This is a genomic window from Mesorhizobium atlanticum (genome assembly GCF_003289965.1).
Lineage (GTDB): Bacteria > Pseudomonadota > Alphaproteobacteria > Rhizobiales > Rhizobiaceae > Mesorhizobium > Mesorhizobium atlanticum.
Genome location: NZ_QMBQ01000004.1, coordinates 614,821 through 671,439, shown reverse-complemented (window position 1 = coordinate 671,439; position 56,619 = coordinate 614,821). Strand labels below are relative to the sequence as shown.

Here is a 56,619-nt window from a genome sequence, read left to right as displayed (position 1 = left end):
GCCGCGCGCGCAGGCATCCATGCCGCCGATATGGCCGATCAGGAGGTCGTCCGGGTCGAGCGACTGGCGCCGGAGCTTGGCGTCGAAATTGGTGCCGCCCGTCTTGAAGCCGCCGCCCTGCAGCACCTGGTAGTAGGCCAGCGCCATTTCCGGCACATTATTGGGGAACTGGTCGGTGTCCCAGCCGGACTGGTAGTCGTTGCGGTTCATGTCGATCGAACCGAAGACGCCCAGCGCATTGGCCAGCGCCAGCTCGTGCTCGAACGAATGGCCGGCAAGGATCGCGTGGCCCTGCTCGATGTTGAGCTTGACCTCCTTCTCCAGCCCGAAGCGCTTGAGGAAGCCGTACACCGTGGCGACATCGTAGTCGTACTGATGCTTGGTCGGCTCCTGCGGCTTCGGCTCGATCAGGATTGTGCCCTTGAAGCCTATTTTGTGCTTGTAGTCGACAACGAGGTTGAGGAAGCGGCCGGCCTGCTCCTGCTCGCGGGCGAGGTCGGTGTTGAGCAAGGTCTCATAGCCCTCGCGCCCGCCCCACAGCACATAGTTCTCGCCCTTCAGCTTCTTGGTGACGTCGATGCATTTCTTCACCGTCGCCGCCGCATAGGCAAACACATCCGGGTCGGGGTTGGTGGCCGCGCCCGACATGAAGCGGCGATGCGAGAACAGGTTCGCCGTGCCCCAGAGCAGCTTGACGCCCGTTTGCTTCATCTTGCCGGCGAAATAATCGGTGATCTCGTCGAGGCGCGCCGCGCTTTCGGAGAAATCCTTGCCTTCCGGGCGCACATCGGCGTCGTGGAAGCAGAAATAGGGCGTGCCGAGCAGCGAGAACATCTCGAAGGCCACGTCGGCCTTGAGCTTGGCCAGCTCCATCGTGTCGACGCCGCCCGGCTTGGCGAACCAGGGGCGATCGAAGGTCTGGCCGCCGAACGGGTCGCCGCCCGGCCAGGCGAAGGAATGCCAATAGGCGACGGCGAAGCGCAGATGGTCTTCCAGCCGCTTGCCGGCCACCACCTCGTCCGGGTTGTAGAAGCGATAGGCCAGCGGATTGGTCGAATCCGGCCCCTCATATTTGATCTTCTTGATGTCGCCGAAAAATCCGCTGCTCATGGTTTCCTTCCTCTCCGGGTGCTTTTGCCCGATTACCTCAGGCGTAATTGGTTTCGCTTCTGTGGGGCGTCAAAAAGGTCACGTCGAAACGATCCAACGAAGGAGAATGACCATGACCGACCTCAACACGATCGCCCGCAACTACATCACCGCCTGGAACGAGAGCGATGCGACCCGCCGCAAGGCGCTGCTCGAAGCGGCCTTCACCCAGGACGTCAGCTATCGCGACCCGGTCATGCAGGGTGACGGCCATGACGGCATCGCCGCATTGATCGACGGCGTGCAGCAGCGCTTCGCCGGCTTCCGTTTCTCGCTGAAGGGTGAGCCCGACGGTTTCGCTGACAAGATCCGCTTCTCGTGGAACCTTGGACCCGAAGGCACGGAGTCCGTTATCGAGGGCACCGACATCGGCGTCATCGAGAACGGCCGCCTGAAGAGCGTCACCGGGTTTCTGGACAAGGTGCCGGCACAATAGAGCTAGCTGGGGAGGTGGGGTGCGAGGCCCCCCTCTCTGGCCTGCCGGCCATCTCCCCCGCAAGGGGGGAGATTGGCTGTCACGCGGACCTTCGCCAATCGCCAGCGTTGAAAATAATGCGGCAGCGCCGGAGCTGCTAATCTCCCCCCTTGCGGGGGAGATGCCCGGCAGGGCAGAGGGGGGTGCCTCGCGCCCGCTTACGCGACTACGAGGTGCCTCGCGCCCACTCACGCGGTTACAGCCCGGATCGCCGGATAAAGCGCCCTATAGCGCTGATAGGCATCAGCATAAGCCCCGCCAAGCCCTGCATCCGGCTCGATCGTCGCATCGGTCGCCGGCGCCGTGCACACCGCCAGCGGATCGGCCCCGGTGGCGGCAATCAACCCCAGCCGAGCCGCACCGAACGCCGCGCCGAAATCGCCGTCGGCGGGAATGTCGACCGGCACTTGCAGCGCGGTGGCGATCGCCTTTAGCCAGTAGCGCGAGCGCGAGCCGCCGCCGATCGCGGTCACCCGGCTCAGCGTCGTGCCGGCTGTCTTCAGCGCTTCCAGGCTGTCTCGGAACGCAAAGGCAACGCCTTCCAGCACAGCCTGCGTCAGTACGGCCCGGCTCGATTGGTGCGCGAGTCCGGTGAAGGAGCCGCGAATGGCGGAATCATTGTGCGGCGTCCGCTCTCCCGACAGATAGGGCAGGAAGGTGACGCCCGTCGGCGCCTTCAGCTTGTCGCCGAGCTCGCCGGTCAAGTCGCCGGCGCTCTTTCCGGTGATCTCCGACAGCCAGTTGAGCGAATCGGTGGCCGACAGGATGACGCCCATCTGGTGCCAGGTGTTGGGCAGCGCGTGGCAGAAGGTGTGCACCGCGCTTTCCGGGTTGGGCAAATAGGAGGCGTTCGCCGCAAACAGCACGCCCGATGTGCCGAGCGACACGAAGGCATGCCCGGCGCCGACCGTGCCCATGCCGCAGGCCGAGGCCGCATTGTCGCCGGCGCCACCGGCAACCGGAATACCGGCCGCGACGCCCCATTTCGAGGCGAACTCGGCGCGCAAGGCGCCGGCCTTGGCCGTGCCTTCGACCAGCGACGGCATCTGTCTTTCGTCGAGCGATGTCGCGGCGAGCAATTCGCCCGACCAACGGCGCTCGCCGACATCGAGCCAGGAGGTGCCGGCCGAATCCGACATTTCCGAAATATGCTCGCCGGTCAGCCAGAGCCGCAGATAGTCCTTGGGCAACAGGACCTTCGCCACCTTGGCGAAGATCGCAGGCTCGTTGTTCTTCACCCAGGCAAGCTTCGGCGCCGTGAAGCCCGGGAAAACGATGTTGCCGGTGAGCTTGCGGAAGCGCGGATCGGCATCGAGCGCCGCCGCTTCGACATGGCTGCGCGTGTCGTTCCACAAGATGCAGGGGCGCAGCACCTTGTCCGAGGCATCGAGCAGGGTGGCGCCATGCATCTGGCCCGAAAGGCCGATGCCCTTAACCTCGGCCAACTCCTTGGGGTGCGAAGCCTTGAGGTCGGCAATTGCGGCTTCGCAGGCCCCGATCCAATGCGCCGGATCCTGCTCCGACCAGCCGGGATACGGCCGCAAGACGTCGAGCGAGCCATGGCCGGCGCCAATAACCTTCTGACCGTCATCGATCAGCAGCGCCTTGACGCCCGAAGTGCCCAGGTCGAGGCCGAGATACATGATTTCCTCCCACTGCCATTAATTTTTTCGGATCTCGAAAAAATCTGGCTTGGCCAGTTTTTAGGGCAAGATCCGTCTCGGGTCAATTCTCAGACAAATCGGATGTCCGTCGCAGGAACAACGCCGACAGCGGACTGTCGGGCCGCGCGAGCTGACGCTCGGCGGCCAGCGCCCGTGCAAGCGCCGTGTCGCCGGCGCGCAGGGCGGCCTCGAGCAGCGTCAGGTCGATCACGTCGCGTTGCGCGTGACTGCCGCCGAAACGGTGCGCGATCGAGCGGATCGGCCGAATCAGCCGCACGGCCTCGTCGTAGCGGCCCTCGCCGAAGGCCTTGATGGCAAGCGTCAGCGGGTGTCCGACATCGCGTGTGAAGGCGGCGTTGTCGTCATTCCCGCGCATGGCTTCGCGCTGCGCCTCGAGCAGCGTCTTCGCCGGCGCTTCCAGCCCGGCGCCGACAAAGGCCATCATCGCATGGGCGTCGTTGAAGGCGTAATTGCCGGCGGCGGCTTTCGGGATCCAGTTGGCGGCGAGGGCCGCCCAGCGGTCACCGACATCGACGCCGCCAAGATGGAGGCGCCACAGGATCGCCGAGGCATCGACCATGTTGAGGGCCAATGTCGAGCGTGTTCCATAGATCGGCCCATCATAGAGCCGGAGCACCTCGCCGATTTCGCCAAGGTCGTAGTGGAACAGCGCCAGGTGCCACCAATTATGGATCTGGAGAAAACTCTCCTTCGACCAGGCCTCCGGGTTGGCGCGCATCCAGGCGATGCCATCCTTTTGCCGGCTCTGCATCTCCATGACATGCGCCACCGCGTGCTGCGCCCAGCCGTCCCGCGGTTCGATCTCGATGGCTTGCCGGCCGAAGGATTCGGCGCGGGCATAGTCGCCCATTTCCTCCAGCCCGAAGGCCTGCATGCCAAGAATGGCGTGGTATCCCGGCATGTCTTTCCGCCAGGCCGGCAACGCCCTGCCGATGCGGTCGCGCAGCATGCGCGCATTGCCGGTGAAGAAATCGATCTGGTGCCCGACCTGCAGCGCCAGCGCATCGCGCGGATTGTCGATCGCGATATCCTCCAGCATGCGCGCGGCTTCATGCCATCGCCCTTCGGCGAGATGGCCGAGCGCGGCCACATGCGCCTGTTCGCGAACCGTGGCGGCAAGCGGCAGCGCCGCTTTATGACTTGATCGGGCGACCGCCATCGCGTCCCGCTCGGTGGCGAGGCCGAACAGGTAGCCTTTGAACACATGCGCCATGACGAAGGCCGGTTCGTCGGCAATGGCGCGGTCGATGGAGCCGACCGGATCGCCGATGAAGCATTGCAGCTCATGCACGGCGCGGGCGTAGGATGAAAACCCGGCTCCGGTCGCGCCCGAGTAAGTCAGGCCGAATGCGTCCTTCAGCGCCATAGGGTGTCCTTCGACGATCGCGAATTTGCTGTTTGGAGCCCGATCCTAAAGCATCGCTATCCAAGCCGCCAACCCGTGGTCGATAGTGCCTCCGGCCAGCCGGGCTGTGCGCCGCCTCAATTCCCCGACCGCATCGCCACCGTAGCGATACCGGCGCCGACCAGCAGCGTGCCGCCGGTGCGGTTGAAGATGCGGATCGCCTTCGGGTTGCGCACGATCGCGCGCGCCCTGGATGCGACCAGCGCATAGCCGAGGGCGTTGGCGAAGGCCAAGGTCAGGAAGGTCGTCTCGAAGATCAGCATCTGGGTCCAGAAGTCGGTGTGCCGGTCGAGGAACTGCGGCAGGAAGGCGACGAAGAAGGTAATGCTCTTCGGGTTCAGCGCCGTCACCAGCCAGGCATGCGCCATCATCCTTGCCGCCGACACCGCGTCGGTGCGCGGCTCCGCCTTCAGCGCGCCGCCGGCGCGAAACAGTTTTATGCCGAGATAGATCAGATAGCCGGCGCCAATCACCTTGAGCACGGTGAACACCGTGGCCGAAGCAGCGAGCAGCGCGCCGATGCCGAGCATCGACAGCGTCATCGCGGTAAAGTCGCCCAGCGCGACGCCCACCGCCATCGGCAGCGCGGTGCGCCAGCCCTGGCCCAGCGCATAGGAGACGACCAGCAGGATCGTCGGGCCCGGTATGACGAGAAGGATGGAAGAGGCGGCGGCGAAGGCGGCCCAGCTTTCGAAGGACATTTCCCTGCTCCTTGAGCGCAAAGAAAAGGATAAATCCTGGGGTCGGAGGGAATGTAAAGGGGCCGTTGGAAAAATCTTCGGCGCGCCTGTGCCCGGGCTCGCCGGCCGCCGCAACGATCCGTTAGGGTTAAGCCGGATCAACGGCCTTTCACCCTTTTTCAACCATGACTGGCGAAAATGCCCCCTCATCCGGCCGGACCCTGCTTCCCGCCGGCAGCGTAGGGTTTGGTGTATGCGCGAGTTGCCGCAAAGTCTGACGCCGCCTTCCAACGGCGCCTCAATCGATACCGAAATTCAGCTTTCACGCCGCGCCGTGCTTTCGGGCGCCGGCGCCACGGCGCTGTTGGGCCTCGCCGGCTGCAGCACCACCGACACGCTCGACCTGCCGCAAATGCAGCTCGACAACACCGTCACCGGTTCCGTGCCGCCCATGCGCCCGGCGATCAGCGTCGACAAGAACATCACCGGTCCCGACGTCATGTACGCTTCGCTCACCGATGGCGGTTTCGAGGTGCCGGCGGTGCCGTGGCAGAAGGTGAAGCCGCAGTTCCGCCGCCAGATCGTCGTCGACAAGACAGGCGAGGCGCCCGGAACCATCGTCGTCCACCTGCAGGAACGCATGCTCTATCTGGTGCAGCCGGGCGGCGACGCCATCCGCTATGGCGTCGGCATCGGCAAGGACGGCTTCCGCTGGTCGGGCCGCGCCAACATCCAGTATGGCCGCGAATGGCCGGTCTGGACGCCGCCGCCGGAAATGATCCAGCGCAAGCCGGAACTGGTGAAATGGCAGGGCGGACAGCCCGGCGGCCTCACCAATCCGCTCGGCGCCCGCGCGCTCTACATCTACCAGAACGGCAGGGACACCGGCTACCGCATCCACGGCTCGCCCGAATGGTGGAGCATCGGCCAGGCGATGTCGTCGGGCTGCGTGCGCTTGATCAACCAGGACATTATCGACCTCTACAGCCGCGTTTCCAAGAAGAACCCGGTCGTCGTGGTCTGATCGGGTCTGTCGGCCCACTCTTCCGTTGCGCGACGCCGCAGGACAGGCGAAGGTGCCCTGAAAACCTTCGCTTTGGGAGAGAACGAGCATGGCTGGAACCTTCGTCATCGCGCAGGGCGGCGGCCCTACCGCCGTCATCAACCAGACGGTCGTCGGCGCCACGCTGGAAATCCGCAAGCGTCACCCCGGCGCCAGGGTGCTGGGCTCGATCCATGGCGTGCGCGGCATCCGCGACGGCAACTATGTCGATCTCTCCGCCATCCCCGAGGACCGGCTGCGGCTGATCGCCGGCACGCCGAGCGCCGCCCTCGGCTCGACCCGCGACAAGCCGGACGCCGCCTATTGCGAGGTCATTCTCAACGGCCTGAAAAAGGCCGGCGCCGATGCCTTCATCTATATCGGCGGCAACGACACCTCGGGCACGCAGCAGATCCTGACCGATGCCGCCGGCGGCTCGATCGCCTTCGTGCATGCGCCCAAGACCATCGACAACGATCTCGAGGAGAACGACCACACGCCTGGCTTCATCTCGGCGGCCGAATTCGTCGCCGGCGCCTTCCTCTCGGTCGATCTCGATTTCCGCGCTTTGCCTGGCATCTATGTCGGCATCGTCATGGGCCGGCACGCCGGCTTCCTCACCGCCGCCGCGGCCGCCTGGCAGCTCGATCCCGACAGCGGCCCGCATCTGGTCTATGTGCCGGAACGCGCCTTCTCGGCGAAGCGCTTCATCGATGAGGTGCGCGAAAGGCTGGATCGCCATAAGCGCTGCATCGTCGCCGTCTCGGAAGGCGTCAGCACCGCCGACGGCAAGGCGCTGGTCGAAAGCCTGGTGCCGCCGGAGAAGCTTGAGCGCGACCAGCACGGCAACGTCAAATTGTCGGGCAGCGACCTGCCCGCGGCGCTGGAACGGGCTCTGGCCGAAGGCCTGCCGGGCAAGCGGGCGCGGGTCGATGCGCTGGGCTACATGCCGCGCGGCTATGTCGGCGCGATCAGCGCCGTCGACGCCAAGGAAGCCTTCGACGCCGGCGCCTTCGCGGTCGCCGTCGCCGGAGAAGGCGGCGGCTCGGTCGCGCTGCAATATGACGGGTCGAAGACGGTGCTGAAGAAAGTGCCGCTGAAGGCGGTGGCCGGCAAGACCCGCCATATGCCCGACGATTTCATGCAGCCGGACGTCAACCAGCTTTCGGAAGCAGGCATGATCTATTTGAAGCGGCTGGTGCCGGAAAAATACAAGGTCGGGAAGCCGTTCGTCTGATGGCCGGCGGCTCGATGCCCGAGCTCGAGGTTGGCGACTGGTTCGGCAAGGCGAAAATCGATGCCGCCACGACGATGCTGACCGAGCCCTTCGTGCATGATTTCGTGCGCGCTAACATCTGGCATTTGAAGGGCCGCGATGCGGACCTTCTGGTCGACACCGGCATGGGCATTCGTCCGCTGGCGCCCGAGATCGACACGCCGGCCGGCAAGCCCCTCATCGTCGTCGCCACCCACATCCATCTCGACCATGTCGGCTCGCTGCACGAATTCCCGCTGCGCATGGGGCCTAAGATGAGCGCGACTGAGTTCGACGGTATGGATGATGCCGTCACCTACGCCTATATGTTCCACAATCTCGACGGCGCCGTCTCGAAACTGCCGGCGCCCGGCTGGAAGGCGGCTGACTACCGGATACCGTCCGCGCCGCTGACCCGCGCGCTCGATGAGGGCGATGTCGTAGATCTCGGCGACCGGAAATTCCGTGTGCTGCATCTGCCCGGCCATTCGCCGGACTCCATCGCGCTCTTCGACGAAGCCGATGGCCTCCTCTTTGCCGGCGACGCCATCTATGACGGCATGCTGATCGACGACCTGCCGGATTCCGACCGCACGGCCTATTGCCGCACCATGCGGCGCCTGCTCGACCTGCCGATCCGCATCGGCCTTGGCGGTCACGGCCCGATCTTCGATGCCGCCCGCATGCGCGCAATGGCCTCGTCCTACCTGCGCCGGCGCGAGCGGTTCGTAAGCGGTCTCTGAATTAAATCTTCGTAAGGTCATCCAAAGGCCCTGATTCGGGCCGTTCCACGTCCTAAATCTTGATTGTCGATCCGGCCGGCTGCCATGTGCGGCGAGGCAGGCATTCCCGGTCGCCGACACGTTGACGGGCGCTCCTCCAGAAGCGCCTGCGGCGCTGGATCAACCTCTCGCCCGGACAGAAACGACCATGTCACCATCAAGCATTCTTCGCAGACATCGCGTCGCCGCCCTGTTGGGCGCCGCGCTGATCATTTCGCCCGTCGTCGTCTCCTTTGCCGAAAGCAATGCCGGCCTCAGCACCGTGGCCGCGACGACGCAGACGCCTGCCGCCGGCACCACGGCTCCGAACGGCTCTTTCGCGCCGGTCATCGCTGTCACCAAGCCGGCTGTCGTCACCATCACCTCGATCATGAAGGCGCAGCCACAGGCGGGTGATGACGGTTCGCCCCTCGGCGGCAATGTGCCATTCGACCAGTTTTTCCAGCAGTTCTTCGGTGACCAGGGCATGCCGATGCCGCGGACGCCGCCGCAGCAGCAGGGGCGGCGCGCCGAGGCGCTCGGCTCCGGCTTCATCGTCGGCGCGGACGGCACCATCGTCACCAACAATCACGTCATCGACGGCGCAAGCTCGATCAAGGTGACGCTCGACGATGGTACCGAGCTTCCCGCCAAGCTGGTCGGCCACGACGCGAAGCATGACCTGGCTGTACTGAAGATCAAGGCGGACAAGCCGTTGCCCACGGTCAAGTGGGGCGATTCCAGCAAGCTGATGACCGGCGACCAGGTGCTGGCGATCGGAAATCCATTCGGCATCGGCACGACGGTAACCGCCGGCATCGTCTCGGCACGTGGGCGCGACCTGCATAGCGGGCCGTTCGACGATTTCATCCAGATAGACGCACCGATCAACCACGGCAATTCCGGCGGCCCGCTGGTCGACGTCAACGGCAATGTCATCGGCATCAACACCGCCATCTATTCGCCCAATGGCGGCAGCGTCGGCGTCGGCTTCGCTATCCCGTCGGATCAGGCTCAGAAGGTTGTGGCCAAGCTGATGAAGGGCGGCGACATCGAATACGGCTATCTCGGCGTGCAGATCCAGCCGGTCACGCCGGACGTCGCCGGCGCCATCGGCCTCGACCATCCCGGCGGCGCGCTGGTTTCCCAAGTCACCGACGGGTCGCCGGCGGCCAAGGCAGGCATTGAAACCGGCGATGTCATCACCGGCTTCGGCGGCCAGGAGATCAAGGATCCCAAGGATCTGTCGCGCGCCGTAGCCGACGTGTCGCCCGGCGCCAAGGAAACCGTCAACATCTGGCGCAAGGGCAAGGCGATACAGATCTCCGCCGATGTCGGCCGCAACGCCGAAGATCAGAAGATGGCGTCGAATGGCAATGAAGGCCGCAGCCCGCCGGCCGAACAAGGCTTGCGCGTTCCCTCGCTCGGCCTCGGGCTGACCGACCTCACGCCCGATATCCGCGACCAGCTCAACCTTGCCGGCAACCAGCACGGCGCGGTGGTCGAGCGGGTCAATCCGGACAAGGCGGCTTCGGCGGCCGGCATCCAGCCGGGCGATGTCATCGTCGGTGTCGACCAGACGCCGGTAAGGACGGCCAAGCAGGCGAACCAGGCGATCGCCGAGGCGGCCAAGTCGGCCAAGAAGTCGGTGCTGTTGCTTGTCGATCGCGGCGACGCGCAGATATTCGTCGCCGTGCCCTTCGCCGCCGGCTGATAAGCGCTACGACAGGGCCTGCCGGCATCTCCGGCGGGCCCCTCAAGATTTCTGTTGCCCCCCGAGGCGTATTCGAGAACACTCCCTGCGGTCGATCAATCCGGCACGAGGGATGTCTCGATGGTCACGCGCGGCTTCTTTTCCGGACGGCGTCCTCCTTCGGACACCGACGCGCGCATTCCGCCCGGTCAGTATCTGGAGCAGGGGTTTCCCGTGCTCTCAGCCGGGCCGACGCCGCGCGTGCGCACCGAGGATTGGTCCTTCACCCTCAAGCACGGGCCAAAGCCGATCAAGAAATGGAACTGGGCCGAGTTCAACGCCTTGCCGCAAAGCAAGATGACACGTGACATCCATTGCGTGACGGCCTGGACCAAGTTCAACACGCCATGGCAGGGCGTTATGATCGACGACATCTTCGCCGACGCCGGCATCGAGCCCCCGACCGCCTACACGCTGGCGCTGTCCTTCGACGGCTATTCCACCAATGTACCGACCAAGGATCTCGTCACCGGCAAGGCGATGGTGGCGCTGCTCTACGAGGGCAAGCCGATCACGCCCGATCATGGCGGGCCGGCGCGGCTATTGGTGCCGCATCTCTATTTCTGGAAATCGGCCAAATGGGTGAACGGGCTGCAGTTCACCGAGCGCGACGAACCGGGCTTCTGGGAACTGCGCGGCTATCACATGTATGGCGACCCCTGGCGCGAGCAGCGCTATTCCAGTGACCCGTGAGGGGCGATCGGTGAGCAGCAATCGATGAGTGCCGAGCCGTCGCAATCGCCCTGGCAGGCAGCCACGATCACTCGCATCGAAAAACGCACGCCGCGCGTCACCAGCTTCTGGTTCCAGCCGTTGCGGCCCTTCACCCATCTGGCGGGACAGCATGTGGATGTCAGGCTGACGGCGCCGGACGGCTATCAGGCGCGCCGCTCCTATTCCATCGCCTCGGCGCCGGAAGCAGGCGGCGGTATCGAGCTGGCGATCGAGCGGCTCGACGACGGCGAGGTCTCGCCCTTCTTCCACGACGTGGCCGCCGTCGGTGACGAGATCGAGCTGCGCGGACCGCTGGGCGGCCATTTCATCTGGGAGGAGAGCGACGGCGGGCCGATCGTTCTGGTCGGCGGCGGCTCCGGTGTCGTGCCGCTGATGGCGATGGTGCGCCATCGCACGCTGCGCAACAAGGCGGTGCCGGTCGCGCTGGTGTTTTCGGCGCGGATCTGGGACGAGGTCATCTTCCGCGACGAGCTGATCGGCTTGGACGACCGGCTTGACGGATTCAACCTGGTGCTGACACTGACCCGTGAGCCGGCGAGGCGCCCCTCCGACTATTCCCGGCGCGTCGACGCCCGCATGATGGCGCAAGCCGTCGAGCGCCTGCCCAAGGCGCCGAAGCTAGCCTATGTCTGCGGCTCGAACGCGTTCGTCTCGGCCGCCGCCGACGCCTTGATTGGGGCCGGCGTTCCGGCGGAAACCATCCGCACCGAGCGCTACGGGGTTTAGAAGCATGATCCCGGCGAGGATGATCCCGCAAAGGTTCCTCGCCTCGATCGACAAGCCTTCAGGCCTCGATGTCCAGCGCCGACAACGGCCTCGAACAGCAGGCCAGGATATAGCCGTCATCGATCTCGTGATCGAGAATGCCGCCATTGTGGCTCATCGAGACCTCGCCCGAGACCTTTTTCACCTTGCAGGTTCCGCAGAGACCGAACTCGCAGGCCGCCGGGATCCTGACGCCCGAAGCGCGCGCCGTCTGCAGCACGGTCTGTCCGGCGACGCATTCCGCATCGACGTTTGAAAGCGAAAAGCGGACCGGCGTCACCGCCTCGGCGGGCGGCTCGGCGCCCCCGCCGGCCGGTTCCGCGAACGGCGCCGGGACTTCTTCCACGGCCGGCGCCGCGAAGCTTTCCTGATGGTAGCGGCTCATGTCGAAGCCGGCGGCCTCCAGCATCTGTCGAACGGCGCGCATGAAGGGGTCGGGCCCGCAGCAGAAGATCTCCCGCTCGCGGAAATCGGGTGCCAGAAGCGGCAGCCGGATCGCGTCGATGCGGCCCATATGGCCGAACCAGCCCTCGCGACTCGACCGCTCCTCGATCATGAAGCCGAGCGACAGGCCGGGCATGCGGCTGCCGAGCAATTCGAGCTCCTTGCGGAAGATGATCTCTTCCGGCCGGCGCGCGCAGTTGACGAAGCCGACATCGGTCCAGGGCGCGCAGTCGTTCAGCCAGCGCAGCATCGACATCATCGGCGTGACGCCGGATCCGGCCGAAATGAACAGATATTTGGCCGCCGGATGGCTGTGCAGCGAGAAATCGCCGGCCGGCCCGTAGGCCTTCACATGGACGCCGGGCTTCAGATTGTCGAACATCCAGCGCGTGCCGACGCTGCCGGCTTGCGCTTTAACCGTTACCGCGATCGAGAAAGGCCGCGACGGCGAGGACGACAGCGTGTAGGTGCGCATCAGCGGCCCGTCGGCGGTCGGCAATTCCAGCGTTACGAACTGCCCGGGCTTGTAACGGAACCAGGTCTGATTGTCGGAGCGGAAGGTGAACGTCTTCACCTGCGGCGCCTCGTCGCTGACGCCGATCACTTCCAGCACCTGCAGCCTGTCGTTCCAGGGCGCCATCTCGTCGAGATGGCGATAGAGGCCGAGATCCGTCATCGCGTTCATCTCCTCGGCCTTCAGGCGACGCTGCGCAGCGCCGGGCGACCGCCTTCGCCAAGGCGCGGACCGATGAAGGAGGCGTACCACTCGACGAACTGGATGACGCCGCCCTCATGCAGCTCGGAATAGGGACCGGGCTCGTACGCCGGCGACAGGATACCGAGTGCGTTTTCCTCGACGATGCGGCGGTCCTGATCGTTGGTCTCGGTCCAGACATGGGTGAGTTCTGCCAGATCGTAGTCGACGCCATCCACGGCGTCCTTGTGGACCAGCCATTTCGTCGTCACCGCGGTCTCCGTGGCGCTGATCGGCAGCACACGGAAGGTGACGGCGTGATCGATGAGGATGTGATTCCATGTGGTCGGATAATGGTAATGCATCAACGTGCCGATGCGGTCGGCGGCGACGCCGGCGGACAGGTTTTTCGTCACGGCGCGCTTGCCGCTCATCGTGTAGCTGACCGCGTCGCGCAGCAGCGGCGCGCGTGTGGCGCGGTATTGCCCGGCTGGATCGATCCGGAACCGGCTTGGGAGGCCCGCCGCCTCGCATTTTGTCCAATGCGCCAGCATCTCCGGGTCGCTGTCGGCGCCATGCACGCCGGTGACGGTTGGCGCTTCGGGAAAGGTCTTGCACAGCTCGGGATGATTACCGGCGCAATGATAGCATTCGCGGTTGTTTTCCCAGACGAGCTTCCAATTGCCCTTTTCGACGATCGTCGATTCGAACGCGACCTTCGCCTCGCTCAACCGGTGCGGCAGAAGATAGGGCTCGATCATGGCGCGCATCGGCGCGAAGTCGGCAGGCTCCTTTGCCAGGCAGATGAAGATGTAGCCGCCGACGCTTTCGCAGGCGACCGGCTTCAGGCCGAACTGGCTTTTGTCGAACCCTTCCGCCATCTGGCGCGCAAACAGCAGCCGCCCGTCGAGCTCGTAAGTCCACTGATGGTAGGGACAGACCAGCTTGGCGGCGGTGCCCTTGTCGGTGTTGCACACGCGGCTGCCGCGATGCCGGCAGGAGTTGTGGAAAGCGTTGATCCTTCCCTTCTGGTCGCGGACCAGCACCACCGGATAATCGCCGATCTGAACGGTGATGTAGCTGCCTGGTTTCGGCAGTTCGCAATCATGGCCGATGAACAACCAGTCACGATACCAGATCAGCTCCATATCGAGCTTGAAATAGTCGGGATCGGTGTAGAAGGGCTGCTCAAGCGAGTAGCCCGGCTTGCGGCTCTGCAGGAGCCTCAGCATGTCGTTGCGCGCATCCATGTCCTGTCCTCGCATCAAGGACTGAACTGGTGGTGATGGAGAAGAACGACCGCCACCGGCAGGGCCGGGCACGCGCCGTCCGCCTCTTGACCGCCCACCGCGATCAGTCGAGTTCAAAATGTCTCTGGCTGGTTTCCGGGCTTTGGAGTAGCCCTCGCGGGCGGTCGCAACACCTTCCCAGGCCCATGGCCCAGTGGTCTCCCGTTGCGACTTCACTCCACCACCGTTGCGGGGGCAGCGCCGGATTTCGACCGGCTTCCCAATTCTCCGCCTCGTCGCGACGAGGCGGCACCTGAGATAGGCTGATCTAACCACGACAGCCGCTTTCCCATCGGCATGAAAACGACATCCCATCCATGCGGCGCGACAACGGGCACCGTATTCACGGTGCTGATTCCTGTCCTTTTCGCCATGCCCTCCGGCTTCCGGGCGCTCCCGGAACGAAGTTCGGAAGGGTGATTGATGGTTAATAGTATCAAAAAGTGACTATTAGCAGATTCTAAAATCGAACCGAACGGTTCGTTTCTGTTGACGGTGCGTGCAGAACGGTGTGAACGTTGGCGCTCCGACACACTCGGTGAGCCAACTGTCTGACTCACATAAGATATTGATTAAATTCAATAAAAGTATGGTCATAGGCATGCTTATGAAAACTTCAAGATGCGGATTCGTGGTCCAGACGGAAAAACTTCGTGATTGGAATCCGGCGATCGACTTACCCAAATCAGCGCTGTCCGAACGACGCGATTTCATTCCCAAGACACGCCGCTAGACGGACGGAATAAAGATACTGGAGTAGCAAAAATGAAAAAGATTGTTCTCACTGCCGCAGCCCTTCTGGCGATTTCCGGCAGCGCCTTTGCCGGTAGCGACAATTATGGTTCGCAGGCTGCCAATCCGCCGGCCGCCACGGTCGACTCTTCTCACACGGCCTCGGTCCGCAAGTCCGAACCGGCTGAACAGAAGCCTGTCACCACGGGCGCCGACCACAACCTTTTCGGTAACAACTAACAGCCGACTTCGAACGGCGGCGGATTTGTCCGTCGCCTCGGTCGGATCAGGAAATTCAGGAGCACGAAAATGAAAAAGATCGTTCTTACCACCGTTGCCCTTTTGGCCGTCTCCGGCAGCGCCTTTGCCGGTAGCGACAACTACAACCACAGCGGCGCCAACCAGCCGGCCGTCGCGGTCGACTCGTCCTACACGGCGTCTGTGAACAAGCCGAACCCGGCTGCCGCGCAGAAGCCTGTCACCACGGGCGCCGACCACAACCTTTTCGGTAACAACTAACAGCCGACTTCGAACCGGCGACGGGCCTGCCCGTCGTCTCGATCGGACCAGGAAATTCAGGAGTACCTAAGATGAAAAAGATCGTCCTTGCCACCGCCGCTCTCATGGCCGTTTCCACGGCTGCTTTTGCCGGTAGCGACAACTACAACCACAGCGGCGTCAACCAGCCGGCTCCCGCCGTGGACACGACCCGCACCTCGTCGATCGGCACCGACTCGCCGGTCTACAAGCTGCTGAACTCGGGCGACGCGCAGAAATCGGCGCCGCAGGGCAGCGACCGCGACCACTTCGGCAACCGTTAACTGCAGACCGTGATCTAAGACAGCAGCGGCGGGCCAAGGCCCGCCGCTTTTTCTTTGCTGCGGCGGCTATGCCCGCTCAGGCCGCCTTCGCTTCTTCGCGGTGCAGCGTGAAGGAATGGCCGTCGGCGTCGAAGATATGCAGATCGCCGGCGCTGGCGTTGAGCCGCAATGTCTCGCCGCGCTTGACCTCGACATTGCCCGGCAGCTTGGCGACCAGCGGCAGGTCTGCGCGACCGATATCGATATAGACGAGCTGAACCTCGCCAAGCTGCTCGATATAGTCGACCTTGCCCTCGAAGAGATAATCGGAACCGGTGGCGATCACGAGATCCTCCGGCCGCACGCCGAAGCTGACCGCCGCGCCATTCGCCGAGGCAGGCGTCGCGATCGGCACCGTCGCCTTGCGGTCGCCGACATGGCTGACCACGGTCGGATTGCCGGCCTTCTCGATCTTTGCCGGCAATATGTTCATGGCAGGCGAGCCGATGAACTGGGCGACGAACAGATTGCCGGGGCGCTTGTAGAGCTCCATCGGCGTGCCGACCTGCTCGACCCGGCCTTCCTTCAGCACCACGATGCGGTCCGCCAGCGTCATCGCCTCGACCTGGTCGTGGGTGACGTAGATCATCGTCGTGTTCGGCATCGATTCCTTCAACTTGGCGATTTCAATTCGGGTGGCAACGCGAAGCGCTGCATCAAGGTTCGATAGCGGCTCGTCGAACAGGAACACCTTCGGGTTGCGCACGATGGCGCGGCCGATCGCGACGCGCTGGCGCTGGCCGCCCGACATCGCCTTGGGCAGGCGGTCGAGATATTTGGTGAGCTGCAGGATTTCCGCCGCCTGCCGCACCCGCTTGTCGATCTCGGCCTTGCTTTCCTTGCCGATCTTCATCGAGAAGGCCATGTTGTCGTAGACAGTCATGTGCGGATAAAGCGCATAGGACTGGAACACCATGGCGATGCCCCGCTTCGACGGCGGCACGTCGTTCACCACCTCGCCATCGATCTTCAATTCGCCCCCGGTGATCTCCTCGAGCCCTGCGATCGACCGCAGCAAGGTAGATTTGCCGCAGCCCGATGGCCCGACGAAGACGATGAACTCGCCCGATTTGATGTCGAGGTCGATGCCATGGAGAATGTTAAGGTTGCCGTATGACTTCTTCACCTGGTTCAGCGTGACATCGGCCATGTTTGTCTCCTCCCGTTGATTGCTGTCTTAGAAGTTCAGTCGATACGCCCGAACCAGGCGCCGTAACCGCCGAGGCGGACCGGTCCGCTGCCAGTCTGTCCCGAAAAGCCATGCCCCGGCAAGGCTTGCAGCGCGCCTGGGCCGACATTGATCTCGGCGGGTTTGCTGCCGAGGTTGAAGGCGCAGACGATCCGCTCGTTACCCTCGCGGCGCGTGAAGGCGACGGTATCGCCGTCGCTTGCGATGAAGTCGATCTCGCCCTTGGCCAACGCCGGGTGCTGGCGACGGAAGGCAAGGAAGCGGCGGTAATGCTCGAGCAGCGAGTTGGCGTCGCCCTGCTGCACGTTGACGGCCTGCGACAGGTGCTTGCCCGGCACCGGCAGCCAGGGTTTCGCGGCCGAGAACCCGCCATTCTTGGCGGCCGCTTCCCACACCATCGGCGTGCGGCAGCCGTCGCGGCCCTTGAATTCCGGCCAGAAGCGGATGCCGTAGGGGTCCTGCAGGTCCTCGAATTTCAGCTCGGCCTCGCCGAGGCCGAGCTCCTCGCCCTGATAAATGCAGACCGAGCCGCGCAGCGACATCAGAAGCGCCGAGATCACCTTCAGATAGGCGGTCGGGTCGGCTTCGTTGGCTGCCCAGCGCGAGGCGACCCGCATCACGTCGTGGTTGGAGAAAGCCCAGCACGACCAGCCGTCGCTGGCGACCCGGCCGAAGGCCTCCAGCACCGCGCGCACTTTCGCGGCGCTGATCTTCTCCGGCGCCAGGAAGTCGAAGGAATAACACATATGCACGCGCTTGCCGTCGGCGGTGTAGGCGGCGACCACTTCGAGGCCGCGCTGGGAGTCGCCGACCTCGCCGACCGCCGCCTGCGCCGGATATTCGTCGAGAAGCGCGCGAAAACGCTCGAGGAAGCCGAGATTCTCCGGGCGGCTCTTGTCGTAGATATGGTCCTGATAGTTGTAGGGGTTGACCGCCGGCGCCGTCTGATCATTGCGCTGTTCCGGCGGCAGCGGCGGGTTGTCCTCCAGCCCCTGGCTATGGAAATAGAAATTGATGGTGTCGAGTCGGAAGCCGTCGACGCCGCGCTCCAGCCAGAAGCGTGTGATGTCGAGCAGCGCGTCCTGGACTTCCCGGTTGTGGAAGTTGAGGTCCGGCTGCTCGGCCAGGAAATTGTGCATGTAATATTGCTGGCGGCTGGTGTCCCACTGCCAGGCCGAGCCCCCGAAGATCGACAGCCAGTTGTTGGGTGGCGTTCCGTCCGGCTTGGCGTCCGCCCACACATACCAGTCGGCTTTCGGATTGTTGCGGCTGGAACGGCTTTCCTTGAACCAGGGGTGGATGTCGGCGGTATGCGACAGCACCTCGTCGATCATCACCTTGAGGCCCAGCCGGTGCGCCTCCGCCACCAGCGCGTCGAAATCGGCCAGCGTGCCGAACATCGGATCGACGTCGCAATAATCCGAGACGTCATAGCCGAAATCCTTCATCGGCGATTTGAAGAAGGGCGAGATCCAGATGGCGTCGACGCCGAGCGAAGCGATGTAGGGCAGGCGCTGAACGATGCCTCTCAGGTCGCCGATGCCGTCGCCGTTGGAGTCCTGGTAGGAGCGCGGATAGATCTGGTAGATCACCGCGCCCCGCCACCAGTCGCGGTCGGTGGCAGGATCTGGTCTCGAAGTCGCCTTCAAAGCCGATTGCATGTCTTCAACCTCCTTTCACCGAGCCGGCAAGCAGCCCGCGGACGAAATAGCGCTGCAGCGAGAAGAACACGATCAGCGGCACGATGATGGTGATGAATGCCGAAGTCGTGAGGATCTCCCAATTGCCGCCGCGTGAGCCGAGCAGCGCATTGAGCTTGGCCGTCAGCACGATCTGATCGGGCGCCGTGCCGAGGAAAACCATCGCCACCAGGAGATCGTTCCACACCCACAGGAACTGAAAGATGGCGAAGGAGGCAAGCACCGGGAACGACAGCGGCAGCACGATCTTGACGAAGATCTCGAAATCGCTGGCGCCGTCGATGCGCGCCGATTCCATGATCTCGCGCGGCAGGCCGGCGATGTAGCTCCTGAGCAGGTAGATGGCGAAGGGCAGGCCGAAGCCCGTATGCGCCAGCCAGATGCCGAGATAGGTCTTGGATGGCACGCCGAAGAAGGTGCCGACGCCGTTGTAGAGCTTGAGCAGCGGAATCAGCGACATCTGCAACGGCACGACCAGCAGGCCGATGATGACGGCGATCAGAAGCGCACGGCCCGGAAAGCGCATCCAGGCAAGCGCATAGGCCGCGAAGGCTGCGATCAGGATCGGGATCACCGTCGAGGGGATGGTCACCGTCAGCGAGTTCATGAACGAGCGGCCGATGCCTTCGGAAAACAGCACCGCATCGTAGTTCTCGGTGGTGAATTTCGGCGGCGCCGAGGAGGCGTAATAGACGCGCTGACCGCGGTCGCCTTCGAATGGCTTCGGCGAGGCGAGCGTGAAGCTGCCATCCGCATTCACCTGCAAGGTGACGCCGTCGCCGAGATCGGCCGCCGTGCCGGCCTTGTACTGCGTCGGTGCCGCCGCCTTGGTGCCGAAGGCGCTGATGGCGCGCTTGGCGCCGTCGCCGAAGACATTGCCCTCGATGACATATTTGCCGTCCTTCTGGGTCTGCGCCGAGGCGGCCGGCAGTCGTCCGGCCTCGGTCTGGCTGGAGCTGGCGAAGGAATTCCACCAGCCCGACGCGATGATCTGGTCCTTGTCGCGCAGCGACGAGACGAGAATGCCGAGTGTCGGGATGGTCCAGATGATGACGAAGACCAGCACGGCGATATGAACGCCGAAGCGGCTGGCGAAGGACTTTCCGGTGGACGCGGCCATCTCAATGCCCTCCCGTCTCTTTGTTGGCCTGGCGGATGTTCCAGACCATGATCGGAATGACCGCGATCATGATGATGATGGCGATGGTCGCGCCGCGGCCGAAATCGCCGCCGCCGCGGAACATCCAGTCGAACATCAGATTGGCCAGCACCTGGCTGTTCCATTGGCCGTTGGTCATGGTCAGCACGATGTCGAACACTTTCAGCACCAGGATGGTGATGGTGGTCCACACCACCGCGATGGTGCCCCAGATTTGCGGCACCATGATCTTCCAGAAGATCTGGAACGGATTGGCGCCGTCGATGACTGCCGCTTCCAGCGTCTCTTCCGGAATGCCGCGCAGCGCCGACGACAAGATGACCATCGCAAAACCTGTCTGGATCCAGATCAGGATCACCATTAGGAAGAAATTGTTCCAGAACGGCAGCGAGATCCACACCTGCGGCTGGCCGCCGAAATACTGGATGATGGCGTTGAGCAGGCCGATCTGCACCTGGCCCTCGCCCCGGTACTCGTAGATGAATTTCCAGATCACGCTGGCGCCGACGAAGGAGATGGCGAGCGGCAGGAAGATCAGGCTCTTGGCGATCGTGCCCCACCAGATCTTGTCGGTGAGCACGGCGATGATCAGCCCGAGGAAGGTGCAGGCCGCCGGCACCACCGCCAGCCACAGGATGTTGTTGAGGATCGAGTTGCGGAAATCGTGGTCGCCGAACGCCCATTCGTAATTGGCGAGGCCGACGAAATTCTCGCCGCCGCGATCGAGGAAGGAGAGCCGCAGCGTCTCGACCACCGGATAGATCAGATAGATGGTGAGGATGATCATCGCCGGGCCGACGAACAGCCAGGGCCGCACCAGGCCCTGCCGGCGCAGATTGTCGACGGCTGCGGTGCCTGACACCCCGCGCGACGGGAAAACGAGATCGAGCAGTTTGTTGGCGCCCCAGAAATAGGCGACACAACCGCCGACGCCGATGATGATGACGAATATGGCCGAGAAAATCTGAGCCGCCATGGGTCCCTCTCCCTGCGCATGACCGGCCAGGCACCGCTGGCGGACGCATGCGCCGACTTATGAGTTTTCGGAACAATCGAGACGCGAAGGCCTCCGGCGCGGACCGCCGGTCGGATCCGGGCCGTAGCCCGGATCCAGGTGGAGGATGAGGAAAATATCAGGCCGCGCGCGGCGGCCTGTTTGCCGGATGGCTACTTGATGGCATCCCAGCTTTTCTGGATGTCGGCGGCGACGTCCTGCGCGGACTTGCCGCCGACCAGGTCGATCATGCCGGTCCAGAACGAGCCCGCGCCGACCTTGCCGGGCATCAGATCGGAGCCGTCGAACCGCACCGTGGTGGCTCCAACGAGGATCTCGCCCTGCTTCTTCAGCGCGTCGCTGCCATAGGCGTCTTTGTTGGCGGCCTTGAACGGGGTGACGAAGCTCTTCTGCGCCATCCATAATTCATGCGCGAGCGGCATCTGCAGGAACTTGATGAACTCGCGCGAGGCCTTGGAGTCCTTGGTGATCATCACCAGCGTTCCGGCCACTTCCAGCGGCGTGCCCAGCTCCGGCTTGGAGGCGTAAGGCGGATAGGGGAAGAAGTCCGCATCCTGGCCGAGCTTCACGTTTTCCGGGAAGAAGGACGGGATGAACGACGCCTGATGGTGCATGTAGCATTTGGGCGGCACGGTGAAGAGGCCCTTCGGACTGTCGCGGAAGTCGGTCGCCGCGACCGCCTTGGCGCCGCCATCCACCATCTTGTCGTCGGTTGCTATCTTGCCGAAGATGTCGATGGCGTTGACGACGGCCGGGTCGGTGAACGGAATCTCGTTCTTCGTCCACTTGTCGTAGACCTCCGGCGGTTGGGTCCGGAGCATGATGTCCTCGACCCAGTCGGTCGCCGGCCAGCCGGTAGCGCCGCCCGAGCCAAGCCCGATGCACCATGGCTTGCCGCCGTCGGCAACGATCTTCTTCTCGAGGTCGGCCAGTTCTTCCTGGGTCTTCGGCACCTTGTAGCCGGCCTCCTGGAAATTATCCGGCGAGTACCAGACCAGACCCTTCACGTCGATCTTGTAGGGGAAGGCATAGAAGCCGGGCTTGCCGTCCTTGCCCGTATAGGTGCCGAGCTTGGCCCAGGAGTCGCCGGCGGCGTAGTTTTCCTTGATCCAGGCGGCGACGTCGTCGCCCAGCGGAGTCAGCACGCCCTTGGAAGCGAGATCCTGGATCAGGCCAGGCTGCGGCAGGACGGCGATATTGGGCGGGCTGCCGGCCTGGGTGTCGATGACGATCTGCTGCTCATAGTTCTCGGACGAGGAATATTTCACCTCGGCGCCGGTCGCTTCCTGGAAATAGTCGAGGACCGAACGTACAAGCGTCTCATCCTCGCCGCGCCACGGACCGAAGATGGTCAGCGTTTCGCCCTTGAGGTCGACCTTCTTGAGGTCGTCGTAATTCGCCCAATGAAATTTCGAATCCTCGCCCGGCTTGAACTTCAGTTCGGCATGTGCCGGCAGGCCAAGGGTGAGCGCAGCGAACGCAGCACCCAAGAGAAGCATTTTCTTCATCGCAGTCCTCCCAGTGTTGAGACAGGTTCGGACGAAACCTCCATTTCGTCCGCCGACGCGCACGGAACTGTGACTCAGTGAGAAGGCAACCGCAACCTTTCGAAGAGTATTCCAAAGCGCTTTGGCTAAATTGATCTGGCCATTGAATCGCCATGAAGTCAAGAGGCTCATGTTGCTAATCGATTTAAAAAGCGCCGAATGCTCTAAGAAAGTGCAGTGCAGCAAGCTTTTTTGGCGCTGCAACAGCAATTTTGGCTTCAAACACGGCCGATGCGCCTCTAAGGTCATCTTGCTTGGCAAAAGCGTCGGCCATCATCGGATCGATTAAAATTGAAAGCGCTTTGAGGCTGGAGGCCTCCGATGAACCTCAAGCAACTGTCGCACATGCTGTCGCTTTCGCAGACCACGGTCAGCCGGGCATTGAACGGCTACCCCGAGGTCAGTGAGGAAACCCGGCGCCGGGTCATGGATGCCGCCAAGCGCCACGGCTACCGGCCGAACCCATCCGCGCGGCGCCTCGCCACCGGCAAGTCAGGCATGATCGGCTACGTGTTGCCGACGGGTGCGTCCGTCGACATCGATCCGCATTTCGTCGAATTCCTCTCCGGCCTCGGCGATTATGCCCGGTCGCACGAGCTCGACCTCGTGCTGTCGCCCGCCGATGCCGACGATGAGGAGACCACCTACCGCCGCATCGTCGCCAACCGGCAGGTCGATGCCGTCTACATTTCCTCGCCGCGGCCGGCCGACCGGCGGCTGGCCCTGGTCAATACGCTGGGCATACCCTTCATCGTGCATGGCCGTAGCGAAGGTTTGGATTTCGATTATCCCTATCTCGACATCGACAATGAGGGCGCCTTCCACGAGGCGGCGCGGCTGCTTCTTCAGCTCGGCCACAAGCGCCTGGCGCTGATCAACGGCAACGAGCGCGAGACCTTCGCCATCCACCGCGAGCGCGGCGTGCGCCGGGCGCTTGCCGCGAGCGGGATGACGCTCGGCGAGCGCCACATCCGCTCGGTGACCATGACCGAGGAAAACGGCTATCGCGCCGCCCGTCGCCTGCTCGAGGAAGCCGAGCCGCCGACGGCGATCGTCTGCTCCAGCCTGATCATGGCGTTGGGCGTCGTACGCGCCGTGCGCGACCTTGGCCTCACCATCCCCGGTGACCTGTCGCTGGTCGCCCATGACGACGTCTTCCCCTGGCTGCGGCCGGAAAATTTCCCGGTGCCGCTGTCGACGACGCGCTCGTCGATCCGCCTCGCCGGCGCCCGCGTCGCCGAGCGTCTTGCGGCGCGCATATCGGGGCTGGAGGAGGGCGCGCGCGGCGAGGTCTGGCCGGTGGATCTGGTGGTGAGGGGGTCGGTGGCCGGGGCGCCCGGGTGAGGTCAGATTCACCAGCCGGACCGTGGCGCGCTCGGCTGAAAAGACGAGCGCGCGATGGATCGATCGCAGACTAAGCCAATTTCCGCCTGCCAGGCCTTATTGTAAGACGTTCAAATTTGAGCTTCCGCACTCATGCTTTGTCGAGAGTATCTCCTGTAGTCTCTAGCCGTTCTGCGCCAAAAGTTGGCCGTTCAATGCGCCGCCGGCAACGATGACGACGAATAGGAGAACGCAATGACCCGCACTCACGTTGAACGCCTTGAAGAGTTCAGGGAAATCCTGGTCGCGACTCGACGCGAAGGCGTCCGAAATGTGCACCACACTCGCGACGCGATGCGGGCAAGTGGCTTTCAGATCGGAGACAGCGATGGCTCCAGCTACGGCGCGCAACTGAAGGCGCTTCAAGAGCAAATTGAGGCGGTCGATCGCGCCATCGAAGACGAGAAGCGGTTGGCCTTGGTTCTCGAGGGTGCGGTGCAATCCCGCCGGCCGACCAAGCCGAGAATCGTGAAGGGTGCATAGAGCCAACTACGGCCGCTGGTGAAGCTGGGCTTCCAACGGTAGCAAGGGCGCCGGTATTGGGGGCAGGATCCAACGGCTTCACCTGCCGCCTCCTTCATGGGCTGCATTTACTCCCGTGGGACAACGGTCTGCCTGCGCCTGCTCCTGATTTTGGGAGGTGGCAACGGGTAAGTCAGAGTCGTTAGCCAGTCCTTCAGGTGCGCCTTTTGCCCGCATTCCCGTTCACCGAAGCGAATCCGATCCAACATCCAGGCCCGCCGCCGAAGGCTTCGGAGGTGGTGATCGTCGGTGGCGGTATCATCGGCGTAACGACGGCGCTTTTCCTCGCCTCCCGAAACATTCCGGTGACGCTGTTGGAGAAAGGCCGGGTCGCGGCCGAACAATCCTCGCGAAACTGGGGCTGGATCAGAAAGCAGGGACGGGACGCGGATGAACTGCCGATCGTCATCGAGGCCATTCGCCTGTGGCGGCAGCTGGTCGAGGAAAGCGGCGAAGACATCGGGCTGAAGCAAACGGGCGTGACCTATCTGGCGAACGCCGACAAGGACATGGCCGGCTTCGAAGCGTTCATGAAGATCGCCGCGGCTCATGACCTCGACACGCGTCTCCTAAATGCGGACGAGACCGCGAAACTCATCACCGGCATGTCGCGCAGGTTCAAGGGCGCGATGACGACGCCCTCCGACATGCGCGCGGAACCCTGGTTGGCAGTGCCTGCGCTGGCCAGGCTCGCCGTGCGAAAAGGCGCCAGGATCGTGGAGAACTGCGCGGCGCGAACCCTCGACATCGCGGCCGGTAGGATCAAGGGCGTGTGGACCGAGGCGGGATATATCGACGCCTCCACCGTGCTGGTCGCGGGCGGCGCCTGGTCGTCCGTGTTCCTGGCGCGGCACGGCGTGTCCATCCCCCAGCTCAGCGTCCGCGTCACCGTGGCCGCGACGGAGCCCTTGCCCGAGATCTATGCGGGCGCGGCCGCCGACGATCACATCGCTTTCAGGCGCAGGCAGGACGGCGGATACACGCTCGCCGGAGGCGGCAGCCACTTGCTCTACCTGGGCCCCGACGCATTCCGGCACGCCACCAAATATATTCCCGCCCTCAGGAACGATCCGTTCGGCGCGCGCTATTTCCCGTTCGCTCCGTCAGGCTACCCGGACGGCTGGTCGACGCCGCGCGATTGGGCGCCGGATTCAGAGAGTCCCTTCGAGAGAATGCGGGTGCTCAACCCGGCCCCTGAACCGGCCCGGCTGCGCGCGATCGGGCGCAACTTCAAACGCCTTTTTCCCCAGTTCGAAAAAGCTCGCTTGAAGGTCGGCTGGGGCGGCATGATCGATGCCATGCCCGACGTCGTTCCCGTCGTGGATCGGGTCCAGGCGATAGGCGGTCTTTTCGTCGCGACAGGAATGAGCGGCCACGGCTTCGGCATCGGGCCTGGCATGGGCCGCGTCGTCTCCGACATGATCCAGGGAAACGACACCGGACACGATCTCAGCCGCTTCCGGCTGCCGCGCTTCTGCGATGGAAGCCCGGTACGGTTGGGTCCGGCTCTTTAATTGGGCAACTGGCCGCCGCTATCCCGTAGCTGGGATAGCCGACTGCCTGGACTCACTCCTTCGCCGCTTCGGCGGCCTTGATATCCAGCAGCCCAAAGCCGAAATCATTGTCCCGCCCCTTGGGCCCAAGATCCTTCGCCGTTGCCGCCAGCGCCTTCTCGATCTCGTCGGCCGAGCGGTCGGGCGCGGCGTGGATCAGGTTGGCGATGGCGCCGGACACGATTGCGGCGGCAAAGGATGTGCCGGTCACCACGTCCGACCCGGCGCCACTCGGCGCCACCATTTCGACGCCGGGCGCCGAGATGAACACATAGGCGCCGCGATTGGCCTGCGGCATCAGACCGTCCTTGGCGTCGGTGGCGGTCACGGCGATCACGCCGTCGAAGGCGGCCGGGTAGCCGTAGGGCGCCTTCGGCCCGTTGTTGCCGGCGGCTGCCACCAGCACCATGCCCTCGGCGCGTGCATTGCGGCAGGCGGTGCCGAGCAGGTCGTTCTTCGGACCGACGAAGCTCATATTGATGATGCGAACATTCTGCTCAGCGGCCCAGTCGAGCGCCGACAGGATGACGTCCATGGTCGACTTGCCGCCTTCGAAGGCCCGCGCGTGATAGATTTTCGCGCCCGGCGCCATGCCTTCCAGCGGACCGACACCGGCGATCAGCCCGTCGACCGAGGTGCCGTGGTCGCGCTTCTCGATCGGCACATTGGGCATGGCGTCATATTGCTCGGCGATGACGCCCTTCAGCGCGGGATTGGTATCGTCGATGCCGGTGTCGATGACGGCGACGCGCACATTCTCGCCGCTCGCCTGTTTTGAATCGAGCGCGATGCGGTCGAAAGCATAGTTCACGATGCCGGCCGCCTGCTGCAGCGAATAGATATGGTTCGGCTCACGCCGCTGCGTGCGGCCGTCGGCGGCGAGCTGCGCCAGCACCAAGCCGACAGGCCGCCCGTCGGTGATGCCGAAGCGCACCAGCGTCGAGCCAAGCAGCCGCGACTGGCGCTGCGAGCGCACCTGCAGGCCGAAGGAATTGGCGATCTGCTGCACGACGCCGGCATCGCCGTTGACCGTCACCAGCACTTCGTCGGGCACGAATTCGCCGGCAATGGCGCGCGGCGGTTCAGCCAGGTTGAGCCCTTGCGGCACCGTGACGGGTCCGCTCGGCGTCGGTGTGGGCACCGGCGCGTTGGCGGAACCGTTCGACGGCGATGTCCCACCGGATGGCGCGGGCGCTTGCGGGGCCGCGCTCGCCGGCCGGTTCGGGAACAGATCGACGATCAGCGCCGGCAGGAACACCGCGCCGCCTGTGGCCGAGCCGCTGCTCGGCGCACCGCCACTGCCCTTGGCGCCGCCGTCCTTGTCGCAGTCGCCGCCGGCCGCCGTCGTGCGGTTCAGGCAGTCGACCTGCTTTTGCGTCAGGCTGGGATCATTGGTCTGCGCGAACGCAGGCGCGGCGACAAAAGCCGCCGCCGCAAGGAGCGCCGCATGCAGAATGACTTTTGGTCTTTTCGCAATTCCGGACGGAAAACCGCGGCACACTTTTCCTGGAATTGCTTTAGCCGCCATCGACCGGTTTCCTTCCCTGGATCACAGTATCCGCGAAAGGCTGGGCGGCAACAAGGCCGACGAGCCTGTCGTAATCGGCCGCCGTGCTGGCCGGGATCGCCAGGTGGAACACGCCGTCGGCGGTCGGGCCGCCGGCGATCTTCAGTCCGTTCTGGCCGAGGAAGGCGGCGATATCGGCCATCTTGGCATCCGGCTTGAACTTGACCAGCGCGAAAGGCAGCTTCGCCAGATCGTCCTGAGCGCCGGCCACCTCGAAATCGTTGCCCTTGCCGCCCGGCCGTTCGAAGGACTGCACCAGGACAAGTGCCAGTAGCGCAGCGGCGGCCGCCCAGGCGACGCCGGCGGGCATCGCCGTGACGCGGCCGAAGATCTTGGCGAGCCAGGATTGGCCGGCGGGCGCGCGCACCGGGCCGGCCTCCGCGTCGAGCGCCCTGGCAAAGCGGGAGAGCGCATCGGCTGGCGGGCGGATCGCCTCGTTGGCGGCGGCGGTGCCGGAGAACTCGGCCTCCGCTTCGCCAAGCGCTGCCATCGCCGCTGGATCGGTGGCCAGCCATTCCTCGACGGCCTCCAGCTCGGCGCCTTCCAGCGAGCCGTTCAGGTAGAACGGCAGCAGCGTTTCCATCTCGTCGCGGCGCGACATCTTTTCAGCGGCGCTCATGGCCACCCCCTGTCGTAACCGGCGGCCTTGAGGGCTTCGCCGAGTTTCTTGCGGGCGTAGAACATCCTGGTCTTGACGGTCGCGACCGGAATATCGAGCACCTCGGCGATCTCGGTCACCGACTGGCCATGGTAATAGGCAAGGTCGATCACCGTGCGATGTTCTTCCGGCAAGGCATCGACGAAGCGGCGCAAGGCGGCCGCCTTGTCTTCCTTCATGGTGACGACGTCCGGCGTGTCGGCACTGTCGGGGACCTGCGCCGCGTCATCGTCGTCGATCCAGTCTTCCTTCTTCTTGCGCAGCATGGAGAGCGCCTTGAAGCGGGCGATGCCGAGCAGCCAGGTGGAAACTTCAGAGCGGCCTTCGAACCCGGTCGCCTGCTTCCACAGCTCCAGAAAAACCTCGTTTGCGATATCGTCGGCCATCATTTCCGATCCCGTCTGGCGCGCCACGAAACGGTAGATCCGCGCGTGGTGACGCATGAACAGGAGCCGAACGGCGGCCCGGTCGCCCTTCGCGACCCGGTCTACAAGCGCGCGATCGGTTTCCGTCGCCGCGTTCATGGCCGGTCGAGCCGCCCGGCTCCTCGAAGCTCTGTCGCTGATCGGTCCAAAAAGGTTCACCCTCCGCCAAGGATTTTCGGAGGCTAACCGAAGAGCGGGGAGGTTGCCAGTAGGTGGGGTGCCCCTTCTCCCCTTGTGGGAGAAGGTGGCCGCGGAGCGGCCGGATGAGGGGTGCTCCAGGGAAAGCCAGCGTCTCACTCCGCTGGAACACCCCTCATCCGTCTCGGCGCTGCGCGCCGATCCACCTTCTCCCACAAGGGGAGAAGGGGAAGGTGAAATTCACCCCAAAAACACTTTCGCCGTCATCGTCTCGGGTATCTCAACCCCAAGCCGGCTCAGCACCGTCGGCGCGAGCTGCAGCTGGTCGAGCAGCGTGTCGGCGGCCGGGCCTTTCGCGGGTCCAAAATAATAGAGCGCGAAATCCTGCATCTCGTCGTCATGGCCGCCATGGTGGCCGCGGTCGGTCTGGCCGTGGTCGGCCGTCACGATCACTTCATAGCCGGCCGCGCGCCATTGCGGCAGGAAGGCTGCAAGCATCGCGTCCATCGCGTAGCAGGCATGGTCCATTTCTATGCAGTCATGGCCGAAGCGATGACCCATCGAGTCCAGCGTACAGGTGTGCAGGATGCCGTAGTCGATGCCGTGGCGCTTCACCAGCATGGTCAGCGTCGCGAACAGGTCGACGTCGCTCGGCGTCATCTGGTTCTTGAGATTGTAGCCGGTCATGCTGTGGAAACGGCCATGCGTGATCGGCCCGCCTAGATCGTCGAACTCCAGATCCTCGACAAGGTCGAACGGATACGAACGGAAGAACTCCGACCAGTAGGAATGGGTCACCGCTCCCGTCTTGCCGCCGGCCTTGCTGACCTCCGAGAAGATGTCCGGCTGCGTGACTCGAAAGCGGATCTCGTTGGAAAGGATGCCATGCACCTGCGGCGTCACCCCGGTGTGGATCGAGGCATAGCAGCAGGCCGAGGTCGACGGCAGCACCGAGCGCATCTTCCACACCTGCGCTTCGCCCGACTGCGCCCAGCCCTCGAGATTGCCCATCAGCCGGCGCCAGTTCCGGTAGGGCACGCCGTCAAGGATGATGAGCAGCAGTTTGGATTTGAGCGCCAAGGATAGGGCTCCATGCGGTTGTGCGGTAGGGATCAGCATCGACAGCCCGGCCGGTCCGGCCAAGCTCCAGAAGCGCGAAGATGAGGACGCCAGCTCAACGGATGTCGTCCTGCGTGACGCGCTCTAGTTTCCGGCGCTTTCCATGCGCCGCCCTTTGATCGCCTTCTCCAGCCAGCCGATTTCCATCTCCGGCACGGAGGACAAGAGCAGGTCCGTATAGGCGTCGAAAGGCGGCGTCAGCACCTTGCTCTTGGGGCCGTAGCGCACCACTTCGCCGCGATACATCACCGCGATCGAATCGGCGATCGACTTCACCGTCGCCAGGTCATGGGTGATGAAGAGATATGCGACCTTCTCCACCTGTTGCAGGTTGAGCAGGAGCTTGAGAATGCCGTTGGCGACCAGCGGGTCGAGCGCCGAGGTCACCTCGTCGCAGATGATCAGCTTCGGCTTCGCGGCGAGCGAGCGCGCAATGCAGACGCGCTGCTTCTGGCCGCCGGAAAGCTCGGCCGGGTAGCGATCGACGAAACCCTTGCCCATCTCGATCTCGTCAAGCAATTCGGCGACGCGTTTGTCGCGCTCGCGCCCCTTCATGCCGAAGTAGAACTCCAGCGGGCGGCCGATGATGGTGCCCACCGTCTGGCGCGGGTTCATCGCCACGTCGGCCATCTGGTAGATCATCTGCAGCTGGCGCAGATCCTCCTTCGGCCGGTCGGCCAGCCTGTTGGCAAGCGGCCTGCCGTCGAAGGTGACGGTGCCCTCCTCGGGCGGCAACAGGCCGGTGATGGCGCGGGCCAGCGTCGACTTGCCGGAACCGCTCTCGCCGACGACGGCCAGCGTCTGTCCCGGATAGATGTCGACCGAGACGTTCTTCAGAACCTTGACATGGCCGCCGCCATAGGCAGCGGTCACATTCTTCACCGACAGGAACGGTGTTGTGCCGGGCTGCTGTTCCTTGTGCTCGATCTCATGCACCGAAACCAGCGCGTTGGTATATTCCTGGCGGGGCTCCTTGATGATCTGCCGCGTGCCGCCCCATTCGACCAGCCGGCCGTGGCGCAGCACCATGATCTCGTCCGACACCTGGGCGACGACGGCAAGGTCATGCGTGATGTAGAGGGCCGCCACATGCGTGTCGCGGATGGCGTCCTTGATCGCCGCCAGCACGTCGATTTGCGTCGTCACGTCGAGCGCCGTGGTCGGCTCGTCGAAGACGATGAGGTCGGGCTCCGAGCAGAGCGCCATCGCCGTCATCACGCGCTGCAGCTGGCCGCCGGAGACCTGGTGCGGATAGCGCTCGCCGATCGTTTCGGGATTGGGCAGGCTGAGCTTCTTGAACAGCGTAACGGCTCGCTTCTCGGCCTCGGCGCGGGTCGCGGTGCCGTGCAGCATGGCCGCCTCGACCACCTGGTCGATCAGCTTGTGCGCCGGATTGAAGGCCGCGGCCGCCGATTGCGCGACATAGCAGACCTCGCGTCCGCGCAGCGCCCGCACGCCCTTCGGGCCGGCTTTCAGGATGTCGCGGCCGTTGAGGATCACCTCGCCGCCGGTGATGCGCACGCCGCCGCGGCCATAGGCCATGGACGACAGGCCGATGGTCGATTTGCCGGCGCCGGATTCGCCGATCAGGCCGAGCACCTTGCCCTTTTCGAGCGTCAGCGAGACGTCATGGACCAGCGTGATGGTCTTCGGCGCCTCGCCGGGCGGGTAGACGGTCGCCTCGATGCGCAGGTTGCGGATATCGAGGAGCTTGCCCGAATTTGCCTTGGTGTCGGCCATCAGCCGCGCCCTCCCTTCAGGCTCGTCGTGCGGTTGAGCACCCAGTCGGCGACGAGGTTGACCGAGATCGCCAGCACAGCGATCGCCGCAGCCGGGATCAGCGCCGCCGGAATGCCGAAGACGATGCCGTCCTTGTTCTCCTTGACCATGCCGCCCCAGTCCGAATCCGGCGGCTGCACGCCGAGGCCGAGGAAGGAGAGCGCCGACAGGAAGAGCACCGCGAAGATGAAGCGCACGCCGAGCTCCGCCACCAGTGGCGACAGCGCGTTGGGCAGGATTTCGCGGAAGATGATCCAGGCCTTGCCTTCGCCGCGCAGCTTGGCCGCCTCGACGAAATCCATGACGTTGATGTCGACGGCGACGGCGCGCGAGAGGCGGTAGACGCGGGTGGAATCGAGGATGCCCATGACCAGGATCAGCGTCAGCGTGTTGGTCGGCAGCACCGACAGCACGACGAGGCCGAAGATCAGCGTCGGGATCGACATCAGAAGGTCGACGAAGCGCGACAGCAGCGTGTCGAACCAGCCGCCGAAGACAGCCGCCGTGAAGCCGAGGATCGAGCCCAGCGAGAAGGACAGCGCCGTCGCCGCCACCGCGATCTCCATGGTGATGCGCGCGCCATAGATCATGCGCGAGATGAGATCGCGGCCGAGATTGTCGGTGCCCAGCCAATGAGTGGCCGACATCGGCTCCCACACGTCGCCGACGATCTCGCCATTGCCATGCGGCGCGACCCAGGGCGCGAAGATGGCGCAGAACGCAAAGAAGCCGGTCAGGATCAGCCCGACCCAGGCGGTGAACGGAATTTGTCGTAGCGTCATTCGCTTCAGTTCCCCCTCAGGTCGTCCCGCATCCGGCCCGTTATTTCGGATGCCCCCGTCATTTCGGATGCCTCAGCCGTGGATTGGCCACGATGGCGGCGATATCCGCGACGATGTTGAGCGTGATGTAGACCGCGGCGAAGATCAGGCCGACCGCCTGCACCACCGGCACGTCGCGCTTGGCGACATGGTCGACCAGATATTGCCCCATGCCCGGATAGACGAAGATCACCTCCACCACCACGACGCCGACGATGAGATAGGCGAGGTTGAGCATGACGACGTTGACGACCGGCGCGATCGCGTTCGGGAAAGCATGCTTGCGGATGATGTCGAAGGGCTTCAGCCCCTTGAGCTCGGCCGTCTCGATATAGGCCGACTGCATGACATTGAGGATCGCCGCGCGCGTCATGCGCATCATATGGGCGAGCACCACCAGCGTCAGCGCCGTGGCCGGCAGCACCACGGCCTGCAGCCTTTCGAGGAACGGCGTGGAATCATCCACCGTCGAGATGCTTGGGAAGATCTGCCAATGCACGGCGAACACGAAGATCAGCACATAGCCGATGAAGAATTCCGGGAACGATGTCGAGGCCAGCGCCAGGCCGGAAATCAGCTTGTCGACGAAGCCGTTGCGATAGCGCACCGCAATGAGCCCGAGGATGATCGCCAGTGGCACCGCGACGATCGCCGCGCAGGCGGCCAGGAAAAGCGTGTTCTTCAGCCGCGTGCTGATCGAGGTCGCGATGTCCAGTCCGCTCGACTGCGCCGTGCCGAAATCGCCATGCAGGATGCCCCACAGCCAGTGCACGTAGCGCAGCCAGGCCGGGTCGTTGAGCCCGAGTTGCTCGCGCAAATTCGCCAGCGCCTCCGGCGTCGCCGACTGGCCAAGGATCGCCTGGGCGACGTCGCCCGGCAGGATCTGCGTGCCGGCGAAGATCAACACCGAAACGGCGAACAGAAGAACAATGCCCAGCAAGATACGCTGAGCGACCAATCTCAGGATCGGATACGACATCGGCTACCTGCAATGGTGAAGAAGGGACGGTGCCCGCTTTTCAGGCAGGCCATGAATGCCGGAAAGGGCCGGCTCGCGCCGACCCTTTCCTATCCTTCGTCAAGCCTGCAGCCAGCACTCGATCAGCGCGTGGCCGTTGCTGAGTTCCTGCGCCGGGTTGTCGACCCACCCTTCGACGCCCTTGCCGGTCGCGTCGACGAACTGGTTGAAGAACGGCACGATCAGGCCGCCTTCGTCGCGCATGATCTCGCCCATGTCGCGGTAGATCTTCTTGCGCTTGGCTTCGTCGAGCTCGCCGCGCGCCGCAAGCACCATCTTGTCGAAATCCGGCCGCTTGAAGCGCGTGTCGTTCCAGTCGGCGGTCGAGAGATAGGCGGTCGAATACATCTGGTCCTGCGTTGGACGGCCGCCCCAGTAGGAGAGCGAGAAGGGCTGCTTGTTCCAGACTTCCGTCCAGTAGCCGTCGCCCGGCTCGCGCTTGATTTCGATCTTGATGCCGGCCTTGGCGCAGCTCTGCTGATAGAGCTGGGCGGCGTCCACGGCGCCCGGGAAGGCAACGTCGGAGGTGCGCAGCAGGATCGAGCCGCTATGGCCCGACTTCTTGTAGAGCGCGGCGGCTTTTTCCGGATCGAACTTGCGCTGCTCGAAATCGCCTGCGAACAGCGGATAGGCCTTGTTGACCGGCATGTCGTTGCCGACCTCGCCGTAGCCGCGCAGGATCTTGGTCAGCATCTCCTCGCGGTCCATGGCGAGCTTCAGCGCCATCCTGAGGTCGTTGTTGTCGAAGGGCGCGGTGTCGCAGAACATGTTGAACGGATAGAAGCCGCGGCCCGAAGCGGCGCGGATGGTGACGCCGGGCAGCCGCTTGACCAGGTCGACGATCTTCGGCTCGACGCGGTTGATCATGTTGACCTGGCCGCCCTGGAGCGCGGCCATGCGTGCCGTCGGGTCGTTGACGACGACGATCTCGACCTGGTCGGCATGGCCGTATTTGTCGGCCTGCCAGTAATTGGCGAAACGTTCGCCGCCATGCTTTACGCCTGGCTGGTTGACGGTGACCTTGTACGGGCCCGTGCCGATGCCGGCATCCGGCTTGTCGTTGCCGCCATTCGGCTGGATGATCAGGTGGTAGTCCGCCATGAGGTAGGGCAGGTCGGCGTTCGGGTCCTTCAGCGTTACCACGACATTGCCGCCATCGGCCTTGATGGTGTCGATGCTCTTCAGCACGCCCAGCGCGCCCGACTTGGATTTTTCGTCACTGTGGCGCTTCAGCGTCGCCACGACGTCGTCCGGCGTCACCTCCTTGCCGTTGTGGAACTGGACGCCCTTGCGGATCTTCATCGTCCAGGTCTTGGCGTCCTTGGAGCTGCCGATCTCCTCGGCGATGAGATACTCGACGCCGCCGCCCGGCGCGAGCTCGACCAGCGTTTCGCCCCAGCACTTGCCGAAAGCGAACGGAACCTGGCTAAGGAAGGTCGCCGGATCGAGGCTGTTGGTGGATTCACCGCCCTGAAGGCCGGCCTTCAGCGTGCCGCCCTTGACCGGGCCGGCCGCGCGCACGGCGCTGGAGAGCATCGAGTTGGCAACGGTGGCGGCGACGCCGAGCGCAGCGGCGCGACCGAGAAAATCGCGACGGCTGAGTTTTCCGGCCGCGACTCGCCGGCTGAGATAGTCGAGTTCGTTGGACATTATGGTTCCTCACTCTGGGTATCCGACCTTATGGTCGTTTCTTGCTATTGGAGGAGATAATGACCGTAACGGAAAGCAGCAGGCAAGACCGAATGCGACATACGGTGGCGTAAATCGTGCGTCGCGTTTGGACCAATCTTGCCTGCGCTCAGACGAGCGCGCGGGGAATCGTCTGCTTGAAATCGCGTTCGAAAACCAGCTTTTCGCCCTCATAGGCTTCAATTCTGGCGCTGACGATGAAGTTCCCGGCGTCCGATCGCATGTCGGCAAAGGTTTCGGTCCGCACCGACCAATCATTGCGCGACAATGTCTGCGTCCAATGCGTGGCCCCGGTGGCCGACAGCGGATCGTCGGGATGGATCGCCCATGTCTCGCGCGCGATGCTGCCATTGACCAGCCCATGGTCGAGATCGCGCACCTCGCCGAAATCGTCCGTTATGGAAAGCGTGACGAGGCCGGTCTTCTCGTCGCGGTCGACATGGCGTTCGGAACTCGCCGGCCGGATGGTCTCGGTCGCCCAGGGCGTCGCGCCTTCCGGCTCGGGAAACGAAACCTCATCACTTTTCGCCAGCGGACGTAGCGGCAGCTTCAGCGTAGCCCTCGCCAGATCAAGCCGCACCGGCTCCGGCGAGGGCCAGATCATCGGCCAGTAGGCGGTCGAAACGGCAACGCGCAATTTGTGGCCGGCCGGCACCCGGTAGGCGCATTGGTCGAGCACGACGTGCGCCGAAACGGTCTGCCCTGGCACCAGCGCCTGCGGGAACTCATGCGAGTTGCGGTGCGTGAGATTGAGCACGCCATAGGAGATCAGCTCCGAGGCGCCGTCGGGATGCACGTCGCAGAGGCGCACCGCGATGTTGGCCTGTGGGCGATCGGAGGCAACCTGGACCGCGAGCTCCGGCGCCCCGACAATGTCGATCGCCTCGGTGAGTTCCGGCTGGTCGAAGCAAACCGACAGCGCGTCGTCGGGCCGCTGGTCGCCGGGCAGTTCCGGCCCGAAGGTGAAGGGAAAATACTCGCCGCCGGCAAGTCCGCAGGTCTGGGGCGAAGCGACGATCGAGGGTTTGGTGTCCGCGGCAATGAGCTCGATCGCCCCAACCTTGATGTTGGATGACGGCCATTGCTGCTCCGCCACCCAGCGGCCAGGCCGCTCCGGGTGCCAGCGCGCTGGCCGCACGCTATCCATGACATAGGCGCGGTAGGCCGGATCGTTCTCGACGCCGGTCTCGGCGCCCTTCAGCCAGCGGTCCCACCAGCGCAGCGCCTCCTGAAGGAAGCCGATGGCCGGATTGGGTCCGGCGTAATGCGGGTATTTGTGGATCCAGGGGCCGACGATGCCTTTGACCGGCGACTGGATGCCGGTGACGAGATTGGAGATCGTGTTGCGGTAGCCGTCATGCCAGCCGCCGATCGACATCACCGCCGCTTTGACCGTTGAAAAATCCTCGCAGATCGAGCCGCGCTTCCAATAGGCGTCGCGATGCTGGTGGCTGAGCCAGAGCGGCGCCATGAAAGGCTGGTTCTCCAGCCGGGTCAGCCAAAGGTCGCGCCAGCGGTTGCCGCCGGCGATCAATGGGTCCGGCGGACGCGACGAATAGGACAGCATCGTCGAGGCCCAGCCGAAATTTTCCAAAAGGAGGCAGCCGCCCTTGTAATGGATGTCGTCGGCATAGCGGTCGACGGTGGAGCAGAGGCTGATCACCGCCTTCAGCGCCGGTGGCTGTTTCGCAGCCACCTGCAGGCAGTTGAAGCCGCCCCAGGAAATGCCCATCATACCGACATTGCCGTTGCACCAGGGCTGCGCCGCCGCCCAGGCGATGATGTCGCAGGCATCCTGCAGTTCCTGTTCGGAATATTCGTCGTCCATCAGGCCTTCGGAATCGCCATTGCCGCGCATGTCGACGCGGATCGAGGCGTAGCCGTGGCCGGCGAAATAGGGATGGGTCAGCTGATCGCGAAAAATGGTGCCGTCGCGCTTGCGGTAAGGCAGATGCTCGAGGATCGCCGGTACGGGATTGTCAGTCGCATCCTCGGGCATCCAGATGCGCGCCGACAGCCGGCAGCCATCCGGCATGACGATGCCCATATCGGGAATTTCGACGACCTTGCGGGGGAATTCGGTGACGATTTTCATGGGCGGCATAACGCTCCGTGGCGTGGCGACTTTCAATCGCCATTCGCGACTGGAGCATCAAAAAATGCGACCTTGGCCGCTAACGCAATTCGTCGAGCAATTCGGGATGTTTTTCGAGCAACGTCATCAGCTGAATGGTCGGGCCGCTCGGCTCGATCAGGCCTCGCTCATATTTGTCGAAGGCATTCTCGCCGACTTTGAACAGCGAACCCGCCTCGCGTTGCGACAGCTTGAGCTTTGCACGCATGCGCCGGATAGTTTCTGGCGCAGGCACGCCGTCGATCTTTTCCTTGAGAATGCGCAGGGCGGCATCAACGGCAGCCATATCCTCCCCGACATGCACGCCGTCTCCGTCCGAAGCCGGATAGTAGCCTGGCAGGTCGACAACCACGCTCTCGCCTTTGTAGGTCACGGTGAACGGACGCACCCCGCGCGTCAGGATCTCTCCGGTTTCGGGAGAGATCAGGGTTTCACTGGTTTCTGTCGCCATGTCATTTCTCCTTGAACGCCATGACCATGAATTCGGTCACGACGTCAGCCTGGAACTTCACATAGAGGAGCATGCCGCGTGCCGGCACGCGGTAGACATCCTGCCAGACCCGGTGATCCGCAAAAGTCGTCATCGATTTCACGAACATCTTCCGCTGTCGATCACCTCGACAATGCCGGCACGATCGAAACCGAGGTCGACCGCATCGCGCAGGGCTGACGTTGTGATGGCCAACGTGTCGACAGACCCGAAGGTGGTCTTGATCGCCTCAAGATCGTAAGTGGGCCTGCGTTTCTCCATGACCCAATATGCCACCATAAAGGTGGCAATTCAAGGTAGGTGGAGTGGAAACGATTCAGTTCAGCGGAATGTCGTTCTCCGCCTTGCTTGCCTGGTAGGCGTCGGACAGCTCGTCATAGCGATCCGAGATCCTGCCGATGCGCGCCTCCAGCCGCTTGCGCTCCGCCTCGGGCAAAGCCCGCACCAACCGGCGGATCGAGAAACTTTTCCAATAGGCGTTCTCGGCATTGTAGCCGCCGGGGTCGAGGGTGAAGACCTCTTTCAGGATCTTCAGGTCGTGCGGAATGGCGAAGCTGTCGCGCGAATCCTCGTGGCTGAAGAGGTAGTAGAAATTGTCGAAGCCGGTCCAGGTGATGGCCGACAGGCAGAGCGAGCAAGGTTCGTGCGTGGCGACGAACAGCGCCTCCTTGGTGTCGACGCGCTCGGCCTTCGGCATTTCGTAGAAGCGCTTCAGGCAATGCACCTCGCCATGCCAGAGCGGATTTTCCATCTCGTTGTTGGTTTCGGCCAGCACCAGCGAGCGGTCGTCTTTCCGCAGGATGGCGGCGCCGAACAGCTTGTTGCCATGGGCGACGCCTTCGGCGGTCTTCGGCACGATGTCGTGCTCGATCACGTCGAGCAGGCGGTCGATCAGCGAAACGTCGGTCATGGGAAGGCTTTCAGGGAAGGTGGATCTCGTAAGGGTGCGAGAAATAGAATTCCTCGAGATTGGAGCCGTCGCCGCCGCGGTCGACGATCAGGAAATCCTGTTCCTCGCCGATTGGCGTCAGCACGCCGTGCCACAGGTTGCGGCGGTAGTTGATGCCTTGTCCGGGGCCGGCGAGAAAGGCATTCGGCTCGCCCGGCCCGTCCTTGGTGTCGTGGCAGACGATCACGAGGAAGGGGCGCGGCGACAGCGGGATAAAGGCCTGGCTGCCCAGCGGATGGCGCTCGACCATGGTGAGCTTCAGCGGCATCTCGTAGGGCGTTCCGCGCACCATCGAGATCAGCACGCGCGCATTCGGTCCGGTCGCTTCCGCGGTGGCCAAGTCGTGATAGCGCATCGCCTTGCCGCCATTGATCGGGTAGCGGTTGTCGCCGCCCATATCGATGACGTCGCCGAACGGCGCGAAGTCTTCACGCGTCAGCGGCTTGGCAACGATGCGACTCACCGCGCCTTGCCTCCAAGAGAGCCGCCCCCAAGATAGCCGCCAAGCCTGGCGTGCCGGTTGACGTCCTTGTAGAGCAAATAGCGGAAATTGCCGGGCCCGCCGGCATAGCAGGCCTGCGGGCAGAAGGCGCGCAGCCACATGAAATCGCCGGCCTCGACCTCGACCCAGTCCTGGTTGAGCCGGTAGACAGCCTTGCCTTCCAGCACATAGAGCCCATGCTCCATGACATGGGTCTCGGCGAACGGTATGACCGCGCCGGGCTTCAGCGTGACGATGGTGACGTGCATGTCATGGCGCATGTCGGCGGGGTCGACGAAGCGGGTCGTTGCCCATCGCCCTTCCGTGCCCGGCATCGGGCTCGGCGCTACCTCCTGGTCGCTCGAGAAGAAAGCTTCCGGCACGTCGAGGCCATCGACCGCCTCATAGGCCTTGCGGATCCAGTGGAAGCGGGCAGCGGCGCCGCTCTCGTTGCGCACCGTCCAGCCGCTCGCTGGCGGCAGGAATGCGAAGCCACCGGGGGCGAGCATATGCTTTTTGCCGGCAAGCGATACGGTGAGTTCCCCCTCGACGACGAAAAGCACGCCCTCGGCGCCGGCATCGAGTTCCGGCCGCTCGCTGCCGCCGCCCGGCAGGACCTCGACGATGTACTGCGAAAACGTCTCGGCGAAGCCCGAAAGCGGCCTTGCGATGATCCAGGCCCTGGTCTTGTCCCAGAACGGCAGGGGGCTGGTGACAATGTCCTGCATCACGCCCTTGGGGATCACCGCATAGGCCTCGGTGAAGACGGCGCGGCCGGTCAAAAGCTCGTTCTGGCCGGGATGGCCACCCTGCGGTGCGTAATAGGTTCGCTCGGCAGTCTTGATCATATCCATGGGGTCCTGACCCTCAGAGCAATTCCAGGAAAGGGTGAAGCGGTCTTCCGTTGGGAATTGCGTCGACAAAAACAACAAACGTTCAGAGCGGGAGCATGTCCTTCAGCCGAAGCAGTGCGATGCGCTCGACCTGTTTGCAGGCGGTTTCGAACTCGGTGCCGCGGCTGTTGCCGATCCGCGCCTCGAACTCCGCCAGGATTTGGTCCTTGGTCTTGCCCTTGACCGCGATGATGAAGGGGAAGCCGAAGGTGGTGACATAGGCGGCGTTGAGCTTCGAGAACAGCTCGCGCTCCTTGTCGGTCAGCGCGTCGAGCCCGGCGGAGGCCTGCTCCTTGGCCGACTCCGGCGTCAGCCGCTTGGCCGCCGCCAGCTTGCCGGCAAGGTCCGGATGGGCGTTGAGCACGGAAAGCCGCTCGGCTTCGCTCGCCGCGCGGAAGATGCGGCAAAGCGCGTTGTGCAGGCCGCCCGCGCTGTCATGCGCGGGGCCAAGCTCCAATTCGTAGGCGCGTTCGGCGATCCACGGCGAATGCTCGAACACGCCGCCGAAGGCATGCACGAATTCCTCGAATTCCATCCGCGACGGACGCAGCGCCGGCGCCTCGTAAGGATGCGTCTCGCGCCAGTGTTTTGCGATGTCGATGCGCCGCGTCAGCCACACCTTGTCATGCGACTTCACGTAGTCGACGAAGCGCTTCAGCGCCGCCACGCGGCCCGGACGGCCGACCAGCCGGCAATGCAGGCCGATATTCATCATCCTCGGCCGGCCCGCTTTGCCCTCGGCATAGAGCGTGTCGAAACTGTCCTTCAGATAGGCGAAGAACTGATCGCCGGAGTTGAAGCCCTGCGGCGTCGCGAACCGCATGTCGTTGGCGTCGAGCGTGTAGGGGATGATGAGCTGCGGCGCCTCCAGCCCGTCGCGGTCGAACCAGTAGGGCAACTCGTCGTCATAGGTGTCGGAGACATAGTCGAAGCCGCCTTCCTCGGCGACGAGCCGCACCGTGTTCACCGAGGTGCGCCCGGTATACCAGCCCGTCGGCCGCGCGCCGGTCACTTCGTAGTGCAGCCGGATGGCCTCATCGAGGTCGCGCTTCTCATCCTCGGCCGCATGGTCGCGGTAGTCGATCCATTTCAGGCCGTGCGAGGCGATTTCCCACCCCGCCTCCTGCATGGCGACGACCTGGTCGGGCGAGCGTGCGAGCGCGGTCGCGACGCCGTAGCAGGTCACCGGCACTTGCGCTTCGGTGAACAGCCGGTAGAGCCGCCAGAAGCCGGCGCGGGCGCCGTATTCATAGATCGATTCCATATTCCAGTGGCGCTGGCCGACCCAGGGTGCGGCGCCGACGATTTCGGACAGGAAGGCTTCGGACGCCTTGTCGCCATGCAGCACGCAGTTCTCGCCGCCTTCCTCGTAGTTGACGACGAACTGCACCGCGACATGCGCGCCCCCAGGCCATTTTGGGTCCGGCGGATTGGCCCCGTAGCCGCGCATGTCCCTATCGTAACGCATTGTCGCTCCTGCCCGATGGTTGAGATGAAGATATCGAAAGGAGTGCGCATGCATTCCCCCGAAAATTTTTGAAAGTGCTTTTTGCCCCGCTCCGCTCGACCGGGGCTTATGCATCGCCTTTAATTGGCGCACAATTGACCTGAAACTGTACCGGGATGGAGGCGGCCAGTGGCAGAAACGTCGAAAGCCGATGGCGGGCGCCTGACCACCCATGTGCTGGACACCGCGTCCGGGCGGCCGGCAAAGGGCCTGTCGATCGAGCTCTTCCGCATCGAAGGCCAGAGCCGCACACATCTCAAGACCGTCGCCACCAATGATGATGGCCGCTGCGACGCGCCGCTGCTCGCCGGCGCCGAGTTCCGCACCGGTGAATATGAGCTGGTTTTCGCCGCCGGCGACTATCTGCGCGGCCAGGACATCAAGCTGCCTGAGCCCGCTTTCCTCAACATCGTGCCGATCCGCTTCGGCATGGCGGAAGAACGGCACTACCACGTGCCGCTCTTGATTTCGCCTTATGGCTACTCGACCTACCGGGGGAGCTGAGACATGGCAGGGATCCGGAACGAGATACGCTTCATCTTGAACGGTGCCGACATTGCGCTGACCGAGGTCGCGCCCGATGCGACCCTGCTCGACTGGCTGCGGCTCAACCGCTCGCTGCGCGGCACCAAGGAAGGCTGCGCCGAGGGCGATTGCGGCGCCTGCACGGTGCTGGTCGGCAAGCTTGCCGGCGACGGCCTGGTCTATGGAAGCGTCAATGCCTGCATCCGTTTCATGGGCTCGCTCGACGGCACCCATGTCGTTACCGTGGAACATTTGCGCGGTAGTGGCGAAAAGCTGCACCCCGTGCAGCAGGCGATGGTCGATTTCCACGGCTCGCAATGCGGCTTCTGCACGCCGGGCTTCGTGATGTCGCTCTACGCGCTCTGGATGAAGACGCCCGATCCGTCGAACGCCGCGATCGAAAAGGCGCTGCAGGGCAATCTCTGCCGCTGCACCGGCTACGAGGCTATCATGCGCGCCGCGCACGCCATTTCGAGCTACGGCAAGGCGGCGAGGGACCCGCTCGCGGTGGAGCGCAAGGACATCACCGAGCGGCTGAAGGCATTGTACGATGGCGCCAGAGTCGAGATCGGGTCGGGCAAGCAGCGGCTGATCGTGCCGGCCGGCGTCGACGATTTAGCCGCCGTGCTCGAGAAGGAACCCGGCGCCACCATCGTCGCCGGCTCGACCGATGTGGGTCTCTGGGTCACCAAGCACATGCGCGACATCCCGCCAGCGATCTTCATCGGCGGGCTCGATGATCTGCGCGCCATGTCGGAGAAGGACGACGTGATCACCATCGGCGCCGGCGTCACCTACACCGAAGCCTTCGATACGCTGTCGAAGCGCATCCCGGCCCTGGGTCCGCTGGTCGACCGCATCGGCGGTGAGCAGGTGCGCAACATGGGCACGATCGGCGGCAACATCGCCAACGGCTCGCCGATCGGCGACACGCCGCCGCCGCTGATCGCGCTCGGCGCGCAGCTCACCCTGTGCAAGGGCAAGAAGCGCCGCACGATCCCGCTCGAAACCTTCTTCATCGCCTATGGCAAGCAGGATCGTCAGCCCGGCGAATTCGTCGAGGCAGTCCACGTGCCCGTGCCGGCAAAGGCCGCGAAGTTTGCCGTCTACAAGGTCACCAAGCGCCGCGACGAAGACATCACGGCGACGCTCGGCGCATTCTATCTGACCCTGGCCAAGGACGGCACGGTGGCCGACATCCGCATCGCCTATGGCGGCATGGCGGCGACGCCGAAGCGCGCCACTGCGGTTGAGAAAGCCTTGATCGGCAAGGCTTGGAACGAAGCGACAGTGGAGGCCGCGATGGCTGAATATGCCAGGGACTTCACGCCGATCACCGACATGCGGGCAAGCGCCGAATACCGCGCGCTGGCGGCGAAGAATCTTCTGCTGCGCTTTTATGTCGAGACGACCGGAACCAAGGCGCCGCTCCAGGTTTCGCGCAGCGAGGCGGCCTGATGACCAAGCACGTCCCCGACCTCAAGGCCCAGAAGATCTCGGGCGGCGTCGCCAGCGACCAGCGCCATGATTCAGCGCACAAGCATGTCAGCGGCACGGCGGTCTATATCGACGACATGCCGGAGCCGGCCGGCACGCTGCATGGCTGCCTTGGCCTGTCGACCGCGACGCATGCGACGATCACGAAGATGGACCTCGTGGCGGTGCGGGCCGCTCCCGGCGTCGTGGACGTGCTGACGGCCAAGGACGTGCCGGGAGAAAACGACATTTCACCCACCGGCCGCCATGACGAGCCGGTGCTCGCCGACGGCAAGGTCGAATTCTACGGCCAGCCGATCTTCTGCGTCATCGCCGAGACGCGCGAGCAGGCGCGGCGTGCCGTCAGGCTGGCCAAGGTCGAATACGAGCAGTTGCCCTTCGTCACCGACATCGGCGCGCTCGACCCGCGCAAGGACAAGCTGGTCACCCCGCCGCTGACGCTGAAGCGCGGCGATGCGGCGGCGGCGATCAAGGCGGCGCCCCGCAGGCTCAAGGGCAAGATGCGTCTCGGCGGCCAGGAGCACTTCTATCTCGAAGGCCATATCGCCATGGCCGTGCCCGGCGAGGATCACGACGTCACCATCTATTCCTCGACCCAGCATCCGAGCGAAGTCCAGCATATGGTGAGCCATGCGCTGGGCATCCCGAGCAACGCCGTCACGGTGGAAATCCGCCGCATGGGCGGCGGCTTCGGCGGCAAGGAAACGCAGGGCAACCAGTTCGCAGCACTCGCCGCGATCGCCGCCAAGCGCCATCATCGCGCGGTCAAGATCCGGCCCGACCGTGACGACGACATGATCGCCACCGGCAAGCGCCACGATTTCCTGATCGACTACGAGGTAGGCTTCGACGACGACGGCAACATCCTCGGCGTCGACTTCATGTTCGCAGCGCGCTGCGGCTTCTCGTCGGACCTCTCCGGCCCGGTCACCGACCGCGCGCTGTTCCACTGCGACAACACCTATTTCTGGCCGGCGGTGCACGCCCAGTCGGCGCCGCTCTACACCAACACGGTGTCCAACACCGCCTTTCGCGGCTTCGGCGGCCCGCAAGGCATGGTCGGCGCCGAGCGCGTCATCGACGAGGTGGCCTTTGCCCTCGGCAAGGACCCGCTCGAGATCCGCAAGAAGAATTTCTACGGCGCGAGTGGCGACAAGGAGGGCGACCGCAACATCACGCCCTACCACCAGACGGTCGAGGACAATGTCATCCAGCGCATCATCGCCGAGCTGGAGGCGAGCTCGAACTATGCGCGGCGCCGGCGCGAGATCAGCGCCTTCAACAACAACAGCCGCTTCATCAAACGCGGGCTGGCGCTGACGCCGGTCAAGTTCGGCATCTCCTTCACCGCCACGCACTACAACCAGGCCGGCGCGCTGGTGCATGTCTACACCGACGGCTCGGTTCACCTGAACCATGGCGGTACCGAGATGGGGCAGGGCCTCTATCTCAAGGTGGCGCAGGTCGTGGCGGAGGAATTCCAGATCGACCTGGATCAGGTCAAGATCACCGCGACGACCACCGGCAAGGTACCGAACACCTCGGCCACCGCGGCTTCTTCGGGTTCCGACCTCAACGGCATGGCGGCGCAGAACGCCGCCCGCCAGATCAAGGACCGGCTGACCAATTTCGCCTCGGAAAAATACCAGGTGCCGCGCGACCAGGTGCTGTTCCTGCCCAACCGCGTCCGCATCGGCAACCAGGAGATACCCTTCGGCGATCTGGTCAAGCAGGCCTATATGGCCCGCATCCAGCTATCGGCGGCCGGCTTCTACAAGACGCCGAAGATCCATTGGAACCGCGACAAGGGCGAGGGCCGTCCCTTCTACTACTTCGCCTATGGTGCGTCCTGCTCGGAGGTCTCGGTCGACACGCTGACCGGCGAATATGTGGTCGAGCGTACCGACATATTGCACGAGACCGGCCGCTCGCTGAACCGCGCCATAGACCTTGGCCAGGTCGAGGGCGGCTTCATCCAGGGCATGGGCTGGCTGACCACCGAGGAATTGTGGTGGGACGACAAGGGCCGGCTGCGCACCCATGCGCCGTCGACCTACAAGATCCCGCTCGCCTCCGACCGGCCGAAAATCTTTAACGTCACGCTGGCCGACTGGTCCGAGGCGAACGAGCCGACAGTGCATCGCTCCAAGGCCGTGGGCGAGCCGCCTTTCCCGCTCGGCATGTCGGTTCTGCATGCGCTCTCCGATGCTGTCGCGAGCGTCGCGGACCACAGGATCTGTCCGCGCCTCGACGCGCCGGCGACACCGGAGCGTGTCCTGATGGCGATCGAAAGGCTGAAGCGGGAAGCCGCGCGGCCGGCCTGAATCGGCCTAAACGTGCAAATCGAGGCGCAAAACGCTATATTTCCGGGATGGAAATGCAGACGATGAACTCGAATGTGCAAAGCCTGAAGGCGTTCCTCGGTCGAGCCGACCGGATAGCGCTTGTCGAGGTGGCGGCCACCAAAGGCTCGACTCCGCGCGAGGCCGGCGCCTTCATGCTTGTCTCGGCATCGGCCATTTTCGGCACGATCGGCGGCGGCCAGCTCGAATATATGGCGATCGACAAGGCGCGGCAGATGCTTGGCGGAGGTACGCGATATCCCGCCGATGAAACCCGCATCGAGGTCGATGAAGTTTGCGCCACGCTCGACGTTCCGCTCGGGCCGGAGATCGGCCAATGCTGCGGCGGGCGCGTCGAGGTTCTGATCCGTCTCGTCGACGGCTCACTGGAGCAGCAGCTTATCGCCAACGCTCAATCGGAAGAGGCGCATCGTCCGCATGTCTATATCTTCGGTGGCGGCCATGTCGGCCACGCGCTGGCCGCGTCGCTGGCGCTGCTGCCGATCCATGTCGTCGTCGTCGAGACCCGATCCGAGGCATTGGAAGGCATGCCGGAAACGGTGGAGACCCGGCTGACGCCGATGCCCGAAGCCGTGGTGCGCGAGGCGCCGGCCGGATCGGCCTTCGCCATCCTGACCCACGATCATGCTTTGGATTTCCTGATTGCCGCCGAGGCGCTGAAGCGCGACGACACCGCCTATGTCGGCATGATCGGCTCGAAGACGAAGAAGGCGACCTTCAGGAGCTGGTTCCTGAAGTCTGCCGAGGGCAACGAGGCCGAGTTCAGCCGCCTTATCTCGCCGATCGGCGGCAACGCGGTGAAGGACAAGCGTCCGCCCGTGATCGCCGCGCTCGCCGCCGCCGAGATCATGACGACGCTGGTCTCGCATGCCCCCGAGGCGCCTGGCTCAGCCAGCGCTGAAAAGGCGATGGCCGGCTGATCCAGCCGGCCACGTGGGCAGGGCAAATCGCATATGGCAGCGCTGCCTCCGCTCCGTCCGCTGCGCGGACACCTCTCCCCCCATTTCATGGGCGAGGGCTACTGGCCGTCGTGATCGTGGAAAGCTTGGGTTCCTCGCCCAACAAAGTGGGCTACGGCGCAGCTTGGCGCATGCATTGTCAATGTAGCGCTGGGCGACCCCCAATCCGTCTCGGCTTCGCCGAGCCACCTCTCCCCCGATCGACGGGGTAGAGGAAAGGCGCCAAGCTTTTTGCCGTCAACGCTCGTCCAGCGACGCTCCCTTCCTTCCCTCCGGAGGGGGGAAAGGTGGCGCTGCGAAGCAGCGACGGATTGGGGAAACCACGTGGCAATCAAGTCTCGGCCTGACCAGTCACGCCAGTTACAGGTGCAACCCCGATCGCAGGTGTGACTGGCGCTCACCGCTGCTCGCCGTTTTCTTCATTTCCCAAACCGGCCCGAAACGTGTTTGTTGCGCCGCACGGACAACGGGACCAGGAAACATGGACGTTTTGCGCATAGCGGCATTTTCGGACGGCAACAGAGGCGGCAATCCGGCCGGCGTGGTGATCGGCGAGGCTTTGCCGGACGCGGCCGAGATGCAGCGCGTCGCAGCCGAGGTAGGCTTCTCGGAAACCGCCTTCGCGGCACCCGAAGGCGGCGGCTGGCGCGTGCGCTACTTTTCGCCGGAGTCGGAAGTGCCCTTCTGCGGCCACGCCACCATCGCGCTGGGCGCGGCGCTGGTCAGGAGGTTCGGCAACGGGGTATTCTCGCTGATCCTCAACCAGGCGAACATTACCGTCGAAGGCTTTTGCGACGGCGCCAACGTCGCCGCCGCGCTGCAGTCGCCGCCGACGCACAGCCGGCCGGCTTCGTCGGAACTGGCCGGCGAGGCATTGGCGCTGTTCGGCTACCAGCCAGGCGATCTTGATCCGGCCATTCCGCCGGCGCTCATCCACGGCGGCGCCGACCACCTCGTGCTGGCGCTGAAGTCACGCGAAGCCTTGGCCGCCATGGCTTATGACCTGAAGCAGGGCCAGTCCTTCATGCGGCGCGAAGGCTTGGTCACCATCCTGCTCGCTTATGCCGAAACGCCGCGCCTCTTCCACACGCGCAATCCATTCGCTTCCGGCGGTGTCTACGAGGACCCGGCGACGGGGGCGGCGACCGCGGCCTTTGCCGGCTATCTGCGCGATCTTGGCTGGCCGCATGGCGGCGCCATCGACATCATCCAGGGCGAGGACATGGGCATGCGCTCGCGACTCCATGCCGACATTCCACCGACGCCGGGCAGCTCGATCAGGGTTTCTGGAACAGCCCGCCTGATGGATGCGCGGGCAGAAGCGGCTTAAATCGGCCGCTTCAGGCCGAGATGATCGCGCAGCGTCCGGCCTTCATAGTCCTTGCGGAACAGCCCGCGCCGCCGCAATTCCGGCACCACCAGCGTCGCGAAGGCGTCGAGCTCGCCCGGGAACCAGGATGGCATGACGTTGAAGCCGTCGGCCGCGCCGCCTTCGAAGCGTGCCTGCAATTCGTCGGCGATCTCTCCGGCCGTGCCGACCACCCGCCAGTGGCCGCGCGCGCCGGCAAAGTAACGCGCCAACTCGCGGATCGAGAGACCGTCGCGGCGCGCCTGCTCGATGACCAGCGCCTGCCGGCTCTTCATGCCTTCGCTCTCCGGCAGCTCGGGCAGCGGCCCGTCGATCGGGTAGCGGCCGAGGTCGGAGATGCTGAGATAGCTGGAGAGCAGCGCCACGCCGACATCGTCGGGGATCAACTCCTGCAGCGCATCGTATTTCGCTTGCGCCTCGGCTTTCGTGGCGGCCACGATCGGCGCCACGCCGGGCATGATCTTCACGTCGTCCGGCTGGCGTCCGTAAGCGGCGAGCCGCCCCTTGAGATCGTCATAGAAGGCCTTGGCTTCCTCGAAAGTCTGCGCCGCCGAGAACACGACATCGGCGGTGCGCGCGGCCAGATCTTTGCCGTCGTCCGATGCTCCCGCTTGCACCATCACCGGCGCACCCTGCGGCGAGGGCGGTATGTCGAGCGGATCGCGCACCGAGAAGCTTTCGCCGTCATGGCCGGTTGGCTTACGATGCCAGAGCCCGGTGATTACCGTGGCGAATTCGCGCGCCCGCGCATAGCGGTCGGCATGCGGCCGCAGCCCCGTCGCGCCGAAATTCGCTGCTTCGATCGGGCTCGCCGAGGTCACGAGGTTCCAGCCGGCCCGCCCGCCGCTGAGATTGTCGAGCGAAGCAAAAGTCCGCGCCAGGCCATAGGGCTCGTTGTAGCTGGTCGATGCCGTCGAAACCAAGCCGATGCGCTCGGTCTGCGCGGCCAGCGCCGACAGCAGGCTGATCGGCTCGAAACCGATCGAGCGCGAGGTCTGGCTGGCAATGTTGATGTTGGCCTCGCGCAGGCCGGCGGCGTCCTCGCAGAACACCATATCGAACTTCGCCGCTTCGGCGGTCCGCGCCAGCGCGATGTAATGGTCGATGTCGATACCGGCCGTCACATGCGCGTCCGGGTGACGCCAGGCGGCGATGTGATGGCCAGTCGCCCACAGGAACAGGCCGAGCTTCATCTGGCGCGCGGTCATTTTGCGCCTCCTGTTCCGAGGCCAAGATGTGCGCGCAATGTCGTACCTTGCCGGGTCCGGCTGGCGAGGCCGCGGGGCTGGAGTTCCGGCAAGACACGGTCGGTGAAATTCTGAAGTGCCGCGACATCAGCCGGCAGAACAAAATTGAAGCCGTCACAGCCGCTCGATCCCAGCAGGTTTCGAAGCCTGTCGATAGGCGGCTCGGATTCAATCGCGACCGTCAGCAGCACCTTCACGCCTTCCGGTTTGCGGTCGGCGGCAAGCGCCCGGCGTCTCAAATCGGCGGTCGCAGCATTGGCGGCCTCGGCCGACTCTTCCTCGATCAGAATGACGTCGGCGACGCGGCTCGCGAAGTCGCGATCGGTCTCGTTTAGGCCGGACATGACCAGCACAGGCGTGTCCTGCGGCGAGCGGGCGACATTGAGCGGTCCGCGCACTGCGAAGAACTCGCCCTTATGGTCGAGGACATGCATCCTGTCGGGATCGTGGAATCGACCGCCCACCTTGTCGAACAGCAAGGCATCCGCGTCCCAGCCACGCCATAAACCGTGCGCGATGCCGATGAACTCTTCTGCGCGGCGGCGAAAGTTATCGTCGGAGAAACCTTCCGGCCGGCTGAAATTTGCCGCCTCGCGCGGATTTTGCTGCATCGTCGCGTTCCAACCGATGCGGCCGTGGCTGATGATGTCGAGCGAAGCAAAGCGGCGCGCCAGATTGTAGGGCTGGTGCGCGAGCGTCGAGGCGCTGGCCACAAGGCCGATCCTGTCGGTCACCGTCGCCAGCGCGGCCAGCAACGTCGTCGCTTCGAACGGGCTGGTCGACGGCTCATCGGCGGAGTCGGAAATGATGACCATGTCAACGCCCACCGCTTCCGCCTTCCGCACGAAGGCGCTGATTTGGCCGAAGTCCAGGACGGCCTGTCCGCTGGGGGCGGCGATATCGAGCGAAACGGCGAGATGCATCGCACCAACCTAAGTTCGCCGGCGCGCAAGGCAAGGCTGGCGAATGGACCAGCGACTGCCTCTCTTGCCTCCCAGCACCCTCCGCAGTCCCTTACTTCCCGGCCAGAATGTCCTTGATCAGCCGCTGGCAGCGCTCGGCCATGAAGTCGAGCAGAAGCCGCACTTTCGGATCCTGCAGCTTCTTGTGCGGATAGACGGCGGCGAATTGCACCGGCGTTGGCGGCGTTTGGGTAAGGATCACCTTCAGTCGACGGTCGCGGATGAAGGGTTCCACCTCGAAGCGCGGCTTGTTGATGATGCCGCGCCCCGACAGCGCCCAACCGGTCAGCACGTCGCCGTCGTCGGTGTCGTAGGGGCCGTGCACCTCGAACTTCTGCGGGCCGCCCGGCGTCTGCAGCGTCCAGACATATTCGCGCGCGCCGGCATAGCGCAGCATTAGGCAGTCGTGTTTCCTGCCGATCAGTTCCTGCGGCTCGGCGGGTTCGCCGCGCGCCTCCAGATATTTCGGCGCCGCCACCAGCACGCGTTCGCATTCCATGATGCCGCGCATCCGAAGGCTGGAATCCTCGATGATGCCGAGCCGGAAGGCAACGTCGATGCCTTCCTTCATGATATCGACATTGTGGTCGGAGAGCCTGAGCCGCACCTCGATATCGGGATATTTGTCGTGGAAATCCGGGATCCCCGAGGCAATCAGCCGCCGTCCGAGGCCGAGCGGCGCCGTGACCCGAATGGTCCCGCGCGGCTGGCCGGAAAGTGCTGCGACCGCCGCTTCCGCCTCGGTGATGGCGTCCAGCACCTGCTTGGCGCCGGTGTAGAACACCGTGCCGTGCTCGGTCGGCATCAACTGCCTTGTCGTGCGATTGAACAGCCGGACGCCGAGGTGCTTTTCCAGCTCCTTGATGCGGTTGGAGGCGACCGCGGGAGAAATGCGCATATCGCGCCCCGCCGCTGACAGATTGCCGAGCTCGACGACGCGGACGAAGACGGCGATGTTGTCGAGATAGGCCATGCGTGGCTCTCATGCGGCTGCGTGGGCACCCTAGTATTTTTTATTTTTTTTTGAAAGTCATCGCGCACCTCGCCTCTTTTCGTTTGCGCGCTAGCCCGTAAAGTCGCTCTTATCGGCAGGGACGATCTCAATGATGGATTTCGCGATTTTCTGGGACTGGCTGAGCTTCGCCGTCCGCTGGCTGCATGTCATCACCGGCATCGCCTGGATCGGCTCGTCCTTCTATTTCGTCGCGCTGGACCTCGGCCTGCGCCAGCGTCCGGGCCTGCCTGCCGGCGCCTTCGGCGAAGAGTGGCAGGTGCATGGCGGCGGCTTCTACCACATCCAGAAATATCTGGTGGCGCCCGCCGAGATGCCAGAGCATCTCACCTGGTTCAAATGGGAATCCTACGCCACCTGGCTGTCGGGCTTCGCCATGCTCTGCGTGGTCTACTATGCCGGCGCCGATCTCTTCCTGATCGACCCCAACGTGCTTAACGTCTCGGCGCCGGTCGGCATCCTCCTGTCGATGGCCACCATCGGCGTCGGCTGGATCGTCTACGACCTGCTCTGCCGCTCGCCGCTCGGCAACAGCGATACCAGGCTGATGCTGGTGCTTTACGGCGTGCTGGTGTTCATCGCCTGGGGGCTCACCCATCTCTTCACCGGCCGCGCCGCCTTCCTGCATCTCGGCGCCATCACCGCCACGATCATGTCGGCCAATGTCTTCATCGTCATCATCCCCAACCAGAAGATCGTCGTCGCCGACCTGATTGCTGGCCGCAAGCCGGATCCGAAATACGGCAAGATCGCCAAGCAGCGCTCGCTGCACAACAACTACCTGACCTTGCCGGTCCTGTTCCTGATGCTGTCGAACCACTACCCGCTGGCCTTCGGCACGCAGTTCAACTGGGTCATCGCCTCGCTGGTCTTCATCATCGGCGTGCTGATCCGGCACTATTTCAACACGGTGCACGCGCGCAAAGGCAACCCGACCTGGACCTGGCTGGGCGCCGCCGTGCTGTTCATGATCATCATTTGGCTGTCGACCGTGCCGAAGGTGCTGACCGGCGAGCCGAAGACCTCGGCCGCCTCCACCGCCGCCCAGGTCTATATCGCTTCGGCCCATTTCCCGGCCGTGCGCGACACCGTGCTCGGCCGCTGCTCCATGTGCCATACGGAAGAGCCGGTCTACGAAGGCATCTACCATGCGCCCAAGGGCGTGCTGCTCGACACCGACGAGCGCATCGCCGAGCACGCACGCGAGATCTACATCCAGGCCGGCAGGGCGCATGCCATGCCGCCCGCCAATGTCAGCCACATAACCGACCAGGAACGCGCCCTTCTGGTCGCCTGGTTCGAAGGCGCCGGAAAGTAAATATGACCTCAAAGCTTCTGCGCGGGCGCACGCTGTCCTTCCTGCGTTGGCCCGAAACGGTCGGTGACCATTCCGCCTGGCGTTACGAGGAGGATGGCGCCCTGCTGGTCGACGACGGCAAGATCATTGCCGCCGGTTCCTATGCCAATGTCCTGAAGAAGGCCGGTGCGGGTGTCGAGACGATCGACCATCGCCCGCATCTCATCCTGCCGGGCTTCCTCGACGCGCATGTGCATGTGCCGCAGATGCAGATCATAGCCTCTTACGGCGCCGAGCTGCTCGACTGGCTGAACAAATACACGTTTCCCGAAGAGTCGAAATTCCAGAACGCGCAGCATGGCCGCCGCATCGCGCGGCTGTTCCTCGACGAAATGCTGCGCCACGGCACGACGACGGTCGCTGCCTACTGCTCGGTGCACAAATCTTCCGCCGAAGCCTTCTTCGCCGAGTCGCATGAGCGCAACATGCTTAACATCGCCGGCAAGGTGATGATGGACCGCAACGCGCCGGAGGGCGTCCTCGACACGCCGAAGACGGGCTACGATGACAGCAAGGCGCTGATCGCCGAATGGCACGGCAAGGGCCGCCAGCTCTATGCCATCACGCCGCGCTTCGCCATCACCTCGACGCCCGAGCAGATGGAGATGGCCGGCGCGCTCTGCCGCGAGCATCCCGGCCTGCACATGCAGACGCACCTGTCGGAAAACCACGCCGAGATCGCCTTCACCCAGGAGCTTTATCCCTGGTCGCGCGACTACACCGACGTCTATGAGCACTACGGCCTGCTCGGCAAAAAGAGCCTGTTCGGCCACTGCATCCATCTGTCGGAGCGCGAGGCGGATGCGCTGTCGCAGTCGGGCTCGGTCGCGGTGTTCTGCCCGACCTCCAATCTTTTCCTCGGATCCGGCCTGTTCGACTACCAGCGCTATCGCCGGCGCGAGAAGCCGCTCCGGATCGCGGCCGCCACCGATGTCGGCGGCGGCACCAACTATTCGATGTTGCGCACCATGGACGAGGGCTACAAGGTGATCGCGCTGAACGGCGAGAAGCTGAACCCGTTCCAGTCCTTCTGGCAACTGACGCGCGGCAACGCCGAGGCGCTGTCGGTGGCCGACAAGGTGGGCACGCTGGAGGAGGGCACCGATGCCGATATCGTCGTGCTCGATGCTCACGCCACGCCGGCGATGCGGCTCAGGATGGAGACGGTCGAAACGCTGGCCGAGGAACTCTTCCTGCTGCAGACGCTGGGCGACGACCGCGCCGTGCGCGAGGTCTATGTGGCGGGCCGTCCGGCGAAGAGCGCGATTGTGGCATGAGCTTTGAGGCGCTCTTGGCTTGACCCGGCGTCAGTCATCGGCCAAAGCGTGCGTCGACGCTGACAGGGGAACGCCATGGCCACCGCCGACGACATCGCTCTGATCAAGAAACAGGAAGCCACGTTGGTCTTCGCGGCCTTCGATGAGGCCGTCGCTTTCAACATCGGCTCCACCATCAGGGACCGGGCGCTGAAGGAAGATCTCCCGATCATCGTCGACATCAGAACCTTCGACCGGCCGCTCTTCTATGCCGCCATGCCAGGCTCCAACGCCTCCAATCCCGATTGGGCGCGGCGCAAGATCAATGTCGTGAAGCGCTATTTGATTAGCACCTACCGTCTTGTCCTGGAGCAGCAGCGGCCCGACCGCACCTTCAAGGTCGGCGAGGGGCTGGATATTGCCGACTATGTGCTCGCGGGCGGCGGCTTCCCGGTCACGGTCAAGGGCGCCGGCGTCATCGGCGTCATCGCTGTTTCGGGCCTGCCGGAGCGCGAGGATCATGGCGTTGTGGTCGATGCGCTGTGCGCCCATCTTGGCATCGATGCGAGCGGGCTCGCGCTGCCGCCGGAAGAAAAATGACCGACCCGAAAAGCTTCCTCATCTCGATCTTCAACGCCGCCGTCGCCGCCGCCGACCCGGAAAAGACGATCCGCAATCATTTGCCGGCGAAGCCGAAGGGCCGCACCATTGTCATCGGCGCCGGCAAGGGCTCGGCGCAGATGGCGGCGGCCTTCGAGAAGGTCTGGGACGGTCCCATCGACGGCCTTGTCGTCACGCGCTACGGCTATGGCGCCAGATGCGAGCGCATTGAGATCATCGAGGCGGCGCATCCGGTGCCGGACGCAGCGGGCCTGGAAGCCTCGCGCCGGCTGCTGGAGAAGGTGCGGGGCCTCACCTCGGACGATCTGGTCATAGCGCTGATTTCCGGCGGCGGCTCGGCCCTGCTGCCGTCGCCGGCTCCCGGCCTGACGCTTGCCGACGAGATCGCCGTCAACGAGGCGCTGCTTGCCTCCGGCGCGCCGATCGCGGCAATGAACACCATCCGCAAGCATGTCTCGACCATCAAGGGCGGACGTCTTGCCGCCGCGGCGCACCCGGCGCGCGTGGTGTCGCTCGTCGTGTCCGATATCCCCGGCGACAATCCGGCGTTGGTCGCCTCGGGGCCGACCGTTCCCGACACCGGCAGCCGCGCGGACGCGCTGGCCTCGATCGCCGCTTATGGCATGAAACTACCGGCCTCGGTCATGGCACATATCCAGTCGCCAGCCGCAGACGCGCCGCGTCCCGACGACCCGCGCTTTGCCGGCAACGAGGTGCACCTGACGGCCTCTGCCGGCGTGTCGCTCGAAGCCGCCGCCGCCGAGGCGAAGCGGCAAGGCATCGAGGCCGTCATCCTCTCGGATGCGATCGAGGGCGAGGCGCGCGAGGTCGGCGGTGTCCATGCCGCGATCGCGCGCGAAGTGGCGACCCGCAGCCGCCCCTTCGCCAAGCCCGTGCTGATCCTGTCCGGCGGCGAGACGACCGTGACGCTGCGTGCCAAGGGCAAGGGCGGCCGCAATTCCGAATTCCTGCTCGCCTTCGCCATCGGAATCGATGGCGTCGAGGGCATTCACGCACTTGCTGCCGATACCGACGGCATCGATGGTTCCGAGAACAATGCGGGCGCTTTTGCCGACGGCTCGACCGTGTCGCGCATGCGTGCGGCCGGCGTCGACGCCAAGGCGATGCTCGCCGGCAACAACGCCTGGACGGCTTTCAATGCTGTCGGGGATTTGTTCGCCCCGGGGCCAACGGGCACGAACGTCAATGATTTGAGGGCCATTCTGGTTAGGTAGCGCAGAGCCCCACAGAGGTCGTCATCCGCGGGTCTACGCGCGTCGCCTCGCTCCTTGCTCCGCCCGTGGATGGCGACCTGATGGGCCGCGCGACCTCCATGAAGCAGAACCCGTCAAACCCTTCCTTGGGTGCGCAGAACAACAATCACGCCCTCATCAACTCCCTCACCTTCCGCATATCCTTTAAAAACCGCTCCCTCTCAGCCTCCTTGTCCTCCTGTTCACGGATGCGCAGGATGAAGGACGGGTGGATGGTGAGGAACACCCGCAACCCATCCTCGCGCTCGACCACGCCCCCGCGCATCCTGGTGATCGGCACCGCCTTGCCGAGCAGCGACTGCGCGGCCGTGGCGCCTAGCGCCACCACGAGGTTCGGCTTGATCAGGTCGAGCTCCTTGTCCAGCCACCAGCGGCAGGCCTGGATCTCGCCGGCATTGGGCTTCGAGTGGATACGCCTTTTGCCGCGCGGCTCGAATTTGAAGTGTTTCACCGCATTGGTGACATAGACCTTGCGGCGGTCGATTTCGGCGTCGTCCAGTATGCTGTCGAACATCTTGCCCGCCGGTCCGACGAACGGCTTGCCGGCCAGATCCTCCTGGTCGCCGGGCTGCTCGCCGACGAAGACCACATCGGCATTCTCCGGTCCCTCGCCGAAGACGGTCTGCGTCGCATCGCGCCAAAGGGGGCAGCGGCGGCAGCCCTTCGCCTCCTCGCGCGCCTCGCCGATGGAGGCGGCTGGGGCCAGCTCTGGCTGGG

51 protein-coding genes, 1 pseudogene and 1 riboswitch (2 of these 53 cut by a window edge) are annotated in these 56,619 nt (G+C 64.3%); of the genes and pseudogenes, 22 read left to right on the top strand and 30 right to left on the bottom strand.

All coding sequences use genetic code 11. The features are described 5' to 3' along the window. Positions 1-1,110, bottom strand: partial view of a xylose isomerase gene (gene xylA, locus DPM35_RS16855; protein ID WP_112128369.1) — the 5' portion only. The gene continues 216 nt to the left of window position 1, outside the view; only the first 1,110 of its 1,326 coding nucleotides appear in the window; its start codon is at positions 1,108-1,110; its stop codon lies off the left edge, out of view. A gap of 112 nt (positions 1,111-1,222) precedes the next feature. Here xylA and DPM35_RS16850 point away from each other — a divergent pair, with 112 nt between their 5' ends. Further along, positions 1,223-1,585: a nuclear transport factor 2 family protein gene (locus tag DPM35_RS16850; protein WP_112128521.1), complete on the top strand. Its 363-nt coding sequence runs from the start codon at positions 1,223-1,225 to the stop codon at positions 1,583-1,585. A 227-nt stretch (positions 1,586-1,812) separates the two neighbouring features. Here DPM35_RS16850 and xylB read toward each other — a convergent pair whose 3' ends face one another. The 3 genes from xylB to DPM35_RS16830 form a co-directional block, all read right to left on the bottom strand. Next, on the bottom strand, positions 1,813-3,267 hold the full coding sequence (xylB, locus tag DPM35_RS16840; protein WP_112128368.1) for a xylulokinase: 1,455 nt from the start codon (positions 3,265-3,267) through the stop codon (positions 1,813-1,815). 82 nt (positions 3,268-3,349) lie between these two features. Beyond that, positions 3,350-4,675, bottom strand: coding sequence for a tetratricopeptide repeat protein (locus DPM35_RS16835; RefSeq protein WP_112128367.1), 1,326 nt, complete (start codon positions 4,673-4,675; stop codon positions 3,350-3,352). A gap of 116 nt (positions 4,676-4,791) precedes the next feature. Next, positions 4,792-5,415, bottom strand: a complete 624-nt coding sequence (locus DPM35_RS16830) for a LysE family translocator (protein ID WP_112128366.1) — start codon at positions 5,413-5,415, stop codon at positions 4,792-4,794. A gap of 232 nt (positions 5,416-5,647) precedes the next feature. Here DPM35_RS16830 and DPM35_RS16825 point away from each other — a divergent pair, with 232 nt between their 5' ends. The 6 genes from DPM35_RS16825 to DPM35_RS16800 all read left to right on the top strand — a co-directional run bounded on the left by DPM35_RS16825 (position 5,648) and on the right by DPM35_RS16800 (position 11,666). Continuing rightward, positions 5,648-6,418, top strand: coding sequence for a L,D-transpeptidase (locus DPM35_RS16825; protein ID WP_112128365.1), 771 nt, complete (start codon positions 5,648-5,650; stop codon positions 6,416-6,418). 88 nt (positions 6,419-6,506) lie between these two features. Then, the gene (locus tag DPM35_RS16820; protein ID WP_112128364.1) at positions 6,507-7,673 is read left to right on the top strand and encodes a diphosphate--fructose-6-phosphate 1-phosphotransferase; all 1,167 of its coding nucleotides are present in this window, start codon (positions 6,507-6,509) and stop codon (positions 7,671-7,673) included. Continuing rightward, on the top strand, positions 7,673-8,434 hold the full coding sequence (locus DPM35_RS16815) for an MBL fold metallo-hydrolase (protein WP_245431558.1): 762 nt from the start codon (positions 7,673-7,675) through the stop codon (positions 8,432-8,434). Before DPM35_RS16820 ends, DPM35_RS16815 begins: the two co-directional genes overlap by 1 nt. Before the next feature lie 187 nt (positions 8,435-8,621). Next, positions 8,622-10,166: a DegQ family serine endoprotease gene (locus DPM35_RS16810; protein WP_112128363.1), complete on the top strand. Its 1,545-nt coding sequence runs from the start codon at positions 8,622-8,624 to the stop codon at positions 10,164-10,166. 120 nt (positions 10,167-10,286) lie between these two features. Next, entirely contained in the window at positions 10,287-10,898 is a 612-nt protein-coding gene (locus DPM35_RS16805; protein WP_112128362.1) for a molybdopterin-dependent oxidoreductase, read from the top strand. A gap of 24 nt (positions 10,899-10,922) precedes the next feature. Beyond that, positions 10,923-11,666: a ferredoxin reductase gene (locus DPM35_RS16800; RefSeq protein ID WP_112128361.1), complete on the top strand. Its 744-nt coding sequence runs from the start codon at positions 10,923-10,925 to the stop codon at positions 11,664-11,666. Between the two features lie 58 nt (positions 11,667-11,724). Here DPM35_RS16800 and DPM35_RS16795 read toward each other — a convergent pair whose 3' ends face one another. After that, positions 11,725-12,825 carry an FAD-binding oxidoreductase gene (locus DPM35_RS16795; protein ID WP_112128360.1) on the bottom strand — a complete coding sequence of 367 codons (1,101 nt, stop codon included), beginning with the start codon at positions 12,823-12,825 and terminating at the stop codon, positions 11,725-11,727. A 20-nt stretch (positions 12,826-12,845) separates the two neighbouring features. Further along, entirely contained in the window at positions 12,846-14,093 is a 1,248-nt protein-coding gene (locus DPM35_RS16790) for an aromatic ring-hydroxylating oxygenase subunit alpha (RefSeq protein WP_112128359.1), read from the bottom strand. 109 nt (positions 14,094-14,202) lie between these two features. After that, positions 14,203-14,404: riboswitch (cobalamin riboswitch) on the bottom strand. 493 nt (positions 14,405-14,897) lie between these two features. Here DPM35_RS16790 and DPM35_RS16785 point away from each other — a divergent pair. The 3 genes from DPM35_RS16785 to DPM35_RS16775 all read left to right on the top strand — a co-directional run bounded on the left by DPM35_RS16785 (position 14,898) and on the right by DPM35_RS16775 (position 15,685). Next, the gene (locus DPM35_RS16785; RefSeq protein WP_112128358.1) at positions 14,898-15,104 is read left to right on the top strand and encodes a DUF680 domain-containing protein; all 207 of its coding nucleotides are present in this window, start codon (positions 14,898-14,900) and stop codon (positions 15,102-15,104) included. Positions 15,105-15,173: 69 nt separating this feature from the next. Then, positions 15,174-15,383 carry a DUF680 domain-containing protein gene (locus tag DPM35_RS16780; RefSeq protein ID WP_112128357.1) on the top strand — a complete coding sequence of 70 codons (210 nt, stop codon included), beginning with the start codon at positions 15,174-15,176 and terminating at the stop codon, positions 15,381-15,383. Positions 15,384-15,454: 71 nt separating this feature from the next. Further along, positions 15,455-15,685, top strand: coding sequence for a DUF680 domain-containing protein (locus DPM35_RS16775; protein ID WP_112128356.1), 231 nt, complete (start codon positions 15,455-15,457; stop codon positions 15,683-15,685). 76 nt (positions 15,686-15,761) lie between these two features. On the opposite strand, the gene DPM35_RS16770 is transcribed toward DPM35_RS16775, so the two are convergent. The 5 genes from DPM35_RS16770 to DPM35_RS16750 form a co-directional block, all read right to left on the bottom strand. After that, positions 15,762-16,874 (bottom strand): ABC transporter ATP-binding protein, encoded by a 1,113-nt coding sequence (locus DPM35_RS16770; protein ID WP_112128355.1) that lies wholly within the window; start codon positions 16,872-16,874, stop codon positions 15,762-15,764. Positions 16,875-16,909: 35 nt separating this feature from the next. Beyond that, positions 16,910-18,574, bottom strand: a complete 1,665-nt coding sequence (gene bglA / locus DPM35_RS16765) for a beta-galactosidase BglA (RefSeq protein ID WP_112128354.1) — start codon at positions 18,572-18,574, stop codon at positions 16,910-16,912. 4 nt (positions 18,575-18,578) lie between these two features. Beyond that, entirely contained in the window at positions 18,579-19,733 is a 1,155-nt protein-coding gene (locus DPM35_RS16760; protein WP_112128353.1) for a carbohydrate ABC transporter permease, read from the bottom strand. A gap of 1 nt (position 19,734) precedes the next feature. Then, positions 19,735-20,748 carry a carbohydrate ABC transporter permease gene (locus tag DPM35_RS16755; RefSeq protein WP_112128352.1) on the bottom strand — a complete coding sequence of 338 codons (1,014 nt, stop codon included), beginning with the start codon at positions 20,746-20,748 and terminating at the stop codon, positions 19,735-19,737. A 191-nt stretch (positions 20,749-20,939) separates the two neighbouring features. Beyond that, positions 20,940-22,295, bottom strand: a complete 1,356-nt coding sequence (locus DPM35_RS16750) for an ABC transporter substrate-binding protein (RefSeq protein ID WP_112128351.1) — start codon at positions 22,293-22,295, stop codon at positions 20,940-20,942. A 360-nt stretch (positions 22,296-22,655) separates the two neighbouring features. Between DPM35_RS16750 and DPM35_RS16740 the strand changes: the two genes are divergently transcribed. The 3 genes from DPM35_RS16740 (at position 22,656) to DPM35_RS16730 (ending at position 25,753) form a co-directional block, all read left to right on the top strand. Continuing rightward, the gene (locus tag DPM35_RS16740) at positions 22,656-23,678 is read left to right on the top strand and encodes a substrate-binding domain-containing protein (protein WP_112128349.1); all 1,023 of its coding nucleotides are present in this window, start codon (positions 22,656-22,658) and stop codon (positions 23,676-23,678) included. Between the two features lie 234 nt (positions 23,679-23,912). Beyond that, a complete protein-coding gene (locus DPM35_RS16735) occupies positions 23,913-24,200 on the top strand; it encodes a hypothetical protein (RefSeq protein ID WP_112128348.1) in 288 nt (95 codons plus the stop codon). A gap of 206 nt (positions 24,201-24,406) precedes the next feature. Further along, positions 24,407-25,753, top strand: coding sequence for an NAD(P)/FAD-dependent oxidoreductase (locus DPM35_RS16730; RefSeq protein ID WP_112128519.1), 1,347 nt, complete (start codon positions 24,407-24,409; stop codon positions 25,751-25,753). A 52-nt stretch (positions 25,754-25,805) separates the two neighbouring features. On the opposite strand, the gene DPM35_RS16725 is transcribed toward DPM35_RS16730, so the two are convergent. From DPM35_RS16725 to puuE, 15 genes and pseudogenes are all read right to left on the bottom strand, one after another. Further along, the gene (locus DPM35_RS16725) at positions 25,806-27,320 is read right to left on the bottom strand and encodes a S8 family serine peptidase (RefSeq protein ID WP_245431557.1); all 1,515 of its coding nucleotides are present in this window, start codon (positions 27,318-27,320) and stop codon (positions 25,806-25,808) included. Beyond that, entirely contained in the window at positions 27,310-27,978 is a 669-nt protein-coding gene (locus tag DPM35_RS16720) for an anti-sigma factor (protein WP_112128347.1), read from the bottom strand. The genes DPM35_RS16725 and DPM35_RS16720 overlap by 11 nt, the downstream gene beginning before the upstream one ends. Continuing rightward, on the bottom strand, positions 27,975-28,541 hold the full coding sequence (locus DPM35_RS16715; protein WP_112128346.1) for a sigma-70 family RNA polymerase sigma factor: 567 nt from the start codon (positions 28,539-28,541) through the stop codon (positions 27,975-27,977). The genes DPM35_RS16720 and DPM35_RS16715 overlap by 4 nt, the downstream gene beginning before the upstream one ends. A gap of 279 nt (positions 28,542-28,820) precedes the next feature. Beyond that, on the bottom strand, positions 28,821-29,660 hold the full coding sequence (locus DPM35_RS16710; protein WP_112128345.1) for an alkaline phosphatase family protein: 840 nt from the start codon (positions 29,658-29,660) through the stop codon (positions 28,821-28,823). Positions 29,661-29,783: 123 nt separating this feature from the next. Further along, positions 29,784-31,439 (bottom strand): ABC transporter ATP-binding protein, encoded by a 1,656-nt coding sequence (locus DPM35_RS16705; RefSeq protein WP_112128344.1) that lies wholly within the window; start codon positions 31,437-31,439, stop codon positions 29,784-29,786. After that, positions 31,439-32,260, bottom strand: coding sequence for an ABC transporter permease (locus tag DPM35_RS16700; RefSeq protein WP_112128343.1), 822 nt, complete (start codon positions 32,258-32,260; stop codon positions 31,439-31,441). The genes DPM35_RS16705 and DPM35_RS16700 overlap by 1 nt, the downstream gene beginning before the upstream one ends. Before the next feature lie 58 nt (positions 32,261-32,318). After that, entirely contained in the window at positions 32,319-33,278 is a 960-nt protein-coding gene (locus DPM35_RS16695) for an ABC transporter permease (RefSeq protein WP_112128342.1), read from the bottom strand. 99 nt (positions 33,279-33,377) lie between these two features. Continuing rightward, positions 33,378-34,967: an ABC transporter substrate-binding protein gene (locus DPM35_RS16690; RefSeq protein WP_112128341.1), complete on the bottom strand. Its 1,590-nt coding sequence runs from the start codon at positions 34,965-34,967 to the stop codon at positions 33,378-33,380. Positions 34,968-35,115: 148 nt separating this feature from the next. Next, entirely contained in the window at positions 35,116-37,101 is a 1,986-nt protein-coding gene (locus DPM35_RS16685) for a CocE/NonD family hydrolase (protein WP_112128517.1), read from the bottom strand. 79 nt (positions 37,102-37,180) lie between these two features. Then, entirely contained in the window at positions 37,181-37,591 is a 411-nt protein-coding gene (locus DPM35_RS16680) for a type II toxin-antitoxin system MqsA family antitoxin (protein ID WP_112128340.1), read from the bottom strand. Between the two features lies 1 nt (position 37,592). Further along, positions 37,593-37,891: pseudogene (locus tag DPM35_RS16675) on the bottom strand (type II toxin-antitoxin system MqsR family toxin). Positions 37,892-37,946: 55 nt separating this feature from the next. Continuing rightward, positions 37,947-38,540 (bottom strand): nucleoside deaminase, encoded by a 594-nt coding sequence (locus tag DPM35_RS16670; protein WP_112128339.1) that lies wholly within the window; start codon positions 38,538-38,540, stop codon positions 37,947-37,949. A gap of 10 nt (positions 38,541-38,550) precedes the next feature. Next, complete coding sequence (locus DPM35_RS16665; RefSeq protein ID WP_112128338.1) at positions 38,551-39,042, bottom strand: ureidoglycolate lyase; 492 nt, start codon at positions 39,040-39,042, stop codon at positions 38,551-38,553. Beyond that, positions 39,039-39,914: a bifunctional allantoicase/(S)-ureidoglycine aminohydrolase gene (locus DPM35_RS16660; RefSeq protein ID WP_112128337.1), complete on the bottom strand. Its 876-nt coding sequence runs from the start codon at positions 39,912-39,914 to the stop codon at positions 39,039-39,041. The genes DPM35_RS16665 and DPM35_RS16660 overlap by 4 nt, the downstream gene beginning before the upstream one ends. 82 nt (positions 39,915-39,996) lie before the next feature. After that, on the bottom strand, positions 39,997-41,421 hold the full coding sequence (gene puuE / locus DPM35_RS16655) for an allantoinase PuuE (RefSeq protein WP_112128336.1): 1,425 nt from the start codon (positions 41,419-41,421) through the stop codon (positions 39,997-39,999). Between the two features lie 168 nt (positions 41,422-41,589). On the opposite strand from puuE, the gene uraH reads away from it, so the two are divergent. The 5 genes from uraH (at position 41,590) to DPM35_RS16630 (ending at position 48,134) form a co-directional block, all read left to right on the top strand. Continuing rightward, positions 41,590-41,964, top strand: a complete 375-nt coding sequence (gene uraH, locus DPM35_RS16650) for a hydroxyisourate hydrolase (protein WP_112128335.1) — start codon at positions 41,590-41,592, stop codon at positions 41,962-41,964. A 3-nt stretch (positions 41,965-41,967) separates the two neighbouring features. Continuing rightward, complete coding sequence (gene xdhA / locus DPM35_RS16645) at positions 41,968-43,443, top strand: xanthine dehydrogenase small subunit (protein WP_112128334.1); 1,476 nt, start codon at positions 41,968-41,970, stop codon at positions 43,441-43,443. Next, the gene (gene xdhB / locus DPM35_RS16640) at positions 43,443-45,806 is read left to right on the top strand and encodes a xanthine dehydrogenase molybdopterin binding subunit (protein WP_112128333.1); all 2,364 of its coding nucleotides are present in this window, start codon (positions 43,443-43,445) and stop codon (positions 45,804-45,806) included. Before xdhA ends, xdhB begins: the two co-directional genes overlap by 1 nt. A 62-nt stretch (positions 45,807-45,868) precedes the next feature. Then, complete coding sequence (gene xdhC, locus DPM35_RS16635) at positions 45,869-46,765, top strand: xanthine dehydrogenase accessory protein XdhC (RefSeq protein ID WP_112128516.1); 897 nt, start codon at positions 45,869-45,871, stop codon at positions 46,763-46,765. A 520-nt stretch (positions 46,766-47,285) separates the two neighbouring features. Beyond that, positions 47,286-48,134, top strand: coding sequence for a PhzF family phenazine biosynthesis protein (locus tag DPM35_RS16630; RefSeq protein ID WP_112128332.1), 849 nt, complete (start codon positions 47,286-47,288; stop codon positions 48,132-48,134). Here DPM35_RS16630 and DPM35_RS16625 read toward each other — a convergent pair. The 3 genes from DPM35_RS16625 to DPM35_RS16615 form a co-directional block, all read right to left on the bottom strand. After that, positions 48,131-49,381 (bottom strand): LLM class flavin-dependent oxidoreductase, encoded by a 1,251-nt coding sequence (locus tag DPM35_RS16625; RefSeq protein WP_112128331.1) that lies wholly within the window; start codon positions 49,379-49,381, stop codon positions 48,131-48,133. The two genes, DPM35_RS16630 and DPM35_RS16625, sit on opposite strands and share 4 nt — an antisense overlap. Continuing rightward, positions 49,378-50,343, bottom strand: a complete 966-nt coding sequence (locus DPM35_RS16620) for an LLM class flavin-dependent oxidoreductase (protein ID WP_112128330.1) — start codon at positions 50,341-50,343, stop codon at positions 49,378-49,380. The genes DPM35_RS16625 and DPM35_RS16620 overlap by 4 nt, the downstream gene beginning before the upstream one ends. 91 nt (positions 50,344-50,434) lie before the next feature. Then, the gene (locus DPM35_RS16615) at positions 50,435-51,355 is read right to left on the bottom strand and encodes a LysR family transcriptional regulator (protein WP_112128329.1); all 921 of its coding nucleotides are present in this window, start codon (positions 51,353-51,355) and stop codon (positions 50,435-50,437) included. A gap of 130 nt (positions 51,356-51,485) precedes the next feature. Here DPM35_RS16615 and DPM35_RS16610 point away from each other — a divergent pair, with 130 nt between their 5' ends. The 4 genes from DPM35_RS16610 (at position 51,486) to DPM35_RS16595 (ending at position 55,863) form a co-directional block, all read left to right on the top strand. Next, a complete protein-coding gene (locus DPM35_RS16610) occupies positions 51,486-52,712 on the top strand; it encodes a urate hydroxylase PuuD (protein ID WP_112128328.1) in 1,227 nt (408 codons plus the stop codon). Positions 52,713-52,714: 2 nt separating this feature from the next. Next, positions 52,715-54,028: a guanine deaminase gene (gene guaD, locus DPM35_RS16605; protein WP_112128327.1), complete on the top strand. Its 1,314-nt coding sequence runs from the start codon at positions 52,715-52,717 to the stop codon at positions 54,026-54,028. A gap of 75 nt (positions 54,029-54,103) precedes the next feature. After that, a complete protein-coding gene (locus DPM35_RS16600) occupies positions 54,104-54,607 on the top strand; it encodes a heme-degrading domain-containing protein (RefSeq protein ID WP_112128326.1) in 504 nt (167 codons plus the stop codon). After that, positions 54,604-55,863, top strand: a complete 1,260-nt coding sequence (locus DPM35_RS16595) for a glycerate kinase type-2 family protein (RefSeq protein ID WP_112128325.1) — start codon at positions 54,604-54,606, stop codon at positions 55,861-55,863. Before DPM35_RS16600 ends, DPM35_RS16595 begins: the two co-directional genes overlap by 4 nt. A gap of 145 nt (positions 55,864-56,008) precedes the next feature. On the opposite strand, the gene DPM35_RS16590 is transcribed toward DPM35_RS16595, so the two are convergent. Further along, positions 56,009-56,619, bottom strand: the 3' portion of a protein-coding gene (locus DPM35_RS16590) for a UdgX family uracil-DNA binding protein (protein ID WP_112128324.1). Its footprint extends 70 nt past the window's final position; the window shows 611 of its 681 coding nt (coding positions 71-681); its start codon lies beyond the right edge, outside the window; its stop codon occupies positions 56,009-56,011.

Bases quoted from the DNA above. Each gene is read 5' to 3' on its own strand.
- DPM35_RS16850 (WP_112128521.1), top strand. From the start codon at position 1,223: ATGACCGACCTCAACACGATCGCCCGCAACTACATCACCGCCTGGAAC.
- xylB (WP_112128368.1), bottom strand. From the start codon at position 3,267: ATGTATCTCGGCCTCGACCTGGGCACTTCGGGCGTCAAGGCGCTGCTG.
- DPM35_RS16835 (WP_112128367.1), bottom strand. From the start codon at position 4,675: ATGGCGCTGAAGGACGCATTCGGCCTGACTTACTCGGGCGCGACCGGA.
- DPM35_RS16830 (WP_112128366.1), bottom strand. From the start codon at position 5,415: ATGTCCTTCGAAAGCTGGGCCGCCTTCGCCGCCGCCTCTTCCATCCTT.
- DPM35_RS16825 (WP_112128365.1), top strand. From the start codon at position 5,648: ATGCGCGAGTTGCCGCAAAGTCTGACGCCGCCTTCCAACGGCGCCTCA.
- DPM35_RS16820 (WP_112128364.1), top strand. From the start codon at position 6,507: ATGGCTGGAACCTTCGTCATCGCGCAGGGCGGCGGCCCTACCGCCGTC.
- DPM35_RS16815 (WP_245431558.1), top strand. From the start codon at position 7,673: ATGGCCGGCGGCTCGATGCCCGAGCTCGAGGTTGGCGACTGGTTCGGC.
- DPM35_RS16810 (WP_112128363.1), top strand. From the start codon at position 8,622: ATGTCACCATCAAGCATTCTTCGCAGACATCGCGTCGCCGCCCTGTTG.
- DPM35_RS16805 (WP_112128362.1), top strand. From the start codon at position 10,287: ATGGTCACGCGCGGCTTCTTTTCCGGACGGCGTCCTCCTTCGGACACC.
- DPM35_RS16800 (WP_112128361.1), top strand. From the start codon at position 10,923: ATGAGTGCCGAGCCGTCGCAATCGCCCTGGCAGGCAGCCACGATCACT.
- DPM35_RS16795 (WP_112128360.1), bottom strand. From the start codon at position 12,825: ATGACGGATCTCGGCCTCTATCGCCATCTCGACGAGATGGCGCCCTGG.
- DPM35_RS16790 (WP_112128359.1), bottom strand. From the start codon at position 14,093: ATGGATGCGCGCAACGACATGCTGAGGCTCCTGCAGAGCCGCAAGCCG.
- DPM35_RS16785 (WP_112128358.1), top strand. From the start codon at position 14,898: ATGAAAAAGATTGTTCTCACTGCCGCAGCCCTTCTGGCGATTTCCGGC.
- DPM35_RS16780 (WP_112128357.1), top strand. From the start codon at position 15,174: ATGAAAAAGATCGTTCTTACCACCGTTGCCCTTTTGGCCGTCTCCGGC.
- DPM35_RS16775 (WP_112128356.1), top strand. From the start codon at position 15,455: ATGAAAAAGATCGTCCTTGCCACCGCCGCTCTCATGGCCGTTTCCACG.
- DPM35_RS16770 (WP_112128355.1), bottom strand. From the start codon at position 16,874: ATGGCCGATGTCACGCTGAACCAGGTGAAGAAGTCATACGGCAACCTT.
- bglA (WP_112128354.1), bottom strand. From the start codon at position 18,574: ATGCAATCGGCTTTGAAGGCGACTTCGAGACCAGATCCTGCCACCGAC.
- DPM35_RS16760 (WP_112128353.1), bottom strand. From the start codon at position 19,733: ATGGCCGCGTCCACCGGAAAGTCCTTCGCCAGCCGCTTCGGCGTTCAT.
- DPM35_RS16755 (WP_112128352.1), bottom strand. From the start codon at position 20,748: ATGGCGGCTCAGATTTTCTCGGCCATATTCGTCATCATCATCGGCGTC.
- DPM35_RS16750 (WP_112128351.1), bottom strand. From the start codon at position 22,295: ATGAAGAAAATGCTTCTCTTGGGTGCTGCGTTCGCTGCGCTCACCCTT.
- DPM35_RS16740 (WP_112128349.1), top strand. From the start codon at position 22,656: ATGAACCTCAAGCAACTGTCGCACATGCTGTCGCTTTCGCAGACCACG.
- DPM35_RS16735 (WP_112128348.1), top strand. From the start codon at position 23,913: ATGACCCGCACTCACGTTGAACGCCTTGAAGAGTTCAGGGAAATCCTG.
- DPM35_RS16725 (WP_245431557.1), bottom strand. From the start codon at position 27,320: ATGGCGGCTAAAGCAATTCCAGGAAAAGTGTGCCGCGGTTTTCCGTCC.
- DPM35_RS16720 (WP_112128347.1), bottom strand. From the start codon at position 27,978: ATGAGCGCCGCTGAAAAGATGTCGCGCCGCGACGAGATGGAAACGCTG.
- DPM35_RS16715 (WP_112128346.1), bottom strand. From the start codon at position 28,541: ATGAACGCGGCGACGGAAACCGATCGCGCGCTTGTAGACCGGGTCGCG.
- DPM35_RS16705 (WP_112128344.1), bottom strand. From the start codon at position 31,439: ATGGCCGACACCAAGGCAAATTCGGGCAAGCTCCTCGATATCCGCAAC.
- DPM35_RS16700 (WP_112128343.1), bottom strand. From the start codon at position 32,260: ATGACGCTACGACAAATTCCGTTCACCGCCTGGGTCGGGCTGATCCTG.
- DPM35_RS16695 (WP_112128342.1), bottom strand. From the start codon at position 33,278: ATGTCGTATCCGATCCTGAGATTGGTCGCTCAGCGTATCTTGCTGGGC.
- DPM35_RS16690 (WP_112128341.1), bottom strand. From the start codon at position 34,967: ATGTCCAACGAACTCGACTATCTCAGCCGGCGAGTCGCGGCCGGAAAA.
- DPM35_RS16685 (WP_112128517.1), bottom strand. From the start codon at position 37,101: ATGAAAATCGTCACCGAATTCCCCCGCAAGGTCGTCGAAATTCCCGAT.
- DPM35_RS16680 (WP_112128340.1), bottom strand. From the start codon at position 37,591: ATGGCGACAGAAACCAGTGAAACCCTGATCTCTCCCGAAACCGGAGAG.
- DPM35_RS16670 (WP_112128339.1), bottom strand. From the start codon at position 38,540: ATGACCGACGTTTCGCTGATCGACCGCCTGCTCGACGTGATCGAGCAC.
- DPM35_RS16660 (WP_112128337.1), bottom strand. From the start codon at position 39,914: ATGGATATGATCAAGACTGCCGAGCGAACCTATTACGCACCGCAGGGT.
- puuE (WP_112128336.1), bottom strand. From the start codon at position 41,421: ATGCGTTACGATAGGGACATGCGCGGCTACGGGGCCAATCCGCCGGAC.
- xdhA (WP_112128334.1), top strand. From the start codon at position 41,968: ATGGCAGGGATCCGGAACGAGATACGCTTCATCTTGAACGGTGCCGAC.
- xdhB (WP_112128333.1), top strand. From the start codon at position 43,443: ATGACCAAGCACGTCCCCGACCTCAAGGCCCAGAAGATCTCGGGCGGC.
- xdhC (WP_112128516.1), top strand. From the start codon at position 45,869: ATGAACTCGAATGTGCAAAGCCTGAAGGCGTTCCTCGGTCGAGCCGAC.
- DPM35_RS16630 (WP_112128332.1), top strand. From the start codon at position 47,286: ATGGACGTTTTGCGCATAGCGGCATTTTCGGACGGCAACAGAGGCGGC.
- DPM35_RS16625 (WP_112128331.1), bottom strand. From the start codon at position 49,381: ATGACCGCGCGCCAGATGAAGCTCGGCCTGTTCCTGTGGGCGACTGGC.
- DPM35_RS16620 (WP_112128330.1), bottom strand. From the start codon at position 50,343: ATGCATCTCGCCGTTTCGCTCGATATCGCCGCCCCCAGCGGACAGGCC.
- DPM35_RS16615 (WP_112128329.1), bottom strand. From the start codon at position 51,355: ATGGCCTATCTCGACAACATCGCCGTCTTCGTCCGCGTCGTCGAGCTC.
- DPM35_RS16610 (WP_112128328.1), top strand. From the start codon at position 51,486: ATGATGGATTTCGCGATTTTCTGGGACTGGCTGAGCTTCGCCGTCCGC.
- guaD (WP_112128327.1), top strand. From the start codon at position 52,715: ATGACCTCAAAGCTTCTGCGCGGGCGCACGCTGTCCTTCCTGCGTTGG.
- DPM35_RS16600 (WP_112128326.1), top strand. From the start codon at position 54,104: ATGGCCACCGCCGACGACATCGCTCTGATCAAGAAACAGGAAGCCACG.
- DPM35_RS16595 (WP_112128325.1), top strand. From the start codon at position 54,604: ATGACCGACCCGAAAAGCTTCCTCATCTCGATCTTCAACGCCGCCGTC.